This window comes from Comamonas trifloxystrobinivorans, assembly GCF_043359985.1.
Taxonomy (GTDB): Bacteria; Pseudomonadota; Gammaproteobacteria; order Burkholderiales; family Burkholderiaceae_C; genus Comamonas; species Comamonas trifloxystrobinivorans.
Genome location: NZ_JBHZGV010000002.1, coordinates 167,797 through 224,978, shown reverse-complemented (window position 1 = coordinate 224,978; position 57,182 = coordinate 167,797). Strand labels below are relative to the sequence as shown.

Sequence of the window (57,182 nt, the reverse complement as noted above, 5' to 3'; positions counted from 1 at the left end):
GCTGGCGTAGCGCTCACGCCTGGGAAAGGCTTGGGCGCGCCAATCGCGTAGCCCTGCGCATAGTCCACGCCCATTTGGCGCAGCATGTCCACAATCTCGGGCGTGGCGGCGAACTCGGCGATGGTCTTCATGCCCAGCGCGTGGCTGAGGTGGTTGATGGCTTCAACCATGGCGCGGTGGGCGGGCTCGCGCCGCATGTCGGCCACGATCGCGCCGTCGATCTTGAGGAAATCTACCGGCAGGTTTTTCAGCGAGCCAAAGGACGAGACGCCCGAGCCGAAATCGTCCATCGAGAACTTGCAGCCCAAAGCCTTGAGCGCTTTGACCAGGCGGATGGCGTTGGGCAAGTGTGTGATGGCCGCCGTCTCGGTGATTTCAAAGCACAGAATGCGTGGGTTGACGCCGTGCTGCTCGATCTGGTGGCGCAGAAAATCGAGCAGTTTCTCGTCGCCCAGCGTGGTGCCCGAGAGGTTGATGGCGCAGCACGAGATGGGCATGACCGGCCAGTCTTTTTGCATCTGGGCCAGGGTCGCCAGTGTTTTGCTCACCACCCAGCGGTCGACCAGTGGCATCAGGCCATAGCGCTCGGCTGCGGGGATGAAGTGCACCGGGCTGATCAGGCTGCCGTCGGGCATGCGCATGCGCATCTGAATCTCGATGTGCTGGCCGTGGCCGGCGGTCTGGTCGGCCGCGCTGTTGAGCGCCTGGATGGGCTGCGCATGCAAGATGAACAGATCGTTTTCCAGCGCCGCCTTGATGCGCTCGAGCCATTCCATCTCGCCCACATGGCGGGCTATTTCCTGGTCAACCAGCGGGTCGTAGGCATAGACGGTGTTGCGCCCGCGCTGCTTGGCGCCATAGCTGGCCATATCAGCCACGCGAAACACTTCTTCGACCGAATCGAGCGGCGCCACCAGCTTGACCAGGCCAATGCTGATGCTGGAGCTGAGGCTGCGCTCGCCCCATTGCAGGCGCACATGCTGGGCGGCATCGCGGATCTGTTCGGCCAACTCTACCGCTACCTCGAAAGGGCAGTGCTCCAGCAAGATCGCGAACTCGTCGCCGCCTACGCGGGCCAGCGTGTCTTCGGCGCGCAGGCCGTGCTGCAGCATGGTGCTGATGGCGCGCAGCATGGCATCGCCCGCTGAATGGCCGCTGGTGTCGTTGATCACCTTGAACTGGTCCAGATCCAGGTACATCATGGCGCCGCGGCAGTTGTCGGCTTGCGCAGGCTGCTGCAACAGCAGGCCGAGGCGGCGCTCGAACTCGTAGCGGTTCACCAGGCCGGTCAGCTGGTCGTGCGTGGCTTGCCAGGCCAGCTCGCGCATGAAGGTTTGCTCCTGGCTCACATCGTGGAACACAAACACGGCTTCTTGCGTGCCCGTGTGTGCGCCAATCGGCGTATAAGCGATTTTGATCTGGCGCGCGCGCTGGTGGCTGTCGTAAATGGTGAACAGCGTATCGCTGCTCAAGGCCTTGCCGCTGAGGGCATCGAGTATCGCGGCCTGCACCATGGGAGCGCCGGGCTCGGCAGGCGGTGCGCGCAGCTGGTCTGCCAGGTTGCGCATCAACAATTGCTCGGTGCTGGAGCCCAGCAACTGCTCGGCGGCCTTGTTCAAGTAGAGCACATCGCCAGCCTCGTTGGTGGTGATGACAGCATCGCCAATGGCGGCCAGCGTCGTCGTGGCTCGCTCGCTGACCACGCCCAGCTCGTCTTCCGCATCCTTGGTGTCGCGCTGCAGGCGGCTGGTGTGCCACATCAACAGCACCAACATGGCCAGTGCGCCGCCAATATTGATGGCCCAGAGCACCACCTTGAGCCCGCGCGAGGCATCGCCCAATTGCTGAGAGAAATTTTGCTCGGCTGAGGCCAGTTGCTTTTGCAGTGCATTGATCTGGGCCAGCCAGCTTTGCTGCTGCTCGTGGCTGGGCGCACCAAGCTGCACGCTGGAGTGGATGTTGCCGGCCAGGGTTTGCAGCTCCAGCAGGGCTTCGTCGCTGTTGCGCCAGCGCTCCATCAGCGTGCGCATCATATCGGTGTCGCGCAAGCGCTCGGACAGCCAGATCAGACCTTTGATTTCTTCGGGCTCATTGCCGCCTTGCAGCAAGAGCAGTGAGGCTTGCGGGTAGGCTTTGCGGCCTTCGGCCTCGATCAGCTTGCGGGCCTGCATGTCGCTCATGGGCACGCGCAGGCCCTGGTGAAACTGCTCGTAGGCCTCGACATTGCCGGTGGTGGCGTAATGGCTCAGCGCATACACCGCATCTTTTTGGCCCTTGCTCCACTGGTTCTCGGCACTGCTGAAGGCGCGCAGCGCGCCCAGCATCTGCAGGCTGCCAATGGCCAGCGCCGTCTGCACAATGGCCAGAGCAATGAAAGGCCAGACACTGCCCAGTGTGCGGAGCACACGGACAAAGGGCGAAGCAACGTCTTTGGCGGCCTGGCTGCTGAGCGGGCTGGGGCGCTGGGACGCGTAGTAATCCATGGTTTTATCTAAGCGCCAGGCCAGCCACCGCGGTGCAGCGGTAGCAAGGTGAACAAACTGAAAACACGAAGTGGCATGGCAACTCCACAAACAGACTAAGGGGCAGGCACTGGCACTGCAAATACTAGATAAATTTCATTGCATGAATTTTATGGATAGATCATAACTATTTTCTGTAGGCAAGGAGGACATTCAGATCAAGGTGTTTGTGCGCAATGACAAGGGATTGTCCCGATTGGCCTTGCGTTCGGCTGACGCCCCTACCGCCCGAAGGGCCCGCCAAGGGAGCGCACAGCGCCCATTGCAGCGGTTTGCCACGGCGCCATGTGCAGTGCAGCATTTGTGCCGCGGTCGCAGCGGAAGCTTGGCACAATGTCGGGGTTGGCGTGGCGTGCAGCCGCGCTCGTCACTTGCAAGCTATACAAGGAGAATCCATGTCTGCAGCACGCCCCTTCCGGGTTTTGGGAATCCAGCAAGTCGCCATTGGCGGCACCGACAAAGCGCGTATGAAAAAGCTTTGGGTCGATATGTTGGGCCTCACCCAGACCGGCACCTTCCAAAGCGAGCGTGAGAACGTGGACGAAGACATTCTGGCCATGGGCAAGGATGCATTCAAGGTGGAAGTGGACATCATGCAGCCCATGGACATCGAGAAAAAGCCCGCCGTGCACACCACGCCTCTCAACCACATCGGCCTGTGGATCGATGACCTGCCCAAAGCCGTGGAATGGCTCACAGCCAACGGCGTGCGCTTTGCGCCTGGTGGCATCCGCAAAGGCGCAGCCGGTTACGACATCACCTTTTTGCACCCCAAGAGTAACGACGAGTTTCCGATTGCCGGCGAAGGCGTGCTGATCGAGCTGGTGCAAGCGCCGCCCGAAGTCATCGCCGCACTCGGCTGATCCCTCAGCGATTCCTCAGCGGATAGCGTGAACCCTCGACCTGCGCGGAGCAGAGCATGCTGAACAATCCCGTCATCCCGGTGCTGCGCAGCTTTGACGCTGCCAAAGCCGCCGAGTTCTACCAAGGCTTTCTGGGCTTTGCCCAGGATTGGAAGCACCGCTTTGGCGAGGATTTTCCGCTCTACCAGCAAATCAGCCTGGCCGGGCTTGGTGGCCAGCGCTGCGTTTTGCACCTGAGCGAACACCACGGTGACGCCTGCCCGGGCGCCACCGTACGCATCGCCTGGGCCGGGCTGGCTGCTTTCCAGCAAAGCCTGCTGGCGCAAAACTACCGCAACGCCAAACCGGGACTGGAAACCATGCCTTGGGGCATGCAAGAGATGCGGCTGGCCGATCCGTTCGGCAACCATCTGGTGTTTTTTGAAGAGCTCCAGCCGCCTGAGCGCTGAAGCTGGGCGTTCAGCGCGGCGGCGCTAAGCCGCGCCGACACTTCTCTCGCGCTGCACACTCGCGGCAAAGCGCTTTCCTTCATTGGTTCAGCACCGCTTTTGCCTGCAAGCCTTCCGGCTTTGACTGCTGCAGGGCTCCTATTTTGCACTTGCAGCACAGCGACAACGCTGAACCAGCGCACCAACAGCAGCGGCCGTGCCAAGCCTCACCAATGCCCTGTATTCCAGTCGGGATTGTCATGGGCTCAGTCGGACGATTAGCTCTCTTTTTCTGCCACCGTCCATTGGCGTGAACGGTCAAAAACGCGTTCTCCAGCTCAGCCAGGCACCCGGAATGCAGCTGCGTGCGCTGAACGCTGGGCAACGTCGGTCAAACCCCACCAGTTTTGCGCGAGTGGGCAGCGGTAATGCCTGCAAATAGCTGCTGGTTGTTGCCATTTTTCGCCTTTGTCGCTCATTCTGTAGGCAAAGTACCAGTTATTGCGCTCAAAAATATGCTTGGCGGGAAAGCTGCCAAGAGCCTGGTTGTCAGGCATCGGAGAGCCTTGGAGCGCGCCACTTCTGCTTCAACAATGGCTGCTGTTTTCGACCACCAGGAGCAGAGATGCAGCCAATTACCCAGCCCCACGAACAGACCGTGCACTGGCAGCCCTCAGAAAAAAGCCGAACGCAGTCTGCACAACCAGCAGTGCGCTGGCCCGTCACTGCTGTTCAGCAGTTGCTGGATCTGCCATTTTTGGAGCTGATGCACCGCGCCCAAACCGTGCACCGCGAGCATTGGCCGCAAGGCGATATGGAGTTGGCGACGTTGCTCTCCGTCAAAACCGGTGGCTGCCCGGAAAACTGCGGCTACTGCCCGCAGGCCGCCGAGTTTGATACCGGCGTGAAAGCCGAAAAGCTGATGAGCGTGGCCGAGGTTCAGGCCGCCGCCCAGGCGGCCAAAGACGCTGGTGCCAGCCGTTTTTGCATGGGCGCGGCCTGGCGTGCGCCCAAGGACCGCGATATTGAGAAGATGGCCGAGCTGATTGGCGCCGTCAAAAGCCTGGGCCTGCAAAGCTGCGCCACCTTGGGCATGCTGCAAGCGCACCAGGCCGAGGCATTGCGTGCGGCCGGGCTGGATTACTACAACCACAACCTCGATACCGCGCCCGAGTACTACAGCGATGTGGTCAGCACGCGCCAATACGAGGACCGGCTGGACACGCTGGCCCATGTGCGCGCCGCAGGCATCAGTGTGTGCTGCGGCGGCATCATCGGCATGGGCGAGGCGCCGGTGCACCGCGCCGGCTTGTTGGCGCAACTCGCAAACATGGAGCCGTATCCCGAATCAGTACCAATCAACAGCCTGGTGCGCGTACCGGGCACGCCGCTGGCCGACAGCGAGCCGGTGGACCCGCTGGATTTTGTGCGCGTGATTGCCGTGGCCCGCATCCTGATGCCCAAGGCGCGCGTGCGCCTGTCCGCCGGCCGCCAACAATTGGGCGAAGCGGTGCAGACCTTGTGCTTTCTGGCGGGCGCCAACTCCATCTTCTATGGCGACAAGCTGCTAGTCACCGGCAACCCCGAGGCTGATGCAGATGCGCAGTTGCTGGCCAAGCTGGGTATGGCTACGAGCAAGCAAGCGGTGTCGGCGCCTTAACCGTAGTGCACTGACAGCGCTTTTACCGCAAGCGCTGTCGGTGCTGCATCAACGGCGAGCGCCGTGGGCCTTGAGTGCGCTGGCGATCTCGGGCACCAGAGCCGGGCCTTTGTAGATCAGGCCGGTGTAGATTTGCACCACATCGGCGCCGGCCTTGATTTTTTCGACCGCATCGGCACCGCTCAAAATGCCGCCCACGCCGATGATCGGGAACTGGCTGCCCAAGGCGCTGCGCAGTTGGCGGATGACGGCGTTGCTCGCCTCGAACACCGGGCGGCCCGAGAGGCCACCGGTTTCTTCGGCGTGTTGCAGGCCTTTGACTGCATCGCGGCTGATGGTGGTGTTGGTGGCGATGACACCATCCATGCCATGCGCCTTGAGGCTGTTGGCGATGACGGTGACTTGCTCTTCCGTCAAATCCGGCGCGATTTTGAGGAACACCGGCTTGTGCTTGCCGTGTTCGCGCGCCAGCTGCTCGCGGCGGGCCACCAGTGCGGAGAGCAGGGCGTCCAGCGCTTCGTCGCTTTGCAGGGCGCGCAGGTTCTTGGTGTTGGGCGAGCTGATGTTGACGGTGATGTAGTCAGCGTGCGGATACACCGCGTCCAGGCACTTGAGGTAATCGCTGGTGGCGTCCTCAATGGGGGTGAGTGCATTTTTGCCAATGTTCAGACCCAGGAGCAGCGGCTGGGCCTGCTTGCGGAACTGGGCGCGCTTGACGTTGGCGATAAAGGCTTCAAGCCCTTCGTTGTTAAAGCCCAGGCGGTTGATCAGCGCATCGCGCTCGGGAATGCGGAACATGCGCGGCTTGGGGTTTCCAGGCTGGGCCAGCGGCGTAACGGTGCCCACTTCCACAAAGCCAAAGCCCATGGCGCCCAGGCCGTCAATGACGCGGGCATTTTTGTCCAGCCCGGCGGCCATGCCCACGCGGTTGGGGAACTGCAGGCCGGCCAGCGTCACCGGGTCGGCAATGCGGCTTTGGCGCCAGGCGCAGGCCAGGGGCGAGTTCTGGCCCTTGGCCAGCATGTCCATGGTGAACTCGTGCGCAGCCTCGGGCTGCATGCCAAACAAAATAGCTCGGGACAGGGAATAGGGGATCAGAGACATGGGATGGGATAATTGCGCAATTGTTTGTATTTTCGCTGATCCGACAGCACCAACATGACTCAAGACGAATTAAAGGCCGAAGTGGGCCGCGCTGCGCTGCAATATGTGGTGGCCGGTGAGATTGTAGGCGTGGGCACCGGCTCCACGGTGAACAAGTTCATCGACGCACTGGCCAGCATCAAGGACCAGATTCCGGGCGCTGTCTCCAGCTCCGTGGCCAGCACCGAGCGCCTGCAGGCGTTGGGCATTAAGGTGTTCGACGCCAATGAAGTGAGCAATCTGGCCGTGTATATCGACGGCGCTGACGAGATCGATCACCAAGGCTATATGGTCAAAGGCGGCGGCGCGGCACTGACGCGAGAGAAGATCGTCGCCTCGCTGGCTGAGCGCTTTGTCTGCATTGCCGATGCCTCCAAGCGTGTGCAGACCCTGGGCCAGTTCCCGCTGCCGGTCGAGGTGATCCCGATGGCTGCCGCACAAATTGCCCGCCGCTTTGCCGCCAAGGGTGGTAAAGCCACGTTGCGCCTCAAAGACGGCCAGCCGCTGGTGACCGACAACGGCCAGCACATTCTGGATGTGACCGGCCTGGCTATCACCGACCCGCTGGCCTTTGAATCCGAAGTCAACCAATGGGCAGGCGTCATCACTGTCGGCGTGTTCGCGCACCAAAAAGCTGCCGTGTGCTTGCTGGGCACCGAGCAAGGCGTGCAGACGCTCGAATTCTGAGCATTCCCCATCCTGTGCCAAGAGGCGACTGCGGTCGCCTTTTTTGTTGCGCAAAAGTTGCAGGGCCGGGGTTTGGGCCTGCCTTCTCTTAAGATGGTTGCCAGCCTGCGGTGCTGCCGGAGGGTGGCATCTCAGCGCTCTTGCCGATAAGACATAACAGGAGAGAAGCATGAAGACGCACTACGCAAAATGGCTGGGGGTGCCAGCGCTGGTCTTGCTTTTGAGCGCTTGCAGTGGCGAGCCTTCCGAAGGCGATATGCGTGCCGCCGTGGAGAAAGAGGTGGTTGAGGCCAATAAGGCCACGGCCATGCTGGGCGCTGATATGAAGACCAAGCTGCACTCTTTCAAAAAGGTGGGATGCAAGGCCGATGGCGACAACGCTTACCGCTGCGATGTAGAGATGGATATGGAGGCGCCGCTGGTCGGGCGCAAGAAAGTGGTGGCACCGATGCGCTTTGTCAAAGGCTCGGATGGCTGGGTAGCGACCAACCGATAACATTCTTTGGGCCGGCAGATTGCCCGCCCTGAACGCAAAAAAGCCCGGTCGCAGTCTCTGCGCCGGGCGTTGTTTTTTGTGCAGGCAGTTTGCTGAGCTGGCGTTGGCCAGCAGGCGTGCTCAGAAGACGATGCCGGTCGGGTTGTCTGGTGTGACACGTTGCGGTGCCAGCGGTTCGCTGCTGGGTGCTTCGCTGGCGGCAGCCGGTTGTGCCTGGGCTGCAGCAGCCGGTTTGACGACCTTGGGGATCAGTGGCACGGCGGCCGCTTGGCGGTAGCTGGCAGGCAATTGCGACTTGGCCGGGTAGCCGGCGGCATCGAGGTACGAGCTCCAATCGTTTTCGCTGAAGCCGCTCAGGTGCTGGCCGCCGAGCGTGGCAAATGGGATGGTGCCGTCGGCATTGATCTTTTGCAGTGCCTTGATTTCGTCGTTGGATGTGACGGTTTTCTCGGCAAAGGGCACGCCCCGGCTTTGCAGGTAGTTGCGTGCGTTTTCGCAGGCGCTGCAGTTTTTGCCGGTGTAGAGCGTCACCGGGTATTTGCCGGCGGCTTGCTTGAGCTCCAGCGGCAAGCCTGCCAGATTGGGGCCGGCGGGCGCCGCAGCGCTGGCGGCGGAGACGGTTTGCGAAGGGGTATCTGCCGTGGGCGCACGGTCAGAGAAGGTGACTTTGCCATCCGGGCCGACGATGCGGTAGACCTGTTGCGCACCGGCCTGGCTGGCGGCGCAGGCCAGCAATGCAGATGCAAGCACGCTGGCGAAAGCTTTGATTGGCATGGATTTCCCTCGTTTTGCTTGGCTGTTTCCTTGCGCATTATGCCCAAAACAAAGGCCCCTGAGCTGCGCGCCCGGTGCGCAGCTCAGGGGCCGATTCAGTCTGGCTTGCGCCGTGTCAAGCGGCGACAGCTTCCGGTGCCATGCCTTGGTGGCGCAGCAAAGCGTCCAGTTGCGGCTCACGGCCGCGGAAGGCCTTGAACGACTCCATGGCCGGGCGGCTGCCACCGGCTTCCAAAATGGCTTGCAGGTAGCGCTGGCCTACCTCGGCATCCACCACATCGGTGCTGCCCTTGGCCTTGGCAGCTTCTTCAAAGCCGGCAAAGGCGTCGGCCGACAGCACTTCCGCCCACTTGTAGCTGTAGTAGCCAGCGGCGTAGCCACCGGCAAAGATGTGGGTGAAGGTGTTGGGCGTGCGGCTGAAGGCCGGTTGCGGCAGCACGGCCACTTGTTGGCGCACGTCGCGCAGCACGTCGTAAATGCTGGTGGCGCTGATGTTGTTGCCCGACAACTCGGTGTGGATGCGCATGTCGAACAGCGCAAACTCGATCTGGCGCAGCGTCTGCATGCCCGATTGGAAGTTCTTGGCGGCAATCATCTTGTCGTACAGCGCACGCGGCAGCGGCTCGCCGGTATCGACATGGGCGGTCATGTGGCTGAGCACTTCCCATTCCCAGCAGAAGTTTTCCATGAACTGGCTGGGCAGCTCCACCGCGTCCCATTCCACGCCGCTGATGCCGGAGACATCGCGCTCGTTCACCTGGGTGAGCATGTGGTGCAGGCCGTGGCCGGTTTCGTGGAAGAGGGTGATCACGTCGTCGTGCGTGAGCAGCGGCGGCTTGCCATCCACGCCGGCAGCAAAGTTGCACACCAGGTGGGCAATGGGGGTTTGCAGCTGGCCGTTGTCCGGGCGCAGCCAGCGCGTGCGCACATCGTCCATCCAGGCGCCGCCGCGCTTGCCGTTGCGGGCGGGCGGATCCAGGTAGAACTGGCCGACCAGCTCGCCTTTGCGCTCTATACGGTAGAACTCTACTGCCGGGTTCCAGACCGGTGCCTCGTCGCGCTTGATCTGCACGCCAAACAGGGTTTCAACAATGCGGAACAGGCCGGCCAGCACCTTGGGCGCAGGGAAATATTGCTTGAGCTCTTGCTCGCTGAAAGCGTAGCGCGCTTCCTTCAGGTGCTCGCCAATGTAGCCCCAATCCCAGGCCTGCGGATCGGCCAGGCCCAGCTCGGTCTTGGCGTAATCGCGCAGGTCTTGCACGTCTTTGGCGCCAAAGGGCTTGGCCTTGCCGGCCAGCTCTTGCAGAAAGTCGATCACTTGCTGCGAGGATTGCGCCATCTTGGGGGCTACCGACAGCTCGCCAAAATTGGCGTAACCGAGCAGCTGCGCTTCTTGCTCGCGCATTTTCAGGATGTCGACCATCAGCGGCGTGTTGTCGAGTTCGGCATTGCCAAATTCGCTGGCACGCGTGGTGTAAGCGCGGTAGAGCATTTCACGCAACGCGCTGCTCTTGGCAAACTGCATCACCGGCAGGTAGCAGGGGAACTTGAGCGTGAGCTTGTAGCCTTGCTTGCCATCGGCCTCAGCGCCGGCTTTGGCGGCAGCCACCACATCGGCGGGCACGCCGTCCAGCTCTTCGAGCGTGACGTAGTAGGCGAACTGGTCGGTGGCGTCCATCGCGTTTTCGCTGAACTTCTGGCAGGCGAGGGCGCTTTTCTCTTGCAGCTCGGCGTATTGCTCGCGGGCTGCGCCTTGCAGCTCAGCACCACCAAGCACAAAGTTGCGAATGGCGTTGTCCCAGGCCTGCTTTTGCTCGGCGTTGAGCGTGGCCGGGTCAATGGCTTTGTATTTGGCGTACAGCGCTTCGTCGGCGCCCAGCTGCGTCCAGAACGCGGTCACCTTGGGCATTTCGGCGTTGTAGGCGGCACGCAGCTCGGGCGTATCTGCCACCGAGTTGAGGTGGCCCACCATCCCCCAGGCACGGCCGAGCTTTTCGGTGGCCACATCCAGCACCTGGGCGATGGCCGTCCATTGCGCGGGAAACTCGGGTGCTGTGACGGTTTTCAGCGCGGCCTCGCTCTCGGCCAGCAACTGGTCGATGGCGGGCGCGATATGGTCGGGTTGAACCTGGTCAAAGCGGGGCAGGCCGCTGAAGTCGAGCAAAGGATTGGTCATGGTGCTGTTCATATGGGGCTGGGAGCCTCGCAATCAATACATTATTGGCACAAGGACTGAAAGCATGCTGACAGCCGGGCCATTCCCCAAATTGAAGCACAAAAAAAGCTGCTGGTGCTCGCCGAACAAGCACCAACAGCTATGGGTTTGATAGTTGTTGAAAATAGCGCCGGGCTGTAGCGCCCGGCAAGCTATAGCTATCAGACGCTATCAGGCGCGCTCGGCCGACTCCAGCGTGTTGACCATGAGCATGGTGATGGTCATCGGGCCCACGCCGCCGGGCACGGGGGTGATGTAGCCAGCCACCTCTTTGACGCCGTCAAAATCCACGTCGCCGCAGAGCTTGCCTTCGGCATTGCGGTTCATACCCACGTCAATTACCACGGCGCCGGGCTTGACCATGTCGGCCGTCAGCACATTGACCTTGCCCACGGCGGCCACCACGATGTCGGCTTGGCGCGTCATGGCACCCAGATCGGCCGTGCCGCTGTGGCAGACGGTGACGGTGGCGTTGGCGGCCAGCAGCATCATCGCCATGGGCTTGCCCACGATATTGGAGCGGCCGATGACCACGGCGTGCTTGCCACGCAGGTCTTTCATGCCGATGGATTCGAGCATCTTCATGCAGCCGTAGGGCGTGCAAGCCTTGAAGCCGACTTCGCCCACCATCAGCGCGCCGGCGCTGGCCACGTGGAAACCGTCCACGTCTTTCTTGGGCGAGATGGCTTCGATGACCTTGTGGTCGTCAATGTGCTTGGGCAGAGGCAGCTGCACCAGAATGCCGTGGATGCTGGGGTCGTTGTTGAGCGCTTCGACGCGGGCCAGCAGCTCGGCCTCGGTCATGCTGGCGTCGTACTTTTCCAGCACCGAATGGAAGCCGCATTCCTCGCAGCTCTTGACCTTGTTGCGCACATAGACCTGGCTGGCCTGGTTGTCGCCCACCAGGATCACGGCGAGGCCGGGGACGATGCCCTGGGCTTTGAGCTTGTCGGCGCGGGCCTTGACATCAGCGCGCAGTTGCTGGGAAAGGGCCTTGCCATCGATCAGTTGTGCAGTCATGTGGAAATCCAGATTTACCAAAAGAAAATGCGCCGTACCGCAGAGGTACAGCGCATTCAGCTATGAAAAGCGTAGTGTTTGTGCGGGCGGAAAGGCCGCTAATTTATCACGAGGCCTTGGCCGCAGCGTTGGAGCCGAGCGCAATCTTGAGCAGGTCGGCCACGGTATTAGCGCCCAGCTTTTCCATGATGTTGGCGCGGTGCGCCTCCACGGTCTTGATGCTGATGCCCAGATCGTCGGCGATCTGCTTGTTCAGGCGGCCAGCGACAATGCGCTCGAGCACCTGCGATTCGCGGCCGGTGAGCTTGGCCAGCAGGGCGTCGCGGCTGGCCGCTTGCTGGTGGCCGGCAAAAGCGTCGCGGGCCTTGTCGAGCATGCGCTCGACCAGGGTGTCCAGCTGGGCTTCGTCAAAAGGCTTCTGGATGAAATCCAGTGCGCCTTTTTTCATCGTGTCGACCGCCATCGGCACGTCGCCGTGGCCGGTGATGAAGACGATGGGCAGTGGTGATTTGTTTTCGATCAGGCGGTCTTGCAGCTCCAGGCCGCTCATGCCACCCATGCGGATGTCGACGATCAGGCAAGCAACTTCGCGGGCGTCGTAGCGAGCCAGAAACGACTCGGCCGAATCAAAGCAGCGTACGCGGTAATCCTTGCCCTCCAGCAGCCATTGCAGCGAATCTCGGACTGCTTCGTCGTCATCCACTACGTAGACCGTGCCCTTCTTCGGGATCAAGCTCATGCACAATTCCTTCTAATCAGTATTGTTTGCTATCGCGCTGGCGATTCAGCCGCAGCCGGGCGGCTTATGCCACCGGTAGCCAGAAGCTGAACTTACAACCCGTCACCTCGCTGCCATTGTAGAGGTTCTCTGCCTGCATGCGGCCGTGGTGAGACTCCACAATCGAGCGACACAGATTCAGGCCAATGCCCATGCCTTCGCTCTTGGTAGAGAAGAAAGCTTGAAACAATTTGTCCAGAACCTCGGGGGACAGACCGCGCCCTGTGTCTTGCACGGAAAACTCTATCACATCCGCGCCCTCGATCTTGCGTGGAACCACACGCAACTCCACCATACGCTGGTGCGGCGGTCTTTCTGCATTGGCAATAGACTCCGCACTGTTCTTCATCAAATTTATTAATACTTGCTCGATAAGAATGCTATCGACATGGATCTGCGGCAGTCGCGCGGCTACGTGGTGCGACAAGCGCACGTTGTGGCGTTTGAGCTCGATCGAGCCCAGCTCCACCGCTTCGCTGACGATGTCGCTCACATCGGCCAACGTGCGGTTGGGCTCGCTGCGTTTGACGAAGGAGCGGATGCGGTGAATCACCTGGCCGGCGCGCTGGGCCTGGTGGGCGGTTTTCTCCAGTGCGCCTAGCAATGCCTCTTCGCTGAGATTGCCGCTTTTTTGCCGCGAGATCATGCCGTTGCAGTAGTTGCTGATGGCTGACAGCGGCTGGTTGAGCTCGTGCGCCACGCTCGATGCCATTTCGCCCATGGTGACCAGGCGGCTCACGGTGGCGGCTTTCTCGGCCTGGCGGGCGGCTTGCTCTTCGGCCTGGCGGCGCTGCGTGATGTCGGTGGCAATCACCATTTGCGCCAGGCGCCCGTCCACCCAGTTGAGGTAGCGTGAGCGCACTTCCAGCCATTTGCCCAGCTCGGGGATGTAGATTTCGGCATTGCCGCTGACAGCGGTGGTGATCTCGTCGCTGGGCAGGCCCATCAGGCCGTCTTCGTCGTCCATGCTGGACGAGGCATTGCTGGTAGGCAGCACGCCCGCTTGCGCCACCAATTGCAGATGGCCGACAGTTTGCGAGCCGAACCATTGGCGGTAGAGCTTGTTGGCAAACAGCAGCTCGGCGCTGCCCAGCGGCGCGACCGATACCGATGCGTCCAGCGCTTCCAGCACGATGGTGAAGCGCTCGTAAGACAGCGACAACTGCTCGCGGATGCGGTTGGGCTCGGTGATGTCGGTCATCGAGGTCATCCAGCCGGTCTGGCGGCCGTGGCCGTCGATCAGCGGCGATACATACAGCCGCGCTTCAAACGTGGTGCCGTTCTTGCGCTTGACGCGCATCTGGAAACCGCCGGGGAAGACCTTGCCGCTCATCTCGTCGATCAGCATGTCGTGGTAGGTGCTCTGGTCGCCCTCGGGCCAATAAGGGTAGGGCGGCATCTTGCCGACCAGCTCGTCCTCGCTCCAGCCCGTCATCTGGCAGAAAGCGGCGTTCACGTAGGTGATGCGGCCTTGCAGATCGAGCGCACGCATGCCGGTGAGCACGCTGTTTTCCATGGCGCGGCGGAAGTTGGTTTCGCCCAGCAAAGCCTCTTGGGCGCGAATGCGCTTGCGCGTGTGGCGCCAGGTGGCCACCAGCAGCCAGGCGGTCATGAAGCTCAGCACACACACCAGCCAGAACAGGCCGTTGCTGACCAAGCCGAGCGAGGTGTGGTAAGCCTGCGCCTTGAGCTTGAGGCTGTTGCCCACAGGGGCTACTGGCATCTCATACTCATTGGGCACAGCGCGCCAAGGCAGCAGGCGCTCGGCGGCGGCGCGGCGTGGCAGCGGCGTGCCGGCAATGCTGGTGCCGTTGCCGTCTTCCAGCGTTACCGCGTAGCGCGCCAGAATCTCGGTAGGCGTGGCATAGCGCAAGAGGTTGTCAATGGAGAACTCGGCCAGCAGCACGCCACCGAAGCGGCCTTTCTGGCTGACCGGCACTTGCAGCAGCAGCATGGGCGCCGTCTCTTTGGTGGCCAGCGGCTGCGAGTAAACGGGTTGCTGCAGATCGCGCGCAGTATCGAACAGGTTGACCAGTTCTTTTTTCTGGATCACCTCGTCCACCGTGAGCAGGTCTTCCGAGGCCACGCTGGGCCCGAACTGCGTGGCCCGCACCTGGCGCTTGGCGTCAATCCAGGTCAGCGCCTGCAGCTCGGCGTACTGGCTGATCATGGTGTCGGCGCGGTCGTTGAAGCCGTTTTTGTCGATGTCCTGGTTGCTCACATCGCGGGCCAGGCGCATCAGCTGCTCTTGCCGCTCTGACAAGCGCAGGCGAATACGCTGTTGGGCGTACTCCACATCGCGGCGCATGGCTTCGCGCTCGCGCTCCAGCTCCTCGGTGCGCAAATACCAAAATGCTGCGACGATGGCGATGAAGAACATGACCACCGCCACCAGCGGTGCAATCGATGCATAACGATCCTGTCGCGCTGGCGACAAGCCGCGCCACCAGTTCTGCCACAACAACACCAGTTGCGGTTTGTCTTTGGGCGTTTTTGGAGGGGCGGCGTCGGTCGGATTCATGCCGGGCAGTTTAGTCGAGGAAGGCGGTTTTCCGACTGAAAAGGGCTCATTTTTGCTGCACCGCAAAACCGCAAACGCGCATGGATTGTGCGTTTGCAGCATTTTTTCATAATATAAAATTCAAAATCGCTATTTGAAATTAGCAAAAAATGTGCGAAACTCTGGCACAGTCATTCGTAGCAGTTCACATGAAGGAGACGCGCAATATGTCCGAGCCATCCGAACAAAAGCCCGCCAACGGCAACCCCCGAACCGACGACCAGGAAACCCGAGAGTGGATGGACGCGCTGTCCGCGGTGATTGACCGCGAAGGCGCCGACTATGCGCACTCGCTGATCGAGCAATTGCTTGAGCACGCCCGCCAGAACAGCGTGGACATGCCTTTCTCGGCCAACACCGGCTACGTCAACACCATCGAGCCCGATCAGGAAGCCCGCAGCCCCGGCAACCTGCATTTTGAAGGCCGTCTGCGCGCCTACATGCGCTGGAACGCCATGGCCATGGTCGTCAAGGCTAACCGCATTCATCCGCCAGAAGGTGGCGATCTGGGTGGCCACATCGGCTCCTTCGCCTCGCTGGCCAACATGTTTGGCGCCGGCTTCAACCACTTCTGGCACGCCGAGAGCGAGAACCACGGCGGCGACTGTCTCTACATCCAAGGCCACGTGTCGCCCGGCATTTACGCCCGCGCTTACCTCGAAGGCCGCATCACCGAAGAGCAGCTGCTGAACTTCCGCCAAGAGGTCGATGGCAAGGGTCTGTCCAGCTATCCGCACCCCAAGCTGATGCCCAATTTCTGGCAGTTCCCCACGGTGTCGATGGGTCTGGGCCCGATCATGGCGATCTACCAGGCACGCTTCTTGAAGTACCTGCACGCCCGCGGCATTGCCAACACCGAAAACCGCAAGGTCTGGGTGTTCTGCGGCGACGGTGAAATGGACGAAGTTGAGTCGCTGGGCGCCATCGGCCTGGCCGCGCGCGAAAACCTCGACAACCTGGTTTTCGTCATCAACTGCAACCTGCAGCGTCTGGACGGCCCGGTGCGCGGCAACGGCAAGATCATCCAAGAGCTGGAAGGTGAATTCCGCGGCTCGGGCTGGAACGTGATCAAGCTGATCTGGGGCAAGGGCTGGGACGCACTGCTGGCCAAGGACCACGACGGCGCGCTCAAGAAAATCATGATGGAGTGCAACGACGGCGACTACCAGGCCTTCAAGGCCAACGACGGTGCCTACGTGCGCAAGCATTTCTTCGGCCGCGATCCACGCACTTTGAAGATGGTCGAAAACATGACCGACGACGAGATCTGGGATCTGCGCCGCGGTGGCCACGACGCGCAAAAGGTCTACGCCGCTTTTGCCGCTGCCAACAGCCACAAGGGCCAACCCACGGTGCTGCTGGTCAAGACCGTCAAGGGCTTTGGCATGGGCAAGGTCGGCGAAGGCAAGAACAACGTCCACCAGACCAAAAAGCTGAGCGACGAAGACATCAAGTACATCCGCGACCGCTTCAACATCCCGATCCCGGACAGCCAGATCGCCGACATCCCGTTCTACAAGCCGGCTGACGACACGCCCGAGATGAAGTACCTGCACGAGCGCCGCAAGGCCTTGGGCGGTTACCTGCCGCACCGCCGCGAAAAGGCCGACGAGCAGTTCACCGTGCCGCCGCTCGACACCTTCAAGGCCGTGCTCGAAGCCACGCCCGAAGGCCGCGAAATCTCGACCACGCAAGCCTATGTGCGTTTCCTGACGCAGCTGCTGCGCGACAAAGAGATTGGCCCACGCGTGGTGCCCATCTTGGTGGACGAAGCCCGTACCTTTGGTATGGAAGGCCTGTTCCGCCAGATCGGTATCTACAACCCGCACGGCCAGCAGTACACGCCTGTCGACAAAGACCAGGTCATGTACTACAAGGAAGACACCAAGGGCCAGATCCTGCAAGAAGGCATCAACGAAGCGGGCGGCATGTCCAGCTGGATTGCTGCGGCTACCAGCTACAGCCACAGCAACCGCATCATGATCCCGTTCTACATCTACTACTCGATGTTCGGCTTCCAGCGCATTGGCGATCTGGCCTGGGCAGCGGGTGATTTGCAGGCACGCGGCTTCTTGCTCGGCGGCACCTCGGGCCGTACCACGCTGAACGGCGAAGGCCTGCAGCACGAAGATGGCCACAGCCACATCCTGGCTGGCACCATCCCCAACTGCATCAGCTACGACCCGACCTTTGCCCACGAAGTGGCGGTGATCATGCACGAAGGCCTGCGCCGCATGGTGCAGAACCAGGAAAACGTCTTCTACTACCTGACGCTGCTGAACGAAAACTACGCCATGCCTGGCCTGACGGCCGGTACCGAAGAGAAGATCTTGAAGGGCATGTACCTGTGCAAGGCAGGCGGCGCGGGCGAACAGCGCGTGCAACTGCTGGGCTCGGGCACCATCCTGCGCGAATCCTTCTTCGCCCAAGAGTTGCTGGCCCAAGACTGGGGCATTGCGGCCGACGTGTGGAGCTGCCCTTCGTTCAACGAACTCACCCGCGACGGCCAAGACGCCGAGCGCTGGAACATGCTGCACCCGACCGAAACAGCCAAGGTGCCGTTCGTGACCCAGTCGCTGGCCGAAAGCACCGGCCCGATCGTGGCCTCGACCGACTACATGAAGTCGTACGCCGAGCAGATCCGTCCGTTCATCCCCGCTGGCCGCACTTACAAGGTGCTGGGCACAGACGGTTTTGGCCGCTCGGACTTCCGCCGCAAGCTGCGCGAGCACTTCGAGATCGACCGCCACTACATCGTGGTGGCCACGCTCAAGGCGCTGGCCGACGAAGGCAAGCTGCCCGCACAAAAGGTGGCGGACGCCATCGCCAAGTACGGCATCCAGGCCGACAAGATCAACCCGCTGTACGCCTGATAGGACCGAGGAGACCAAACAATGGCATTGATTGACATTCAAGTCCCCGATATTGGCGACTTTGCAGAAGTGGGCGTGATCGAGTTGCTCGTCAAACCGGGCGACACCGTGGCCAAAGACCAATCGCTGATCACCGTCGAATCCGACAAGGCCTCGATGGAAATCCCCTCCAGCCACGCTGGCGTGGTCAAGGAAATCGTCGTCAAAATCGGTGACAAAGTGGCCGAAGGCAGCGTCATCGTCAAGCTCGAAGCCGCTGGCGATGCAGCCGCTCCCGCACCGGCCGCACAAGCTCCGGCTGCTGCGGCACCGGTGCCTGCACCTGCGCCAGCTGCTGCCGCTCCGGTGGCCGCCGCTGCGCCTGTGGCCATGGACATCAAGATCCCCGACATTGGCGATTTCAAGGACGTAGCCGTCATCGAAATCCTGGTGAAGGTGGGCGACAGCGTGAGCGCTGAGCAGTCGCTGTTTACCGTCGAATCCGACAAGGCCTCGATGGAAATCCCATCGCCTGCCGCTGGCACCATCAGCGCGCTGACGCTGAAGGTCGGCGACAAGGTGAACGTGGGCGACGTGGTCGGCCAGATGAGCGCACAAGGCGCTGCTGGTGCCGCGCCTGCGGCTTCTGCACCTGCGCCGGCAGCAGCCCCTGCGGTTGCCGATGCGCCAGCTCCTGTGTCCGCACCTGCTGCAGCTCCAGTGGCCGCGAGCGCTGCCGTACCCGCACACAACCCAACCGTTCCTCCATCGGGCAACCTGCCTTATGCATCGCCTTCGGTGCGCAAGTTCGCTCGCGAGCTGGGCGTGCCGCTGGAAGAAGTCAAGGGCACTGGCAACAAGGGCCGCATCACGGCAGACGACGTGCAAGCCTTTACCAAGCAGGTGATGGCGGGCGCGCTGCAAACCAAGGCCCAGGCCGCCGTGGCACCCAAGGGTGGTTCGGGCGCGGGTCTGGATCTGCTGCCGTGGCCGAAGGTCGACTTTGCCAAGTTCGGCCCGGTCGAGCGCAAGGATCTCTCGCGCATCAAGAAAATCTCGGGCGCCAATCTGCACCGCAACTGGGTCATGATCCCGCACGTCACCAACAACGACGAAGCGGACATCACCGATCTGGAAGCCTTCCGCGTCTCCACCAACAAGGAGAACGAGAAGAGCGGCATCAAGGTCACCATGCTGGCTTTCGTCATCAAGGCCCTGGTCGCTGCGCTCAAGAAGTTCCCCGAGTTCAACACCTCGCTGGACGGCGACACCCTGGTCTACAAGCAGTACTTCAACATCGGCTTTGCGGCAGACACGCCCAACGGCTTGGTGGTACCCGTGCTCAAGGATGCCGACAAAAAAGGCATCATGCAGATCAGCCAGGAAATGGGTGAGCTGGCCAAAAAGGCCCGCGACGGCAAGCTTGGCGCTGCCGACATGAGCGGTGGTTGCATCTCCATCTCGTCGCTCGGCGGCATTGGTGGCACGCACTTCACCCCGATTGTGAATGCGCCCGAAGTCGCGATTCTGGGCCTGTCCAAGGGCCAGATGAAGCCGGTGTGGGACGGCAAGCAATTCGTGCCACGCCTGATGCTGCCGCTGTCGCTGTCGTACGACCACCGCGTCATCGACGGTGCGGCTGCTGCACGCTTCAACGCCTTTGTTGGCCAGGTGCTGGCGGATTACCGCCGCATCATTCTGTGATCGAAGGGAGCTTTATCCATGGCAATCATTGATATCAAGGTTCCCGATATCGGCGACTTCAAGGACGTCGGCGTCATCGAACTGCTTGTCAAACCGGGCGACACGGTGGCGGTCGACCAGTCGCTGTTGACGGTCGAAAGCGACAAGGCCTCGATGGAAATCCCGTCGAGCCACGCTGGCGTCGTCAAAGAGATCAAGGTCAAAGTGGGTGACAAGGTCAACCAGGGCGACGTGATCATCTCGGTGGACAGTGCTGATGCTGCATCTGCTGCAGCCCCCGCAGCAGCGCCCGCCAACGCTCCGGCGCCGGCTGCTGCTCCTGTTGCGGCACCCGTTGCTGCAGCGCCTGCGCCTGTGGCCAGCAACTTCAGCAGCACGGTCGATATGGACTGCGACGTGGTCGTGCTCGGCGGTGGCCCTGGCGGCTACTCGGCAGCATTCCGCGCGGCCGATCTGGGCTTGAAGGTCGTCATCGTCGAGCGCTACAAAACGCTCGGCGGCGTGTGCCTGAACGTGGGTTGCATCCCCTCCAAGGCTCTGCTGCACGTGGCAGCGGTGATGGACGAGGTGGCTCACCTCGAAGTGGCCGGCGTCAAGTTTGGCGCGCCCGAGGTCAACATCGACCAACTGCGCGGCCACAAAGAGAAGGTCATCGGCAAGCTGACCACCGGCCTGGGCGGCATGGCCAAAATGCGCAAGGTCACCATCTTGCGCGGCTACGGCAACTTTGTCTCGGCCAACCATATCGAGGTGGAAGAAACCACCGGCGACGGCCAAGACAAAACCGGCAGCAAAAAGGTGGTGCAGTTCAAGAACGCCATCATCGCTGCGGGCTCGCAAGCCGTACACCTGCCATTCATGCCCAAGGATGAACGCGTGGTTGATTCGACCGGCGCGCTCGATCTGAAGGCCGTGCCCAAGCGCATGCTGATCTTGGGCGGCGGCATCATCGGCCTGGAAATGGGTACGGTGTATTCCACGCTTGGCGCTCGTCTGGACGTGGTCGAAATGATGGACGGCCTGATGCAGGGGGCGGACCGCGACCTCGTGAAGGTCTGGCAGAAGATGAACGCGCCGCGCTTCGACAACATCATGGTCAACACCAAGACCGTGGCGGCCGAAGCAACGCCCGAAGGCATAAAGGTCACCTTCGAGCCGGCGAAAGAGGGCGTCACCGTACCCGAGCCGCAGACCTACGATCTGGTCTTGCAAGCTGTGGGCCGCACGCCCAACGGCAAGAAGATTGGCGCTGAAAAGGCCGGCGTTTCGGTAACGGACCGCGGCTTCATCAACGTCGATATCCAGATGCGCACCAACGTGCCGCACATCTTCGCGATTGGCGACATCGTTGGCCAACCGATGCTGGCCCACAAGGCCGTGCACGAAGCGCATGTGGCTGCTGAAGTCATCGCCGGTGAACTGCAAGGCAACAAGGAACTGCAAGCCAGCGCCTTCAACGCCCGCGTGATCCCCAGCGTGGCCTATACCGATCCGGAAGTGGCTTGGGTGGGTCTCACCGAAGACCAGGCCAAGGCGCAAGGCATCAAGGTCAAGAAGGGCATGTTCCCTTGGGCAGCCTCCGGCCGCGCCATTGCCAACGGCCGCGACGAAGGCTTCACCAAGCTGCTGTTCGATGATTCGCCTGAGGCGCACGGCCACGGCCGCATCCTGGGCGGCGGCATTGTCGGCACGCATGCTGGCGACATGATCGGCGAAATCGCTCTGGCGATTGAGATGGGTGCAGACACGGTCGATATCGGCAAGACCATCCACCCACACCCCACGCTGGGCGAAAGCATCGGCATGGCGGCAGAAGTGGCGCACGGCTCTTGCACCGACGTGCCACCCGCGCGCAAGTAAGCATAGCCAGCAAGCGTCGCTGCTTGCTCCAACCAAAGGCAGCCTGCGGGCTGCCTTTTTCATGCTCTGGTGGCAAGATGAAATGGCGCAATTGGCGAAATGGCGCAATTATCTTTCAATGTGGCGCAATTATTTTAATTGCACCATAATTGCGCCACCATGTCCATTGAATCTGCCTCCTACACTGTCAATCTGTCCTCAGATGAGGCAGCGCTATTGCAAAAAATAAGCGCTGCAGGTGCTTTGGGCGCACCGGTGGCGCAATTGTTGGCGCAATTACCCCAGCTATCGCGCCGAACCGCGCAACGCTGGTTGGCGCAATTAGTGGCTGATGGGCACATCGTATCCATGGGCGAGGGGCGAGGGCGGCGCTACCGCGCCAAACCAGGCGTTGCACCGGCACAGGCGGCCCCCATGGCGGCAGAGCAGGAGCCCGGTGCAAAGGCTGTTACCGCTATAACACTGGCGCCAGATGCGCAGGAGGTGCGCGCCTATATCCAGCAACCTCTGGCGCAGCGCAAGCCCGTGGGCTACCAGCGAGATTTGCTGGAAAGCTACCAACCCAACCACAGCTTTTATCTGCCAGAAACCGTGCGCCGCCAGCTCCATGCGCAAGGGCGCACAGCTGACGCGGCCGCCCCTGCGGGCACCTACAGTCGCGCCGTGCTCAACCGCTTGCTCATCGACCTGTCCTGGGCCTCCAGCCATATGGAAGGCAACACCTATTCGCGCCTGGACACACGCCATTTGATCGAAGAAGGCACCGCCGCAAAAGGCAAGGCCCGGGTCGAAACGCAGATGATCTTGAACCACAAGGCCGCCATTGAGCTCTTGGTAGAGCAAAGCGGGCAGCTGCAGGCCGGCGACCCGCTGTGGAGCCACTACCTGCTGATGAACCTGCACGCCGCATTGGCAGAAAACCTGTTGCCCAACCCGGCCGACGAAGGCCGCGTGCGCCAACATGCGGTGGATATTGCACAAAGCGTTTATCGCCCCATCAGCACGCCGCAAGTCATCGAAGAGCTGCTGCAAGAGGTTCTGCACAAGGTCAACCAGATCCAAGATCCGTTTGAGCAGGCGTTTTTCATGATGGTGCATGTGCCTTACCTGCAGCCGTTTGCAGACATCAACAAGCGCGTCTCTCGCCTCGCGGCCAACGCGCCGCTGTTCCGCGCCAACCTCAGTCCGCTGACCTTTGTCGACGTGCCTGCAGACACCTACGCCCAGGCCATGCTCGGCATCTACGAAATGGGCCGTGTCGACATGCTGCGCGACTTGTTTATCTGGGCCTATGAGCGCAGCACGCAGGAATACACCGCCATTCGCCAAACCTTGGCAGAGCCGGATCCATTGCGACTGACCTGGCGAAGCTTGATCAAAGAAACCGTCCGCCAGGTAGTGCAGCAACCTGCGGCCGACGCCATTGCACTGGTGGAGCAATCTGTACAAGCCATCACGCCTGCAGAGCAACGCGCAGAAGTAAAGGCGCTGATTCTGGACGAGCTGCGCCGCTTGCACGAAGGCGTATTGGCCCGTTATGGCTTACGCCCTAGCGAATGGCAGGCTTGGCACAGGTCGCAACAGCGTTGATGGGGTAAATTTCCCGATCGGGAAATTTATTCCGCTCTGTCGCCTTTTTGCCGAAATATTTCCCGATCGGGAAATATTTCTGTGATTCCGGCATCAGATAGCCCATAATTTCCCGATCGGGAATTTTCCGCTGCGAATCACCATGTTCAACATCCAATCCGCCGAACAGCTTGGCCCCAAGGTGCGCCAAGCGCGCAAACAGCTCGGGCTGACGCAGCCGCAATTGGCCTTGGCGGCGGGAGTGGGCACGCGGTTTTTGGTGGATCTGGAGGCGGGCAAAGCCACCGTGCGGCTGGAACAGGTGTTGCGAGTCATCAACGCGCTGGGCGGGGAGCTGCAACTGCTAGGCTTGCCTGGCAGCGAAGCAGCAGCAGAGCCAGCCCAGTCGCTACCAGCCGCAAAGGATGAGCATGGCGCATGAACTGGACGTCTGGCTGTTTGCCCAGCGGGTAGGGCAACTGTCTTTGCTCAACGGCCGGCTCAGCTTTGCCTACGCCAGCAGCTGGTTGACGCATCCGCAGGCAGTGCCCTTGTCGCAATCGCTACCCTTGCAGACGGCAGCCTTTGACGAACACCAGACACGGCCTTTTTTTGCCGGCTTGCTGCCCGAAGGGCAAATGCGCCGGCTGATTGCGCAGCAGTTTCAAATATCGCGGCAAAACGACTTTGCGCTGCTCGAACACATTGGCGGCGAATGCGCGGGCGCCGTCACCTTTACCGAGCCTGGCCAAGGCTTGCCAGCCAGCACTGCAGTGGACGATGTGGATTGGCTCAGCACCGAGCAATTGGTTCAGGTGTTGGACCAGTTGCCGCAGCGCCCCATGCTGGCGGGCGAAGACGGCTTGCGCCTCTCCTTGGCAGGCGCGCAAGACAAACTGCCCGTGGTGTTTGATGGCCAGCGCATAGGCTTGCCGCGCCATGGCGCAGCCAGCTCGCACATCTTGAAGCCGGCCATTCATGGTGTGGAGGACAGCGTAGCCAACGAAGGTTTTTGCATGCTGCTGGCAGAAAAGTTCGGCTTGCGTCCCGCGAAAACCCAGATGCAAGCAGTAGAGGGCAGGCCGTTTTTGCTGGTAGAGCGCTATGACCGCGTGCAAAGTGCCAGCGGCCAACGCCAGCGCCTGCACCAGGAAGACTTTTGCCAGGCCATGACCATCGTGCCAGAGCTGAAGTACCAGAACGAAGGCGGCCCCAGCCTGGCGCAGTGCTTTGCCTTGCTGCGCAGCCAAACTCGGCCCAACGCCCCGCAGGTGCTGCGCATGCTGGACGGCGTCATCTTCAATGCGCTGGTTGGTAATAACGACGCGCACGGCAAAAACTTCTCGCTGCTATACGGCAACCGCACCGCCGTGCTGGCACCGTTTTATGACTTGCTCTGCACCGCGGTCTATACCCAGCTCTCGCCGAAAATGGCCATGAAAATTGGCAGCAAATACCGCTTCAGCGAACTGCAAGCGCGGCACTGGGAGCAGTTTGCCGAAGAAGCCGGTCTGGCCAAAGCTGCCAGCCAAAAGCGGGTTTGGGCCTTGGCTCAGAGCCTGCCACTTGCAGCGCGCCAATTGCAGGCGTCGCCCCTATATGGCTTTGCAAACATTGCCGTGGTAGAGCAGATATGCGCGCTGATAGAGCAGCGCTGCCGCCTGACAGAAGAGCGGCTGGCTGCCGCATAAGCCACGCTGTCTATTGACGGGCGCGCTGGTTAGCCAGGCAGGCCAGGGCGCTAAACCAACTGATGGCATGCCGCCGCAGCGGCCAACGCACCACCAGCACCTTCACTCGTAATCAAACTCTGCCTGGTAATCCGCCGGGTCAATGCCTTCGGCGCGCAGCGGCTCCACCAGGCGGAAGCGCGTTACCTTGGCCGAAGAGGTGATATAGCCCTTGATCACCAGCTCGCGCGTCACCGGGCTTTTGGCTTCGGCGGCCATTTGCTCAATCACCCGCGTTGTCTTGCGGCGCACCAGCATGCGGAACAGCGCCGGCACATGGCTGAGCAGGCGCTTGAGCAAATCTTCCGCCTCGGCCGACCACTCGCCTTGCTGCTTGGGCAACTCGGGCACAAACCCCCATTCGTCCTCAGTCAGCGGGCGCCACAGCACGATCGAATGGCCATCTGCATCGCTCACACAAGCCATCGCCTCCAACTCAGGCGTCTGCATGGGCGCATAGCGCGAAGCAGCGCCTGCAGCCAGCAGCGTTTGGTACGCCTTCTCCACATCACCCACCTGCAAGCGCAGCGACAGCTTGCTCTCCACCGCTGGCACCTGCAGCAAGCGCAGCACCGCGCTGCCCGTATCTACATCCACATAGCCATCACCCCGGCGCACCTCAGCAAAACCCATGGCTTGGCACCACAGCTGGGTGGCAGCTTCGAGCTGGGTGGTGGGGACGATAAGGTGGCTGATTCCGAAAAACATGAGGGCTTAATAACTGGAGAGACAAAGGAAGATCATAACAAGTATTTATTCACAAAATAACAATGATACATATCAATATTTACTCTTTAAATATGCAGCCTGATTGATGTACATCATGAAGATGGGGCTGCGATATTGATCGTTTCTTGTTCTGATCTTGCTTGTCAGCTGTTGATGAATTTGATAATTAGTATTTTATCAACAGATGACAACCAAGGATCCCTGACCATGAAATTCAATAAATTTATTGTTGCTGCGTTGGCGTTGTTGCTTGTGTTTTTGATATTGCTGACGCTGAATTTTTGATCTCGCTACGCCCATGCCAAAAGGTGATGAATTAATATTTACTTCAAACGATATCATTCAGATGCATAAAAAAATAAATCATCTCTGAATCCGGTCTGCCGGACTGCGCGCAAGATCCGCTGCTTTGCCCATACTATTGCAATGCTAATGACGTGGCGTCGCCCGGATTCCATTTGATCTGCCCCAAGTGCTTGTGCATCGGGCGAACTGGTGGGTGGAGCTTGGTGTCAGTTAAATTTGGGCTGCAGAAGCGATGTGTTTTGAGCTATGGATTGATATGCATTTTCAGGGGTGAACTAAAAGAGAGTATGTCTATCTCTTGCCAATAAAAGATGCAACGGATTTTATTGATTTTATAAAATTCAAGGCTAATCTGTGCAACAGGTACTGAGTTTTACATTATATGGTTACCAATTATTTACTAGAATGGCTCAGCGATATGCTAGATTTTTAGAAAAAATATCCTATATATTTTCGAGTCTTTGTCTCTGCTTGTGCCCGCTGGAGTGGCAAGAGATTCATGCTGATTCCAAATACCAGTTAACTTGGGGACAGCCTTGTTACTCTTTCGCGCCGTAAATAGACGAAGATAGCCAGTTTGGCGTGCATCCCATCCGAGTTGGGTGCCGCCACTTGACTGGAGATTCGTCGCCCTATGAAAAAGATTACGCACGCTATCGCCGCTGCAGCCTTGCTGGCTGCTGGCATTGCCCCCGCTTTTGCGGCTTACCCGGACAAGCCGATCAAACTGATCGTGCCTTTCCCGCCCGGCCAGGCGACCGACATATTTGCCCGCGCCTTGGCAGAGAAGCTCAGCGCCAAACTGGGCCAGCCCTTGGTGGTGGAAAACAAAGCGGGGGCGGGTAGCAACATTGGCACCGAGCAAGTGGTGCGCAGCGCGCCGGATGGCTATACCTTGCTGGTAGCAGGCAGTGCCATGGCGGTGAACCAGACGCTGTACAAAAAGGTGAACTTTGACCCAAAGGTCGATCTGGTAGGCATCACCTTGATCGCCAAGGTGCCGCTGGTGTTTTTGGCCAACCCGGCCACCGGCATCAAAAGCATGAACGATCTGGTAACGCAGGCCCGCGCCGAACCCGGCAAGCTGAGCTACGCCAGCGCCGGCATTGGTGGCACGCAGCATTTGAGCGCAGAAATGGTCAAAGCCCGCGCCAAGCTGCAGTTGGAACACATTCCCTACAAAGGCAGCGGCCCCGCGCAGGCAGACTTTCTGGGTAACCAGGTGCCGCTGATGGTGGATTCCGTTACCGCCGCGCTTGCCAACATCCAGGCCGGCAAAGCCGTGCCGCTGGGTGTGACTTCAGTTACCCGTTCCAGCCAACTACCCAATGTGCCGACGATTGCCGAATCCGGCCTGCCCGAATTCAAAGGCTTTGAAGCCGTAGGCTGGCTCGGCCTGATGGCCCCCAAGGGCACGCCGCAAGCCATTGTCGATAAGCTGAACCAAGAGACTACCGCCATCTTGAACAGCGCCGAAATGCAAAAGTTCATCCGCGACCGCGGCTCGGAGCCCGCGCCCACCACGCCGCAAGAGATGGACCGCTTTGTGGCCAGCGAAATTGTGGAATGGGGCAAGGCGGTGAAGCAGTCGGGGGCTACGGCAGAATAAGAGGCTGAAGCTGAAAAGCTCAACGGCTAACGCGCTTGGGTTGCGCGTTAGCCGTTTTTTATTTTGAAAACACAGTTTATGAAAAATTAACTGAAAATTAAAGAATAATCTATAGTGCTGCCATTTGATTGATAAAAAACTCTTGTTTGATAGTGTTTCAACATTCTCTCTTTAAAATTTTGTTTTGCTGTATTTATATTTGATGGACTGTGACTGTATACAATAACTGCTGTTTTTCTATTGCAGCTATTCTTAAAGCCCTCACGATCTAGAGTGTTCTCAATCTGAGTCATTGCATGTCTAATATCTGATCCTTTTAATTCGACTGCAGACATATTATTGGTTTTGCTGCAAATTAAAATTCTATCGCAGGCAGTAGTGTTTTTTATGTGACATCCGTCGTAAAATATCTCTGCAATTACGATTTGATTCGGATTGTTAATTATAAATGATGAGCTGTGTTGATCAACTATCTTTATCTTAGATTGCTGCCTGTTGGTAACGCAATGAGGCGTCCTGAGAAGATTGGATTTTATGGGTGATGACATTTTAGCTATATTGTATGTTTAGTAGTTCATCAAACTCCCCGCCTATTTTATTTGAAATTTCGTCCAAATACTCTGCATTTATCAGTGAAGTGTCGTCATCAATAATGCTTGAAATTCTTCCATTTTCTATGCAGTATGCTTGTATTTCATTTGGGTAGATTCTTTTATGTTTTGTGACCAAAGAATCCAATAAGGAGATTTTTTTAACATCACGGGTTGTTTTTTCAATAACTCCAGCTTTTAGGAGGTTGTTTATTTTTGAGAGCACATACGGGCTATGCGTTGTGATAAATAGCTTTCTTCCTTTGTCTTCATTCAGATACGAAGCAAAGCCTTCAATGATTTTACTTTGAGCATTCGGGAAAAGATGGGCCTCAGGCTCCTCAATAAACAATAGTGAAGATGAGTTTTTATATCGATTTAAAAGACCAAATGTCAGCATCAATGGAAGTAGCTCTTGTTGACCTGAGGAAAGAGATGAGAATGGTACCTTTCTTCTATCGTCTGTGCTGATGTAGTAATCATTTTTTTCCCTCAGAATATCACCGCCAATGATTTCGGAAATGAATTTTGATGAATTGTTTTCTCGTTTGAGTGATCTAAAAAGAGACGAGTTTCCTTGTATAAATCCACTATATATTCTTCCGAATTCAATCGTTACGGGGTCCAACATATTCCCGCGCTCGAACGCCATTAGTGCTCTGCCAAGATTTGTAAAAAAAGAACGTCCCGCCGGAATATATGTTACTCTATCTATGTATTCCACTCCAAAAATATCAATATATTTTCTTTGAATTTCGCTGGAGAACTTTCTCTGAATTTGGATTTGCGCATAAATCTCATCATTCATTTCTATTTCTTGATTGATTATTTTTGCTGAACCAACCAATTCACTGTGAATTGTTTTTATATTATCGGATAAATTGATTCTTAAGTTTTCCCCAAGATCTCCTTTGTAGATTACCCTGGAGATGGTTATTTTGAATTTGCCTGATAAAAACGTGATTTTAAATTTATCATCCCCCCAGGCAGCTATTGGAAACCATTCGACAAATTTTTCTTTGATTGATAGCGAAAAGTCCTCTAGATTTTTTTCTTGACTAATTTGATCGGAGTGCAAATCCTTTAGGGAATAGAAGAAATATATTAGCTTCGAAATTACACTCTTCCCGCTTGCCTGTGGTCCTATTAATATGTTTATTTTTGATATTTTTAGTTCGGCAAACTTTATACAGGAGAAATTTTCTACTACGATATTCATGTGATTTGCCTATTGGGCTTTAATGATGCAAGCACCAATTGTAACGTCTCAGATTTAAAATTGCAACTAGAACTTGGTAGAGTAATCCCTAGGTTGAAATGGGAAGGTGTACCAATTTTTTTGGAGAGGATGGGGTAATTCCCGAATAATTCGTTTTTCTGTATTTTTTAAATCATTCGAGGGATATGTATATACGTTTACTCCAGGTAAACGTATGCGAGACCGCTAGGGAAACTCTGCAAAACTCCTCCGCCCTCACAGTTCATGCGATGATCCGCTCATTAAGTAAATGAGCCTGAGGACTGGTTGCGAGAAGCCATCCAAACGAACGCGCAAGCGTCAGTTCTTGGATGAGATGGAGTTGGAAGTGCCTTGGCGTGAGCTGGTGGCGCTTATTGAGCCGCATAGCCCAGTCAAGGCCGCTGGCCGCCCGGCCTTTACCATTGAGACCATGCTCCGCATTCACCTGCTGTAGCAGTGGTTCAACCTCTCGGACGCTGCGATGGAGCAGGCTCTGTACGACACCCCTGTGTTTGCCAGTTTCGCCAGGCAGTATCGGGGCATTACCACCATGCCTGATGAAAGTACGATCTTGCGCTTCCGGCACCTACTTGAAACACATCAGTTGGGGCTGCAAATTCTGGCCCTAGTCAATGCAATTCTCACTGACAAGAATCTGCTGCTGCGGCTGGGAACGGTGGTCGACGCCAAGCAGAGCCAAGCTCCGCCAAGAATGCCAGCGGCGAGCGCGACCCGTAAATGCACTAGGGCAAGAAAGGCGACCAGTACAGCCCCACCCTGATCGCAATCAATGTGCCAAAGTGGATGCGTTGATCAATCATTTGAAACCGAAGTGGCATCCACAATGAAGGTTACTACCGCTGGTATCGACTTGGTCAAGAACGTGTTCCACATCCACGGTGTTGATGAACACGGAAAGACCGTGCTGAGAAAGCAGCTGAAGCGAGAGCTGGTTGCACATTTTTTTGCCAACTTGCCTGCATGCTAGATCAGCATGGAGGTGTGCGGAGGAGTAGGTCACTGGGTAACTGCCGCATCTGGATTCATGGGTTCGCAGAGCTTCCTTAACCGTTTTCTACTGAAACCACTGCTTGGTGGCGATTGGAGGAGCTTTATTGAAAGATGCTCAAGACTTCGAAGCATGCGGAGCAGCCACTGCCTTAACCGATCCAGTAGCGGCTGCAGCCGCCTCATTGCGCTTCTTCATATAAGTACCCACGGCCAGCACCAGAGCCGCGCCAATAGCACCGGCAATGTATTTGAGGGCAGGGAACTGGGCGACAACATGTTCCAGCGATCCGTCGCCGGCGATGGTTTCGCCGGCTACCCAACCGATGAGGGCGGCGCCAGCGGGCACGATCCAGGGGAAGCGGGTCATGAGCTTGATCATGATCGTGGAGCCGAAGATCATCAACGGGATGCTGACGGCCAGGCCAAACATCAGCAACACAAAGTCGCCGCCAGCCGTGGCGGCCACGGCGATGACGTTGTCCAGGCTCATCACCAGGTCGGCCAGCACGATGGTGCGGACGGCGGCGGCCATGCTGCCCGAGCCTTTTTTGTCCGCATCGGCAGCATCGTCGGCTGATTCACCTTTGAGCAGGCCCACGCCGATCCACAGCAGCAGTATGCCGCCAGCCAGCTCCAGAAAGGGCAATTGCATCAGCTTGGCGGCTACAAAGGTGAGCACTACGCGCAGCACGATGGCAAAGCCCGCGCCCATCAGGATGGCCTTGCGTTGCTGCTCAGGCGGCAGGCTGCGCGCTGCCAGCGCGATGACGACAGCGTTGTCGCCCGAGAGCAGCATGTCGATCCAGACGATTTTGATGATGCCAACCCAAAAGGCGGCCGTGAGGGCGGAGGTGAGCAGGTCTTGCATGGATGGGCAGTGTAGGCAGCGCCTGCACAAGGCGCGGGCAACGGCGGCAATGCATATGCCCACGGCGCATGTATAGCTAGGGCTGCTTGCAACTGTGGTGGCTTTGTGCATGGCAGCAAATCCGAGCGCGGCGCCAAATAGTGTCAGTTTGGGCCTACAAGCTGCCAACTGGCCTGCGCTAAGCAACTGAAAACACTGGCCAATTCCCGCACGCAGCGCCGGCATTGTCGCCTTGGTGTCCGATGTTTGCTTGCGCAACCAGAGACACTTTGTCGCTGTTTATTTGGGAGGACGACAATATGCAAAACATCTCACGCAGAAACATTTTGCAAGCCGGAGCGTTGGCCGCTGCCGGTGCTTGCCTGGGCACGGTGACCGGAGTGGCCCATGCGCAAAAGCCTTTTCCCTCGCGGCCTATCAAGCTGATGGTGGCTTTCCCTGCGGGTGGCCCGACTGATTTGACCATGCGCCAACTGGCCGAGAACGCCGCCAAAATTCTTGGCCAGCCGATTGTGGTGGAGAACAAACCAGGTGCAGCGGGTTCGCTGCCCGCATCCCAGTTGCAGAACACTGCGGCCGACGGCTACACCATTGCCCAGTTGCCTATGAGCGTGATGCGCCTGCCATTTACCACGGGCCTCAAGTGGAACCCGGTGGAAGAGCTGAGCTACATCATCAACGTGACGGGCTACGCTTTTTGCATGGTGGCCAGCACGCAATCGGGGCTGAAGAGCTGGCAAGACGTGGTGGCCTGGGCCAAGGCCAACCCTGGCAAGCTGACCATTGGCAACACCGGCACCTATACCTCGCCGCACGTTACATCGGCCATCATTGCGCAGCAATTGGGGCTGAACGTGGTACACGTTCCGTACAAGGGCTCGGCGGAGCTGATGCGCGCCACCATGGCGGGCGAGGTGATGGTGGCTGCCGATACCAGCGCGGTGATTCCGTACGTGAACGAAGGCCGCATGGTGGCCTTGAATGTGTGGACGGAAAAGCGCCTGCCCACCTTGCCCAATACGCCAACGCTGATTGAGCTGGGCTTGCCCACCACGCAGTATTCGCCGTTTGGCCTGGTGGCGCCCAAGAACCTGCCTGCCGATGTGCAAAAGCGCCTGCACGACGCCTTCAAGCAAGCCATGGAGATGGACAGCTACCAAGCCATGCTGCAGCGCTTTGAGATGCTGCCTATTTATATGAACAGCGCCGATTACAAGAAGTTTGCAGCCGATTCCACCGTCAAGGAAAAGGCCGCCCTGGCCAAGCTGGGGCCGCAGGCGCAGTAAGCCGGGGCATCGCCGGTAGCGTGCAGTATTTACCGCTGCACGCTTAGCAAAAAGTGCAACCAGCCAGGCGTTGGGCGCGGCGGGCTACGCATACACTGTTTTACCTATGACGCTGCCCCGCCGTAATCTCCAACCGCACTCAATGATGAACCGCCGCACGGCGTTGCGTTGGGGCACAGCCTTGGCCAGCAGCGCTTTGGCAGGGTGCGAGCGTTACAGCGAAACCCAAAGCACGACCCGCGCCAGTTGGCCGCAAATCGATACTGCCAGCGCATTTGCGCTACCGCGCTGGGCAGAAGACCGCAACGCATTGGAGCCGCCGCTTTGCTTGGGTCTTCCGGTGGTGTTGGCCTTGACGGCGCAACCGAGCTTGGCAATCCAGCCAGGCTGGGGTTTGGACATGCAGACGAGCAAGCTGCGCGCGGCTTTGTGGCACGCGGCTTTTAAAGCTTTGAAGGTGGACGATCCGCAAGGCCCATCGCTGATGGCGTGGCTGGCAAACTGGGGCGGCGATTCTCAGCCCCAACCCGATTGGGAGCGGGCAATAGCGCTGGTGTTGGACGGATACTGGCCCGCTGGCAGTGCGGCCACGGAAGACAACGCAAAAGCGCTGGCGGATGCAGCGGTATCGCACTACGCCAATGTGTTGGGCGTGCCGTACCAGCGGCTCAATATCGTTACCGAGCAAATGCCTGCGGGCTTGCAGCGGCCGCTTCGGCCTGAAGAGGCACCTTTGTACAGCCGATCTGTGTTGAGCGATCAGGCCCAGATGGTGGTTGAAGCGGTGACGGTGGAGTTTGTGGACGAGCCAATGCCTCCACTATTGGCTGAACTGGCAAGCCGCTTTGGTGTGCCGGCCTGGCAGGAAGAGCCGGCCAGCGCTGCGCAGCCGGCATTGCCCAACGTGGTGTGGGTGCGGGGTGAAGAGGCCTTGGTCTTTTTGCCACGCACCGAGACAGCGGCCAATCTGTATTTGCTCTATACCGATGCGCTGGACGATAAGCAGTGGTTCGACCGCCGCTTTTCCAGCAAGGGTGACGGCGCCAAGCGGCTGGCCCGCATACGCGAGCTGGCCGTTTGAGGTTTTAGATGCGCCGGTTGAGGGCGCTAGGCCATCTAGTGCAGCGATACGTCGTCGCGCTTGACGTGGTCGTTGGCCGTGCCGGTAGGGCGGCTGGACCAGTAGCTGGCCAGCAGCGAGCCCGAGATGTTGTGCCACACCGAGAAGATGGCGCCGGGCAGCGCCGCCATGGGACTGAAGAACTTGGCGCCCAGGCTGGCAGCGAGGCCGGAGTTTTGCATGCCCACTTCAATCGCCAAGGTGCGACAAATGGATTTGTCAAAACCCAGCAAGCGGCCGCCCCAGTAACCACCCAGGTAGCCGATAAGGTTGTGCGCAATCACGCCGACGATCACCACACCGCCCACGCTGGCGATGCTGTTGCGGCTGATGGCCACCACGGTAGAGAGCACCAGCAAAATCGCAACCATCGACACCAGCGGCAGCAGGCGTTCCACACGCTTGATCTGTGCGTGCCAGAAGTGGTTGAGCAGCAAGCCCAGGCCAATGGGCAAAAGCACGATTTGGGCGATTTCCGTCAAGAGCGCGCTCACCGGCACATCGATGGAAGCCGAGATATACAGCCGCGCCAGCAGCGGCGTAGCCACAATGCCGACCAAGGTGGAGAGGGCGCTGATGGTGACTGACAGCGCTACATCGCCCTTGGCCAAAAAGATCATCACGTTCGACGAAGTGCCGCTGGCCACGCTGCCCACCAGCACCATGCCGGCCGTCAACTCGGGCGGCATGTTCAGCGCCTTGGCAATGAGCCAGGCGGCCAGCGGCATGATGAGGTAGTGCAAAAACAAACCCGCCGCAATGGGCGCCGGGCGCTGCAGCACGCGGCTGAAATCGCTGACGCGCAGCGTCACGCCCATCGAGAACATGATCAGCATCAGCAGCTGCGCGATATGGGGCTTGAAGCCCAGAAAGGCGGAAGGGGCGCTGTAGGCAATAACAGCGAGCAAGGCCGCCCACAGAGGGAAGAGCCGGGTAACAAAGGCAAGCACGGGGTAATCCAGACCAAAAGCAAAGCAAATGCCGCAGCGCAGGCAAGGCAGCTGCCGCGCAACTGCCGCCAGGAGCGGCGCAATATTTGTGCAGCGATGCGAAAGTGCGGGCAATTGCCGCCCAACCGGGCCGGGGGTGAGGGCCGATGGCTGGGTGGCAGAGCTGCTTCTGGCAGCAGGCGGGCGCTTTCGTGCTTTTGGCCAACCACATCAGTGCAGCGGCCATCATAAAGTTGCGCAAGAAACCGGTTTCAGTGTGGACGGGAAGCAATGTTTTTTGCTTGGGTATTTGCGGGCGCAACGGTTTGTGCAAGCCCAGCTGCGCGCTCACCGCTCCAGGCGCGCACAGTGCCAGTGGCCTAGTGGTCTGCCAGCGCTTGGCGAATGGTTTGGCTAATGGCCTCGGCGTCGCTGCTTGATGCGCTGCGCCCCATCAGCGAAATGCCGGCCAAGTTCGCTGCAGCGCTTTACCCGCATGTAGTAGCGAACGAGCGGCGGCTTGCCGGCACCACCCATTCACTGGCAAATTGATAGCAATAAAACCTTTGTCAGATTGGCTTTTCACTCTTTGGCAGCAAGCCAGCGGGCGGCTCAAGTTCAGGGTTTGTTGTTGTAGGACAAGGCGCTGTCTCTATGCCTTGTCAATTGACGCGAGCGGTCGGCTTCGTATGATAAAAGTACCTTTTCCTGCTGCTTTTTGCTTTCATTCGTAGCTTGCCGGCCTGGCTCCGGCAGCTGTCTCGCAGGTGTTGCTCAGCCCTGGTGCTGAGGCCATCGCGCTTTGCAACGCTGCCTGCCCCAACGCCTTGCCGCCGCCTTGCGGGGGCAACTACCGGCATTGATACAGGAGGGCGCCCGTGCCAACCCCATCCCTTTCCAGCGGTCAGTTGCCGTCTTTGAACAGCTGGCTCGACCAGGCGTTCGACCCGCTCATGGGCTGGTGCCTGCTGGTGGCCGCTGCCGCCATTGCCGGGCACCTGGTGTTTCGCTGGAGCGGTTTCCCGCGCATGTTGGGCTATACGGCCGTGGGCTTGCTGGCCGGCTGGCTGGGTCTGGGCGATTGGCCTTGGCCGTTGATGGGCAACACGCAATTGCTGTTGCAAACCGCTGTGGGTACCAGTTTGTTGATCGCGGCCACCCAGGTGTCGCTGCGCTGGCTGCTGCGCCAGCCCATGTTGCTGCTGCAAAGTCTGGCTGAATCTGTGGCTGCGCTGGTGTTGGTGGCAGGCGGCTTGCAACTGCTGGGCATGGGCTGGGCGGTTTCGCTGGGCGTAGGTGTGGTGGCCATGGCTGCATCACCAGCCGTTTTGCTGCGGGTGGTGGCGGATCTGCGCGCTACCGGTGCGGTGACGGATCGCAGTGTGCTCTTGGCCACGCTCAGCGCTGCCTACGCTTTGGTGTTGTGCCTAGTGTTGACTGTGGCTTGGCAACCCGGGGAGGGCGCTGCCGAGCAAGCCGGTCTGAGTCTCAGTGCCGTGGGCATGGGCCATTTGCTTGGGAGCTTGGGCCTGTCTGCCTTGTGGGCGGTGTTGACGGCCGCAGCTTTCTGGCCGGTGCTGCGCTGGCAATCGTCGCGCAGCGATGCCACCGCGCTTTACATGCTGGCGGTGTTGGTGGCGGTAAGCCTGTTGGCCACGCGCTGCGGCGGCTCGGCGGTGCTCGGCTTTGTGGTGGCTGGTTTGTTATTGCGCAACCTCAGCCCCAAGCCCCTGGTGTGGCCGCCGGCGTTTACGGCCGCCAACAGCATGTTGAATTTGCTGATGTTTGTGCTGGTGGCCAGCATGGCCGGGCAGGTGGCGCCGGGTTGGGGTCTGGTGGCCGCAGTGGGTGTGGCGACAGTGGCACGCCTGGTGGGTAAGCTCGGCGGCGTTTTGTTGCTGGGCGCTGGTACCGGCATTGGTTGGCGGCGCCAATGGGCGATTGCTTGCGCGCAATCTCCCAGCTCTGGTTTGGCGCTGGCTTTGGCTTCGGGCCTGGTGTTGCAGTGGGGCAGCTCCAATGCAGGCGTGGCTGGTACGGTGTCGGCGATTGTGTTGCCGATGGTGGTGTTGAGCGAGGTGGTCGGCGTGCTGCTGGCATCGCTGGCTTTGTGGCGCAGCGGCGAGGCGCACCGAGGCATTGGCCCGGCGGCTTTGGCCGGAAAGGAGAAACGCCATGACGCTTGAAGCTTTCCAACAATCTGCAGCGCTGAGCCTGGGTGTAGAGCTGGAGCTGCAGCTGGTCAACACCAACCATTACGACATGACGCCGTACGCGCCCGATATGCTGGCCTTGTTGAAAAACGCGCAGGTGCCGGGCAGCATCGTGCCCGAGGTGACGGCCAGCATGATCGAGATATCGACCGGCATTTGCCAGCATGCCCAAGATGCATATGAGCAGCTTGCCGTGACACGCGATGCGCTGGTACAAGCCGCAGACCGCCTGAACATTGCCTTGGCCGGCGGCGGAACGCACCCTTTCCAGCAGTGGCACCAGCAGCGCATTTATGACCGGCCACGCTTCAAGGAGCTGACGGCGCTGTACGGCTACCTCACCAAACAGTTCACCATTTTTGGCCAGCACGTGCATGTGGGTTGCCCTAGCGCGGACGATGCCTTGCTGATGCTGCACCGGCTTTCGCGCTACATCCCGCACTTTATTGCGCTGTCGGCGTCGAGCCCTTTCGTGCAAGGGCAGGACACGGCATTTGATTCAGCGCGGCTGAACTCGGTGTTTGCCTTTCCGCTCTCGGGCCGGGCGCCGTTTGCCCTGCACTGGGAAGATTTTGAGCGCTACTTCGACAAGATGACCGCCACCGGCGTGATCCACAGCATGAAGGATTTTTACTGGGACATCCGGCCCAAGCCGGAGTTTGGCACGGTCGAAGTGCGGGTGTTCGACACGCCGCTATCCATAGAGCGCGCTGCCGCCCTGGCAGCTTTTGTGCAGGCGCTCGGGGCCTGGTTTTTGAGCGAATCGCCTTTCGAGCCGACCGAGGACGACTATCTGGTCTACACCTACAACCGTTTCCAGGCTTGCCGCTTTGGCCTGGAAGGCAGCTACGTAGACCCGGCCAGCCATGAGCAGTTCGGTCTGCGCGAGCATATTTTGCTGACCTTGCAGCGCATTCAAAGCCATGTGCCTGAAGGCAGCAGGGCGGCTTTGCAAAGCCTGCGCCAATCGGTGAACGAGGGCGTCAACGACGCCAGCCGTCTGCGCCAAGCTTATGAGCAAGCCCAGCAACTGCCCGAGGTGGTACGCCAATCGACCCTGCGCTTTCGCGGCCAGGCTTAGCGCACCCGGGCCAGGTCTGGCTTGGCGGCTTGGGGGCTAGGCAGCAAGCCAGCTTTTGCCAGCCGTGGCGGCTTTTTATTATTTCTTATTTTCAGTAATTACTGAAAATTAAATACCAAGCAATGTCGAATGACTGCATATGCATTGGTACTACCAATGACGCAACGCATGCTGCTGCGTTCAACCCCCATTAGGCTACCAAGGTTATTAAGGGAAAACCCGTAAACGCAACTTTACCGAGGCGTAAAATTTGTTGCGTGTACAACTCTCTGGGTGAGGGTTGCGCAAAACAAGCCTCGTGCGTCTGTTGCAGGCCAAGGCAGCCAGATATTTATTTGGCAGCCCAAAACTGGCTATGGAAATACGAGGCTTTATTAATCATTGGATATAAAAATGACTGATGGTGAGCGACTTCACAAAGGAAGTCTTTCAATCGGAAGCGCGGTTCGGGGCATTTTTGCCCTGGTGGTATTGATCGTGGCGCTGGGCTTGATCTACGGTGGTATCAAGCTGACAGCGCTGGGCGGATCCGCTTATTATTTGATTGCCGGTATTGCCTATTTGGTATTGGCGGTATTGTTTGCATTGCGAAAGCGCTTTGCAGTGGCATTATCGATAGTCATTTTTGTGGCTACCTTGATTTGGGCATTGTTTGATATTGTCCATTTCACGTACTGGGAACTGTTGCCACGATTGGTCATACCAGCTCTGATCTTGATGGTCAGCCTGTGGGTGGGCGCAGCCTTCCCCGGCACGGCCGCAGGCCAGCGCCGTGTGGCCAACGTAGCGGGCGGCGGCATTTTTGCGGCGCTGCTGGCTACCTTGGTGGCGGCATTCTTCCCCCACGGCACCATCTCTAACCCAGTGGCAGCTTCGGACGCCAAGGACGCAGTTGCAACGCCTACCGACGAGCAAGCGCCTGAAAACTGGGAGTTCTATGGCCGCAGTGCTTCGGGTACGCGCTTTGCGCCGTATACCGACATCACGCCTGAGAACGTGAAGAACCTGGAAGTGGCGTGGACCTACCACACCGGCCGCCGCACCACCGGCGCTGCCTTTGGTGTGGACGAGAACACGCCTTTGCAAATTGGCAATGTGCTCTACACCTGCACGCCTGAAAACGTGGTTGCCGCTGTTGATGGCGACACCGGCAAAGAGATCTGGAAATTCGATCCCCATGCCAAGAGCGAAGAACACGTCACCTGCCGTGGCGTGGGCTACCACGACATGGACAAGGACAATAGCCTCAGCGCCGAGATCAAGGCCAAATACGCCAGCGTGCAAGCCTGCCGCCAGCGTATTCTGGTCTCGACCATCGACGCCCGCATGTTTGCCCTGGACGCACAAACCGGCAAGCCCTGCGAAGACTTTGGCGAGCACGGCTTTATCGACCTGAAGAAGGGCATGGGCCCCACCGAAGTCAGCAAGCGTTACCACCCCACGGCCGTGCCTGTGGTGATGGGCCACCTGGCGGTGGTGGGCGGCTGGGTGCGTGACATTGTGGCCGGCGAGCCTTCGGGCGCCGTGCGTGCATTCGACGTGCTGAGCGGCAAGATCGCCTGGGCCTGGGATGTGGGCGCACCGGAAGATGCCGATGTGACCGCGCCTGACCACCAGTTCACGCTGGAAACGCCTAACGTCTGGACGGTTCCTACCTTCGACAAGGAACTGAACCTGGTCTACCTGCCTACCGGCAATGGCCCTCCCGACTACTGGGGTGGCGACCGCAATGCGGTCAAAGAAAAGTTTGGCTCGGCTGTGGTGGCTGTAGATGCCTCTACGGGTAAATCCAAGTGGGTCTACCAGTTCATCCACCACGACGTGTGGGACTTCGACATGCCTTCGCAGCCTGTGCTGTACAACATGAAGGATGAGAAGGGCGTAAAGACCCCCGTGCTGATCCAGACCAGCAAGACCGGCCACATCTTTGTGATCAACCGTCTCACCGGCCAGCCTTTCACCAAGGTGGAAGAGCGCCCCGTGCCTACCGAAAACGCCGCTGTGGGCGAAAAACTTTCGCCAACCCAGCCTTTCTCTTCGGGCATGCCACAAATTGGTGTGGAACCTCTGACCGAAAGCGCCATGTGGGGTGTGTCGACCTTCGACCAGCTGTACTGCCGCATCATGTTCAAGGACTCGGTCTACGTCGGCCCCTTCACGCCTCCTGGTGAGAAGCCTTATATTGAATGGCCCAGCCTGCTGGGCGGCATGAACTGGGGCGGTATCTCGGTGGACGAAAACACCGGCATGATGTTCGTCAACGATATGCGCATGCCTTTGCGCATGTCCCTGGTGACGCAAGAAGACGCCAAGAAGTACAAGGTCACGACCGACGAAGTGCCTGGCTTCATGGGCACCATCCGTCCGCAAATCGCCGGCATTTATGGCGGTGTGAAGATCGACATCATGCAATCGCCCCTGGGTGTGCCTTGCAACACGCCACCTTTCGGCAGCATGAGCGGTATTGACCTGAACACGCAAAAGCTGGTGTGGCAAGTGCCTCTGGGTACCGTGCAAGATACCGGCCCGATGAATATCAAGACCGGCATGCAAATCCCTCTGGGCATGCCTACGCTGGGCGGCCCCACCTCGACCGCTTCGGGCCTGGTGTTCTTCGCCGGCACGCAAGACTACTACCTGCGCGCCATGGATTCGAAGACCGGCAAGGAAGTGTGGAAAGCCCGCATGCCTGTGGGCGCCGTGGCTGCTCCGCTGGTCTACAAATCGCCTAAGACGGGCAAGCAATACGTGGTGATCTCGGCCGGCGGCGCCAGCCACTCGCCAGACCTGGGCGACTACGTGATCGCCTACGCTTTGCCTGACGCCAGCGACAAGAAGTAAGCAGCGTTACTGCTTCTTCAGCCAACAAGAATCCCCGTTTCGACGGGGATTCTTTTTGCCCATTAGAAAAGCGCAAGCCTGAACAGGGCGCCATAAAAAACGGCAGATGCGATAAAGCATCTGCCGTTTTTTGTTGCGGACTTTTATGCAGCTGCCGATTTAAGCGGCCACCACCTTCACTTCGTAGCCCTTGCCGGTGGCAATCACTTCCAGCAGGCGGTCGATGTTAGGGTGCGCACCGGGGCGGGCTTTGGCGTCTTCGGTGTGCTCGGCAAAAATCTGCAAGCCTTCTTGCGCGGCGGCCACATTGATGCTGCCGTGCTTGGCCGCCAGCGCGTTGTACACGGTGACCGAGCCAGCCTTGCCGGGCGCGTTGGGAATGGTGGCTGCCACTTGGCCGGCGGCATCGATCAGTTGCAGCTCGGCGATATGGGCGATGGAGGGCAGGGCTTTCAGGTTGTCAGCAAAGGCCATGGTGGTTTTCCTTGGAGTCGGTCGAGTATCAATTTCATAGCTGCCAGCGCTTGCGGGCAAGGCGCTGCGGCGCGGCTGAATTATGCAATAAGCGCTACCAGCCAGGCGGCCAGCGCAGTAAGCAGTACCACCAGCACGGGCGGAGTGCGCCGCCATTGCAGCATGGCAAATGCAGCCAAGGCAATCAGTAAATCGCTGGCTCGGTGGATGGCGCTGGTCCAGACCGGGTTGACAAAGGCAGCCAGCAAAACACCGACGACGGCTGCGTTCACGCCGGCTAAAGCGCGCTGGGCCGCAGCGTTCTGTCGCAACTGTTGCCACCAGGGCAGAGCGCCGGCCAGCAGTAAAAACGCGGGCAGAAAAATCACCACCAGCATCAGCAAACCACCTGGCCAGCCCGCCCAAGGAGCAGGCAGCGGCAACAGAGCGCCTAAATAAGCAGCCAAGGTAAACAGCGGGCCAGGCACGGCTTGCGCGGCGGCGTAACCGGTCAAAAACTGCGCATCGCTTATCCAACCCGGCGGCACCACGCTGGCTTGCAACAAGGGCAAGACCACATGGCCGCCACCAAACACCAGCGCACCGGCCTCGTAAAAAGCAGCGATGGCTTGGGTGGCAACACTTGGCCACCACCATGCCAAATTCGGCAAGACCAGCACCAGCAGCGCAGCAAATAAAACGATCAGCGCCCAACCGGTTTTGCGGCTGAGCGGCAGTTTTTGCTCGGCAACGACCGCATCGCCGACAGGTGCTACTTGAAGAAAGCGCCATCCGATCATGGCACCGGCCAGCATGAGCAGCGATTGCAGGGTAGCACCCGGCCAAGCCAGTAATACGGCCGCGCTGGCAACCGCCAGCAGCTTGCGCAACCAGCCTTTGCACAACTGGCGCCACATGCCCAACACCGCATGGGCCACCACGGCGACAGCCACCAGCTTGAGCCCATGCACCCAGGCGGCATCGGCCAAATGCGGCCAGTGCTGCAAACCCAAAGCCAGCGCAATCAAGGCCAAAGCGCTGGGCAGCGTAAAGCCCAGCCAGGCGGCCAGGCAACCCAGCCAGCCGGCGCGCATCAAACCCAAGGCCATGCCCACCTGGCTGCTGGCGGGCCCAGGCAGAAACTGACACAGCGCCACCAGGTCGGCGTACTGCGCATCGCTCAGCCAGCGCCGCCGCTCCACCAGCGCGGTCCGAAAATAACCGAGGTGCGCCACCGGCCCGCCGAATGAAGTCAGTCCCAATTGCAAAAACACCCAGAAAACCTGGCAGGCGCTGTGCGCTTGTGCGGGCGGTTGTGGCGTGGCTGGTGGCGGCGCATTGTCGTGCATGGCGGCAAGCATAGCGGCTCTGGGAGGTGGCGATGTGTATGCGCCTGTCATAAAGCAGTCGCCCAGACTGCGCAGCGGCAAGAGCCGGGCCTGCGCCGCATGGTATGGTCAGCCCGCAAACCAATACGGAAAACAGATGAACAGCATGGCGCGGCCGGGGCTCAGCCCGGCATGGATAGTGGTGGCAGCAGGCGTGAGTGCCTCTTTGCACGTGGGCAAGCTGCCGCCAGCAGTGAGCATGCTGCAACAACAATTGGGCGTATCGCTGGTGGAAGCGGGCTTTTTGCTCTCGACCGTGCAAGTGGCAGGCATGGTTTTGGGCCTGGCCGTGGGCCTGATGGCCGACCGCTGGGGCTTGCGCCGCACCATGCTGATCGGCTTGCTGCTGATGGCGGCCGCCAGCGCTGCAGGCGCCGCAGCGACGGGCTTTGTCTGGCTGCTGGCGACGCGGGTGCTCGAAGGCCTGGGCTTTTTGCTGGTGGTCATGCCGGGGCCGGGGCTGATCCGGCGCAGCGTGCCGGCTTCCGAGCTGAGCGGGCGCATGGGCTGGTGGGGCAGTTACATGCCATTGGGCAGTGCTACTGCCTTGATGCTGGGCCCTTGGGTTTTGCGCGCTGTGGGCTGGCAGTTCTGGTGGTTGCTGTTGGGTGCTTCGTCTTTGCTGGCGGCGCTGGCAGTGTGGCGTTGGGTGCCGGCAGATGCGGCACATGCGCCCGGAGCTGCGGCTGGCAGCCAAGCCAATGCGGCTTACCAACATGCCTGGCACGCCCGCTTGCTGCAAACCGTGCGCAGTCTCGGCCCTTGGCTGGTAGCGGTGAGCTTTGCCGTCTACAGCTGCCAGTGGATTGGCCTGGTCGGCTTTTTGCCAACCATTTATGCGCAAGCCGGCCTGAGCTCGCAAATGGCAGGTTTGCTGACGGCATTGATGGCCGCAGCCAATGTACTGGGCAACGTGGCCTCGGGCCGATTGCTGCAAAGCGGCTGGCCACCCAAGCGCAGTTTACAGACGGGTTTTGTCATCATGGCTCTGTGCGGCGTGCTGGCCTTTGTGCAATGGAATGGCGAGAGCCTGCTGCCGCTGACGGGCCGCTTTCTGGCCATGGTCTGTTTTTCTGCGGTGGGCGGGCTGATACCGGGCACCTTGTTCACGGCGGCGGTGCATTTGGCGCCCAACACCAACACGGTCTCTACCACCGTCGGCTTTATGCAGCAGCTGTCTTGCGTAGGCCAGTTTGCCGGGCCGCCCATGCTGGCCGCCTTGGCATCGTGGGCCGGTGGCTGGCAATGGAGCTGGGTGATGCTGGTGGCGCTGTGCGGTGTGGGCTGGTCGTTGGCAATCGTGGTGGGCCAGCGCTGGCAGGCCAGCCAGCGTTGAGGGCTCAGGCTTTGGCGCCTGCCAGTGCCAAAATGAAATGCCAGTGCGCCGCATCCACGGGCGTGATCGACAAGCGGTTGCCCTTTTGCAGCACGCGCATTTCGGCCAGCTCCGGGTATTGGCGCAGGGTGGCCACGCCAATCGGGGCGATCTTGCGCAGCGCTTGCACATCGAGCAACAACCAGCGCGGTTTGTCGCGGCTGGACTTTGGGTCGTAGTACTTGGAAGCTGGGTCGAACTGGCTCTCATCGGTGCGCAGATTTCCGGCAATACGCGCAATGCCATAAATGCCAGGCTCGGCGCAGCTGGAATGCCAATACAGCACACCATCGCCCACTTGCATGTCATCGCGCATGAAATTGCGCGCCTGGTAATTGCGCACGCCGTCCCAAGGTACGGTCTGCTGCGGCGCGGCCAAGGCGTGGTCTATGGAGCACTCTTCGGGCTCGTTCTTCATCAGCCAGAAGCGGGGCGACGGGGTGGTGCTGGAAGTCATGGTTTTGCAGGGCAGCAGAGTTTAGCGGGGCATGCCGGTTGGCAGATCGGCTGCCGCTGACTCTATCTCAGAAAGGCCGGTATCTGATGCAACCGCAGCGCTGGCAGAATGCGCGCTGGCAGTGGCGCCCGCACTCAAAGCCATGCCGCCGCCCATGCCCATGCCGCCACCTGCACCGCCACCACCCTTGCCAGCGCCGCCTGCATTACCGCCTGCGTTGTTGGTGCGCTTGCTGCCACCGCCGCCGCTCCCAGCCACACGTTGCGGCCCTTGGTCGGGGATGGTGACGCTGGCGGGAATGGCCTGCAGATCGAGTGCCTCGCGGATAAAACTGCGCAGCGACACCACCAGCGCGCCCGTGTGCACCGGGCGGCCGGCCACCATGTCTTGCGCAGCCTGGGCGGCGAGCGCCACTTGCTCTTCGGTGCCCAGCAAAATCACATCGGACAAAGCCGCTTCCACCGCATCGCGTATGCGGCGGCGGCGCTCGGTCTGGGTTTTCAGCGCTTCCCAGTCTTGTGGCTCGCCAACAGCCTGCTCGCGCATCTGCTTGAGGTGGCTGGGATCTACTGCCAGCTCGCCGGTGAATGAGCTGCCCAAGGTTTTATAAGCTGCAATCAGGGTTTTGAGGCGCTCATTGATCTGCCGGTTTTCTCGCTCGCGCTTGCGCTGCAGGGTCTGCATGAACACCAGGCGGATGCCCAGCATCAGCAAGGTGGCCAGCAGCAGGCCGAGCAGGGTGGAAAGCAGCGATTGCCAGGAGCTGAAATCTAGTGCATTGCGCATGGGTGCTTGCCCGGCAAAAGCAGGGCTGAAGAAAAACATTTGCGCGAGCCAGCAGCTTCGCGCTACAGCAAAAAAATTCTCTGCATAGTACAATAGAGAGCTTTGTAAACCATCGCATTTAGGACTACGGCAGCAGAAGGCGTGCAAACAGCTCCCTCTGACTGCTTTTTTTGGGGGCGCTTTTCCTGTGCCAGCGTGCGCGGGCCGCTCCCAAAACAGGCCGTAATCCCTTCCACAGTGTTGCACTGCGGCCTGCATGGAAGCAACAACGCAGCGAAGACAGGCGCTGCACTGCACAACCCGGACAAGGATTTACCGACTTTTATGGCTAAAGAAGAACTGATCGAGATGCAAGGATCTGTGACCGAAGTGTTGCCCGACTCGCGCTTTCGCGTGACGCTGGACAACGGCCACGAACTGATTGCATACACCGGCGGCAAAATGCGCAAGCACCACATCCGCATTCTGGCCGGTGACAAGGTATCGCTGGAAATGTCGCCCTACGACCTGAGCAAGGGCCGCATCACTTTCCGTCATCTGCCCGGCCGCGGCCCGGCGCCTTCGAGCCACTAAATAGCGCGCGTGCGACGGACCAGGCAGTGGTCCGAAGTGCGCAGGTGGCAAACCAGGGCTGCAAAGCTTGCTGCAAAAATTATGGCAAGTTTGCCAAAAGCAGCAAAAACTCTGGTTACAATAACACCCATGTCGGAGCGTAGCGCAGTCTGGTAGCGCATCTGCTTTGGGAGCAGAGGGTCGCGAGTTCGAATCCCGCCGCTCCGACCACTATTGATGAACCCGCTGCAAGCAATTGCAGCGGGTTTTTTCAAGTCCGAAATTATTTAATCCGGGTATAAATAAAATTCTGATCTTGCTGTTTTTCAGAGGATTACAATAACGGCTTGTCGGAGCGTGGCGCAGCCTGGTAGCGCATCTGCTTCGGGTGCAGAGGGTCGCGAGTTCGAATCCCGCCGCTCCGACCATTATTATCAAGGCCTTAGCTGTTTTGCAGCTAAGGCCTTTTGCTTTTGGAGAATGCGGCGGTGTGGGCGAAAAACGCAAAAACCCCGAAGCAATCAAGCATTCGGGGTTTCGGCGGGCCTTCCAGGAGGGAGTGGTACCGAACTCCACCTCTCGTACTTAGCAGCTTTTGCAAGCCGCCATTGACGCTGCACAACCTGGCCAGCACTGCCTGTCTGGGACACGGTACGCAAATTGTACTTGCAGGTGTCGCTGGCGGCCATTGCCTCTGCTTGCGTAAACCCGCCGAGTCTAGAGTCGCCAAGCTTGGTTAGACTTGCGGCATGCAACTTTACGATTTGATGATTACCGCGCTGCGCGATCACTGGAAAGCCCACGATAACGTCCAACCGCAGCATTTTCAGCTGACGCAGATGGCGCTCGATGAGTTCAACGCCACGCGCAAGTTGGTCACCGACACCATGAACTTCCGCCTGCCTGCGGGCTGGGAAGCGGAGTTCATGGGTGTTCGGCTTTTGGTGGGTGATAACAATGCCTTGGTTGCCCAGGATGGCACGATAGTGGCCTTGGGTTGAGCCGTCGTTTCAGCCTTGAGTAGCAAAAAGGAGAGCGCGTACCGTGTTTGCCTGGGTACTGTGGTTTGCGCTCGATAGCGCGTTCACCTATTGGGTGGTATGCCGAGGTGGTGCCGACTGGCTGGAGGGCTGGCGTTCGGTAGCCTTGGTGAGCTGGTTTGCCGCCAACTGGGACGCCGAGCAGATTCGGCTGTACATGTTGCTGCTGTGGATCTGCCACGCCGTCTGGTTTGTGTTGGGCTTGTTCGTGCCCAGTTTGCGGGCCTGAGCGGGCCACTTTTGCAGTTTCTTTTGCCAAATTGCGCGCTTTGCCAAAGCGCCTCTAAATTCTGGTTATAATTTCAGCTTGTCGGAGCGTAGCGCAGTCTGGTAGCGCATCTGCTTTGGGAGCAGAGGGTCGCGAGTTCGAATCCCGCCGCTCCGACCATTATTGAAACCCGTTGCAAGCAATTGCAGCGGGTTTTTCTATTTGCGGCGTGCCGGTCAGCGCGCAGCCAGCCGCCCGCTATAGTGCTGTGTGTTGCCTGGTGCAGGCGCTTTTCTGAAACACACAGTGCGCAAACCATCTCCCGCCACCACTCACCAGCCTTTCAACGGACGCCTGGATCGCCTGGATGCTTTGCGCGGCCTGGCCATGGTGTGGATGACGGTCTTTCACTTTTGTTTTGACCTGAGCTATCTGCGGCTGTGGCAGCAGGATTTTTACCGCGATCCCTTTTGGCTGTGGCAGCGCACCGCCATCGTCAGCCTGTTTTTGCTGTGTGCCGGCATGGGGCAGGCGGCGGCTTTGGCTCAAGCTGTGCCATGGCGGCGCTTTTTACGGCGCTGGTCTCTGGTGGCGGGTTGCGCCTTGCTTGTCAGTGTTGGTTCGTACTTTGTTTTTCCGCAAAGCTACATCTACTTTGGTGTGTTGCACGGCATGGCATTGATGCTGCTTTTGCTGCGCGGTTTGCGGCGGGCGCCCACCTGGTTGCTGCTGGTGTTGGCTGCGGCTTGCCTGGCTTTGCCGCACGCTTACCGCTTGCTGGTCGGTGATGGCGGCGGTGCGCTGGCTGCCGCCCTCAATAGCCGCGCAGGATCGGTGCTGGGCTTGGTAACCCAGAAGCCGCGCACCGAAGACTATGTGCCGTTGCTGCCGTGGTTGGGTGTGATGCTGATCGGGCTGGTGGCTGGACGTTATTGGCTAAGCTCACAAAGCAATGGTGGCAGCTGGTGGCAGCGGTCAGTGCAGTCTCGCGCCGGCCGCCTTTTGGCCTGGCTGGGGCGCCACAGCTTGCCGTACTACATGTTGCACCAGCTGGTGTTGCTGGGTGCCTTGATGCTGATGTTGCAAGTGCTGCGCGCTTAGGCTTTCTTCGTTTCTTCTTCATCGTCCAGCAAGCGCGCTGCCTTGTTGGCCAGCGGCGCTTCGGCTCTGAAGTAGCCCAGTACCGTGGCAGCGCTTTGGTGGCCGGTCATTGCCATGGTGTCGGCCAAGGCCATGTTTTGTCGACCAGCCTCGGTCACAAAGCCTGAGCGCAGCGAGTGCGCTGAAAAATTGCCGTCGATGCCGGCCAGAGCGCAACGCTCTTTGACGATGTTGTTTACCGACAGGGCGGTCAGCGCCGCATCACCAACCCGGCCATTTTTGTAGATGCGCCGAAATATCGGGCCTTGCGTAATACCTGCGGCTTGCAACCACTGCGCCAACGCTGCACCAGCAACGCCGACCACTGGCTTCAAATTTTCTGGACGATCGAGCCCCGATTGGTTGGTTTTGGACAGGCGCAAGTCGTACAAAAACTGTTCTTCGCCCAACTCCTGCAGCCATTCTATGCGCGCCTCCGCCACTTCGGAGCGCCGCCTGCCGCCGCTGGACCAGGCAAACAGCAGCAAGGCGCGGTCGCGCAGACCTTTCAGGCTGCCATCGCAGGTGGCCAGCAATTGCTCCAGCGGAGCACGTGTCAGCGCGGCTTTTTTCTGCACCAATTGGCCGCGCTTGGCATAGGCCTTGCGCAGATGCGAGAGTGCCTCGCGCACTTCAGGGCTTTGGCAGGGGTTGGGCAGGGCATTGCGGCTGTGTGCTTTGGAGAGCACGGCAATGCGGTGAACCAAGGTGGAGTGCGCGAGCGCGCCAGGTTTGCCCTTGAAGCCCAGCTGCACCAACTGCGCATCAATCTCCGCAGGCAGTTCGTGCACCAGGCCAGCTTCGCCTTTTCGTGCGCCATGGTCGGCCACGAACTGCAGCGCAGCGCTGGCGGAGACGGGCAGGGCGATTGCTTGGCCAAAGCGCAACCAATACCAGGCCGCCCAATAACGCAGCGCGCCTTGGTAGCTGGCGGTGGTGTTGGGCGATTCGGCCTCCAGCCGCAAGGCATTCAGCGCTGCCTGCGCGCCCTCAGACAACAGATCGGGCTGCAGCGCTGGCGTTGGCAAGCTGCTGAGAGCAGGAAGCATTGGCTGCAGGCCGCTGTCAGGTGGATTGTGTGATTTCATATTGATTGAATATTACATCTAATGTATGATGTATTACACGATTAAAAATATAACTTTCGATAAGAACCTCTTATCGATAGTAATCTAGATAGTGAGTCTAAAAATGGAAAATTTGCGTAGCAACCGCGCCGTACAGCGCGAGGATGTCTGGGCTGCCGCCGATGCGCTGCTGCTGGAGGGCAAACGCCCCACCATCGAGCGTGTGCGCCAGACCATTGGCCGCGGCTCGCCCAATACCGTCAGCCCCATGCTCGAAGAGTGGTTTGCCACCTTGGGGCCGCGTATGGCTCAGCTCAAAGCCAGTGGCGGCGTGGTGATTGCAGCCAGCGATGACAGCAGCCAGCAAGCAGGGCAGGGCGCTGCCGCCATTCCGCCAGCGCTGGCCAAAGCCATGCAAGCGGTGTGGCAGGGCGCTTTGGAGCAAGCCCAGCAAGCTGCACAAGCGCAATTGGCCAGCGAGCGCGAACAGCTGGCGGCTGAGCAAGCCCAACAGGCAGAAGCTCAGCAAGCTTTAGAACAAGCCGAGGCGCTGATGGAGCAACAACGCGCATCGCTGGAGCAAGCCTTGGCCGTAGCACACGCGCAGATCAAGATGCAAAGCGCGCGTTTGGCCGACCTGGAGCAGGCGGGCCGGCAAAAAGACCAGTTTTCCGCCCAGCAGCAACAGCGCCTGCAAGCTTTGGAACAAGAGCTTTTTGCCACGCGCAAAGCCCGTGATGAAGCAGACAAGCAGCACGCAGAGCAAATGCGTGAGCAGCAAATGGCCGCTCAGGCGCAACAGCACCGCGCTCTGCAAGAAGTAGACCGGGCGCGCCAAGAGGTCAAGCAGTGGATGGCCGCCCAGCGCACTGAACAGGAAAAGCTCGCCAAGCTGGAAGGCGAATGGCAGGCAGAGCGCCGAAGCATGCAAGTGCAGCTGGAAGAGGGCACGCAGCAATTGAACCAGGTGCAAACGGATGCGGCCCAGCTGCGCCAAAGCATGCTGATGGCCGCTGAACAACATGCACAAAGACTGGCGCTGAATGAGCAGCAGCACAGCGCACAAATGGCGCAGTTGCAATGGCAAATAGACCAGTTGCAAGAGCGTCTGCATGCGGCTGCGACGCCATCGCAGGCAGTGGGCGAGCAGAACGCCCAGCGCCTTGCGCCGCCCGCGCGTGCCCAGACTCCAGCCCGGGCGGGCCGCAGCCCCGCCCAAATGGCCAGGGCGGCGCTTCAACGCGGAGCCGCTCTATCGCGAGCCAAACGTTAGACGGCTTACTGGGTGGTTTGGGCAGGCCGCTAGCAGTTGGCAGCCGGCGGCTGCGGACGCTTTTAAAACAACAGTAGTTCGTAGGAGGCCGCCTCAATATGGCGTGTTCAAGGCCGAATCCGCTTTGTAGGACACGCGCCGCCTGTTTCAGCACTCATTAAAAATAGCTGGATTCTATTGATGAAAATATATCGAAAGATAAAGGACTTAATGCACTGACTTGAACTGATGCGGTGCCCAAAAAATAAGATTTATAAATTTATAGATATTGCGGTGAGGGCGGCTGTGAGCCCAGCACCTTGGTGGCGGGGTGTATGTATATCGATGCCACATCGCTACTATTTGCATAGTGGTAACCAACCGGATTCAGGCCTTGCTCGCAGCTCCCGCCTGAGAAGGTTAGCCCCGTTGGGTGAGGCGGTGTCGAAGTCATTCATTCACCCAAAAACAGAGCAAGGCTGCAGGGCCTGTATTTAAAAACTTCAACGCCATCTCACCACCATGCACCTCAAATCCCTATTCGGAGCGGCTCGCCAAGTTTCATTGGCGCTTGCTACATTCGCAGCCAGTTGTAGCACTTTTGCTGCGCCAGTTTGCAACGGCGATATCTACCTGTCCCAAAGCGGAACGCAGGAAAACACCTTTTTGTTGCGCAACTCGGGCACGCCGGTCAATTTTGTGACGCAAGGGCAGGCAAGCCACGTCTACAACGCCTTGGCTTTTCACCCCACCAACGGGCTGTACGGCATTGTGACTTTCAGCACGGAATTGCTGAAGATCGACGAGACGACGGGCGCATCCACCTCTTTGGGCCCGGTCTCCGGCTTGCCAACCACGATTGTCGGCGGCACCGCGACAGCCAACTACAACGCTGCTACTTTTGGCACTGACGGCGTGTACTACGTGAAGGAGTCCAACAACAACACCGCCTTATACGCCATTGACACCAGCGTCAGCCCCGCTGTCGCCACGCCCATAACACTCTCGCAGGCTATTAATATTTCGGATATGGGCTGGGTAGGTGACCGCCTGTATTCCTATGGCGACAATGGTCAGCTTTACTCCATCGAAGTGCCCAGCGGCACGGTGACCCTCATCGGTTCGCCCCCTGCGGGCACTATTCCACGGTTTGGCTCGCAGTTCTCCGGCACGAACGGGCTGTTCGGTATCGACAACAATGGCACTGGTTTTTACAAGATCGATCTGACTACCGGCGCCCTGACGCTGATCTCGTCTGCCCCTGGCTCTTCCAATAACGACGGCGCCAGCTGCCCCACGGCAGAAGTGCTCAGCATCGCGCCGCCCAAGGCCGATCTGAGCATCAGCAAGGACGACAACCAGAGTACCTTCACGCCGGGCACCGATGTGGTCTACACCATCATTGCCAGCAATGCCGGGCCCAATGACGCCACTGGTGCCAAGGTCAGCGATGCTTTGCCCGCTGGCATCACCGTGGCAAGCTGGACATGCGCCGCAGATACCGGTTCGGCTTGCACGGCCAGCGGCACCGGCGCCATCAATGACGCGGCAGTGAACTTGCCCGCAGTAACCGGCCGCGTTACCTATACGCTGACTTTGACGGTGCCGAGCGATTTCACCGGTAATTTGGTCAACACCGCCAAGATTGCACCGCCCAACGGCATTGTGGACCCCGATACCACCAACAACTCGGCAACCGATACCGATACCGCCGCACCCATTGCCGACATGCAAGCCACCAGCACTACCTTGCCCACCACGGTGGAAGCCGGGCAGACGGTGACAGGCACCATCACCTGTACCAATGCCGGCCCCAGCGTAGCAGCGGCTGCCACTTGCGCCATCCCTGGTTTGCCTGCTGGTGCAACCACGGTCTGCGTGCCCACATCGCCCACGAGCACACCGCTGGCGGTGGGGGCAAAAATGGAATGCACCGTGAGCTATGTGGCACCTGGCAGCGGCCCGGTCAAGGCCACCATCACGGCAGGCAGCAGCACGCCTGATTCGAACCCCAACAACAATACCTTGCCGTATGAAGCGGTGGTAACGCCCGTGGCCGACATGCAAGCCACCGGCACCACGTTGCCAAGCACGGTAACGGCTGGCCAAACGGTAACCGGCACCATCACCTGCACCAATGCTGGCCCCAGCGCGGCCGCCGATGCGACCTGCGCAATCCCAGGTTTGCCCGCAGGCGCCACCACGGTTTGCAACCCAGCCTCGCCAACCGCAACGCCGCTTGGCGCTAATACCAGCATGACTTGCAACGTCAGCTATACGGCACCCAGCAGCGGCACGGTCACGGGCACCATCACCGCTGGCTCCAGCACCAAAGATGCCGTGCCAACCAACAACACCAAGCCCTACAGTGCAACGATGACTGAGTCTGCCGACATGCAAGCCACCGGCACCACTTTGCCAAGCACGGTAACGGCTGGCCAAACGGTAACGGGCACCATCACCTGCACCAATGCCGGCCCGAGCGCAGCCGCTAACGCCACCTGCGCTATCCCAGGCTTGCCCGCAGGCGCTACTACGGTTTGCACGCCAACTTCGCCCACCAGCACACCGCTGGCCCAAGGCGGCAAGCTGGTGTGCGAGGTGAGCTACGTGGCACCAGCCAGCGGCACGGTCACTGCCACCATCACCGCAGGCAGCACTACGGCCGATTCCAACCCCAACAACAACACCTTGCCCTATACCGCCAGCCAGGCTGTGGCCCCCGTGCCAGCGCCCGTACCGACGCTGGGCCAATGGGCGCTAGCCTTGATGGCCTTGCTGATGGCTGGTTTTGCCGCGCTGCGTATGCGCAAGCAGTAAATGCTGAGCTGGCCGCCCGAACGGTGGCCAAAGCTGAACCGATAAAAGCGCTGTACACAAGCTGTACAGCGCTTTTTTATGGGCCGTTAGCGGATCGGAGCATTGCCCGGCTCAGCCGCCCGAGCTGGCATCCACCCGGGCCAAGGCATCAGCCACGGTGTTTTTATGGCGCGGAATCCATTGCACGCGCACCGCGTCAAAACCGGCGAGCAATTGCCGAGCGCTGTCATACAGCTGGCATAAACGCTCGATACGCTTGGGCGCAGGCTGGCTCAGTTGCTCGGCAAGGATGCTGTTGTCGGTGTGCAGCAGCACTTGGCGAGCGCCCAGTTGTTGCAGCCACTGCAAAGCGTAGATGGCAGCGCGGGCTTCGGCTTCGTTGTTGCAGCCGGTGCCGGGCAGCGCTTGCTGAAAAGTGTGGTGACCGCCATCGGGCGCGTGCGCAATGCCACCTATGGACATGCGGCCGGGGTTGGGCAGGGCGCTGCCGTCTATATGGACAGTCCACCATTCGCTGCTGTTATGCATGGAGCCCAGCATAACGCGACTTTGCGCCAACGCGCAGCGAGGTGTTTGCGCGCTGTTTGGCCCGCAGGGCAAAGCGGCTTGCATGGCGGTGTCGTGACAATGTCACCGAATCGTCATCGCTGCGCCATGAACGCGTCACACAACATTCAGATACTTCGTCCCGTTCTCTCCAACACTCAACGGACAAGGTAAAGAATGCAAAACTGGATGAAGCTCGTCGCTGCCGCAGCAGCCATGGTGGCCGCAGGCGCGGCCTTTGCGCAGAAGACCGAACTGACGGTCTACACCGCGCTGGAGATCGACCAGCTCAAGGCTTACGAAGCCGCTTTCAACAAGGCCAACCCGGACGTGGCGATCAAGTGGGTGCGCGATTCCACCGGCGTCATCACCGCCAAGCTGCTGGCTGAAAAATCCAATCCCAAGGCCGATGTGGTGATGGGCGTGGCCGCCTCCAGCCTGGCCATTTTCGACAAGAACGACATGCTGCAAGGCTACCCACCCAAGGGCCTGGAAGCAGTGACCGCCAAGTACCGCGACAGCAAGAACCCGCCGCACTGGGTGGGCATGGACGTGTTTGGCGCCACCATCTGCTTCAACACGGTGGAGGCCAAAAAGCGCAACATCCCCACGCCCACCAGCTGGCAAGACCTGACCAAGCCCGAGTTCAAGGGCCAGGTCGTCATGCCCAACCCGGCCTCCAGCGGCACCGGCTATTTTGATGTGGCCGCCTGGCTGCAGCTGTTTGGCGACGACAACGGCCAAGGCGGCGGTTGGAAGTACATGGACGCGCTGCACGAGAACATTGCGCAATACACGCACTCGGGCTCCAAGCCTTGCAATATGGCAGCGCAGGGCGAATACGTGGCCGGCATCTCTTTCGAGTACCGCGGCCACGTGAACAAGGCCAAGGGCGCGCCGATTGATCTGGTCTTCCCCAAAGAAGGCCTGGGCTGGGATCTCGAAGGTGTTGCCATCTACAAAGGCAGCAAGAACCTGGATGCCGCCAAAAAGCTGGTGGACTGGGCGGTAAGCAAAGACGCCATGCAGCTGTACGGCAAGAACTTTGCCGTGACGGCGGTGCCTGGCATGGCGCAAAAGCTGGAAAACATTCCGGCCGATTACGAATCGAGCTTGATCCCGCTGGATTTCAACAAGATGGCCGATGCCCGTGAGCGCGTGCTGGGCGAGTGGACCAAGCGCTACGACGCCAAGAGCGAAGCCAAGAAGTAAGCCAGCCGAGACCGATGCAGATGACCGTGAACCCCACCGTACAAGAGGGCGCAGTGACCGCGCCCATGCCCGTGCGCGATACCTCGTACGCCTTTGAACCGCTGGCTGGCAAGAAAGCCGAGGAGGGCGCGCCTTACCTCGACATTCGCCACCTGCACAAGCGCTACGGCGGCTTCACGGCGCTGCAATCGGTCAATCTGCAGATCCGGCGCGGCGAGCTGGTGTGTTTTCTGGGCCCTTCGGGCTGCGGCAAAACCACCTTGCTGAGAGCCATTGCCGGCCTGGAAGCGCAGACCAGCGGCGAGATCTGGCAAGACGGCAAAAACGTCTCCGAACTGCCTGCCGCGCAGCGCGACTACGGCATTGTTTTCCAGTCGTACGCGCTGTTTCCCAACCTGACGGTGGCCGACAACGTGGGCTACGGCCTGGTCAGCCAAAAGCAGCCCAAACACCTGGTTTCGCAAAAAGTGCACAGCCTGCTGGAGACCGTGGGTCTGAGCGGCTCGGGCACCAAGTACCCGGCTCAGCTCTCGGGCGGCCAACAACAGCGCGTGGCATTGGCACGCGCGCTGGCCATGTCGCCGGGCTTGCTGCTGCTGGACGAGCCGCTCTCCGCATTGGATGCCACGGTGCGCGTGCACCTGCGCAACGAGATCCGCGCTTTGCAGCAGCGCCTGTATGTGACGACCATCATGGTCACGCACGACCAGGAAGAAGCCATGGCCATTGCCGACCGTGTGGTGGTCATGAACCACGGCGTGGTTGAGCAAGTGGGCACGCCCATGGAGATTTACCAGGCGCCCTCCACACCGTTTGTGGCCGAATTTATCGGCAAAGCCAACAAGTTGCAGGCCATTGCGGCCGGCGACAGCGGCATCACACTCGGCGGCCACCGCCTGTTCTGCCCTCAAGCGCCGCACCTGAGCAAAGGCCAGGCGCTCGATGTTTACCTGCGCCCCGAAGACTGCGTGGTGCACAGCTGCACCGCCATGCCGCCCGCCAACCCGGCGCCCAGCACGACGGGCGCGCCGGTGTGGACGGCCACGGTAGAGCATGTGGAATTTCTGGGCTCTCTCTGCATCGCGCATGTCGATGTGCAGCGCCTGCCGGAGAAGCGCTTGCAGCTGCAGCTCTCGCCCGCGCAGTGGGCGCAGCTCGACATGCAACCGGGCCGCTGGCTGCAGTTCTCGGCCAACGCTGCGCAGCTGAAGATTTTCCCGCAGAAATATTGACTGCCAAGGCGCCACACAGTGCGCCAACCAAACGGGCCGCAGAGCCCGTTTTTACCAAATACCTGCCTTTTCTCGCGCAGCCCGCTGCGCCTCTGATATGACGTCACCTTCCATCACGGCTCCTGCCGGCAATGCTTCGCGCAGCGCCCGCATTCGCACCGCGCCGGCAGACCGCATAGCCCACATCGCTTTGCTGGGCATGACTCTGCTGCTGATTGTTGGCCTGCTCGGCCCCTTGGCTGCCTTGCTGAGCCATGCTTTTGCGCCAGGCCAGAATGGCGAAGCCGGTTTTGCGCGTTTTATCGCCTATTTCCGCTCACCCGCCTTGCTCGGCAGTTTGTGGAACAGCGTCTGGGTGTCGCTGCTGGTCACAACCATCGTCATTCCGCTCGCCTTCGGTTTTGCCTACGCCATCACGCGCTCGGGCATTCGTGCCAAAGGCGTGCTGCGCAGCATCAGCTTGTTGCCGCTGCTGGCACCTTCGCTGCTCTCGGCCATCTCGCTGATCTATTGGTTTGGCAACCAGGGCTTGCTCAAAGGCGTGGTGCAGGCCCTGGGTTTTGACAGTATTTATGGCGCGCCCGGCATTGTGCTGGCCCAGTGCTTTGCCACTTTTCCGCACGCACTGATGATCCTGATCACCGCCTTGGCCATTGGCGACCAGCGCTTGTATGAGGCCGCAACAGCCTTGGGTGCGAGCCGCACGCGCCAGTTCTTCACGGTCACTTTGCCTTCGGCACGCTACGGCGTGGTGTCTGCCGCGCTGGTGGTTTTCACGCTGGTGATCACCGATTTCGGCATCCCTAAAGTGATTGGCGGCAACTTCAACATGCTGGCCACCGATGTGTTCAAACTGGTGATCGGCCAGCAAGATTTTCAGCGCGGCGCCGTAGTGGCCTTGTTGCTGCTCTTGCCCGCTGTGCTGACGTATCTGATTGACCGCCAGGTGCAGAAAAAGCAGACCTCGGTA

At 59.6% G+C, this 57,182-nt stretch carries 46 protein-coding genes, 3 tRNA genes and 2 pseudogenes (2 of these 51 only partly in view); 32 read left to right on the top strand and 19 right to left on the bottom strand.

Annotation, left to right across the window (positions count from 1 at the left end):
- On the bottom strand, window positions 1-2,483 hold the 5' portion of the coding sequence (locus ACFIQF_RS02705) for a putative bifunctional diguanylate cyclase/phosphodiesterase (RefSeq protein WP_393939812.1). The gene continues 79 nt to the left of window position 1, outside the view; the window shows 2,483 of its 2,562 coding nt (coding positions 1-2,483); the start codon lies at window positions 2,481-2,483; its stop codon lies off the left edge, out of view.
- Window positions 2,484-2,917: 434 nt separating this feature from the next.
- Here ACFIQF_RS02705 and ACFIQF_RS02700 point away from each other — a divergent pair, with 434 nt between their 5' ends.
- Complete coding sequence (locus ACFIQF_RS02700) at window positions 2,918-3,385, top strand: VOC family protein (RefSeq protein WP_393939810.1); 468 nt, start codon at window positions 2,918-2,920, stop codon at window positions 3,383-3,385.
- Between the two features lie 56 nt (window positions 3,386-3,441).
- Window positions 3,442-3,834, top strand: a complete 393-nt coding sequence (locus ACFIQF_RS02695) for a glyoxalase superfamily protein (RefSeq protein WP_393939809.1) — start codon at window positions 3,442-3,444, stop codon at window positions 3,832-3,834.
- Window positions 3,835-4,151: 317 nt separating this feature from the next.
- Here the strand turns inward: ACFIQF_RS02695 and ACFIQF_RS02690 are convergent, their stop codons facing one another.
- Window positions 4,152-4,370: a hypothetical protein gene (locus ACFIQF_RS02690; RefSeq protein ID WP_393939807.1), complete on the bottom strand. Its 219-nt coding sequence runs from the start codon at window positions 4,368-4,370 to the stop codon at window positions 4,152-4,154.
- A 68-nt stretch (window positions 4,371-4,438) separates the two neighbouring features.
- Between ACFIQF_RS02690 and bioB the strand changes: the two genes are divergently transcribed.
- Window positions 4,439-5,473 carry a biotin synthase BioB gene (gene bioB / locus ACFIQF_RS02685; protein WP_393939805.1) on the top strand — a complete coding sequence of 345 codons (1,035 nt, stop codon included), beginning with the start codon at window positions 4,439-4,441 and terminating at the stop codon, window positions 5,471-5,473.
- Window positions 5,474-5,521: 48 nt separating this feature from the next.
- Here bioB and ACFIQF_RS02680 read toward each other — a convergent pair whose 3' ends face one another.
- Window positions 5,522-6,577 carry a quinone-dependent dihydroorotate dehydrogenase gene (locus ACFIQF_RS02680; RefSeq protein WP_393939804.1) on the bottom strand — a complete coding sequence of 352 codons (1,056 nt, stop codon included), beginning with the start codon at window positions 6,575-6,577 and terminating at the stop codon, window positions 5,522-5,524.
- Between the two features lie 54 nt (window positions 6,578-6,631).
- On the opposite strand from ACFIQF_RS02680, the gene rpiA reads away from it, so the two are divergent.
- Window positions 6,632-7,303 (top strand): ribose-5-phosphate isomerase RpiA, encoded by a 672-nt coding sequence (gene rpiA / locus ACFIQF_RS02675; protein WP_393939802.1) that lies wholly within the window; start codon window positions 6,632-6,634, stop codon window positions 7,301-7,303.
- Between the two features lie 169 nt (window positions 7,304-7,472).
- Entirely contained in the window at window positions 7,473-7,799 is a 327-nt protein-coding gene (locus tag ACFIQF_RS02670) for a hypothetical protein (protein ID WP_393939800.1), read from the top strand.
- Between the two features lie 120 nt (window positions 7,800-7,919).
- Here ACFIQF_RS02670 and ACFIQF_RS02665 read toward each other — a convergent pair whose 3' ends face one another.
- The 5 genes from ACFIQF_RS02665 to ACFIQF_RS02645 all read right to left on the bottom strand — a co-directional run bounded on the left by ACFIQF_RS02665 (window position 7,920) and on the right by ACFIQF_RS02645 (window position 15,107).
- The gene (locus ACFIQF_RS02665; protein WP_393939798.1) at window positions 7,920-8,573 is read right to left on the bottom strand and encodes a glutaredoxin family protein; all 654 of its coding nucleotides are present in this window, start codon (window positions 8,571-8,573) and stop codon (window positions 7,920-7,922) included.
- A gap of 115 nt (window positions 8,574-8,688) precedes the next feature.
- Window positions 8,689-10,749 carry a M3 family metallopeptidase gene (locus tag ACFIQF_RS02660; RefSeq protein ID WP_393939797.1) on the bottom strand — a complete coding sequence of 687 codons (2,061 nt, stop codon included), beginning with the start codon at window positions 10,747-10,749 and terminating at the stop codon, window positions 8,689-8,691.
- Between the two features lie 210 nt (window positions 10,750-10,959).
- On the bottom strand, window positions 10,960-11,808 hold the full coding sequence (gene folD / locus ACFIQF_RS02655) for a bifunctional methylenetetrahydrofolate dehydrogenase/methenyltetrahydrofolate cyclohydrolase FolD (protein WP_393939795.1): 849 nt from the start codon (window positions 11,806-11,808) through the stop codon (window positions 10,960-10,962).
- Between the two features lie 106 nt (window positions 11,809-11,914).
- Window positions 11,915-12,547 carry a response regulator transcription factor gene (locus ACFIQF_RS02650; protein WP_393939793.1) on the bottom strand — a complete coding sequence of 211 codons (633 nt, stop codon included), beginning with the start codon at window positions 12,545-12,547 and terminating at the stop codon, window positions 11,915-11,917.
- Window positions 12,548-12,611: 64 nt separating this feature from the next.
- Window positions 12,612-15,107, bottom strand: coding sequence for a PAS domain S-box protein (locus tag ACFIQF_RS02645; protein ID WP_393939791.1), 2,496 nt, complete (start codon window positions 15,105-15,107; stop codon window positions 12,612-12,614).
- A 206-nt stretch (window positions 15,108-15,313) separates the two neighbouring features.
- Between ACFIQF_RS02645 and aceE the strand changes: the two genes are divergently transcribed.
- The 6 genes from aceE to ACFIQF_RS02615 all read left to right on the top strand — a co-directional run bounded on the left by aceE (window position 15,314) and on the right by ACFIQF_RS02615 (window position 24,822).
- Window positions 15,314-18,019: a pyruvate dehydrogenase (acetyl-transferring), homodimeric type gene (gene aceE / locus ACFIQF_RS02640; protein WP_393939790.1), complete on the top strand. Its 2,706-nt coding sequence runs from the start codon at window positions 15,314-15,316 to the stop codon at window positions 18,017-18,019.
- 21 nt (window positions 18,020-18,040) lie between these two features.
- Window positions 18,041-19,702, top strand: coding sequence for a dihydrolipoyllysine-residue acetyltransferase (gene aceF / locus ACFIQF_RS02635; protein ID WP_393939788.1), 1,662 nt, complete (start codon window positions 18,041-18,043; stop codon window positions 19,700-19,702).
- An 18-nt stretch (window positions 19,703-19,720) separates the two neighbouring features.
- Window positions 19,721-21,562, top strand: coding sequence for a dihydrolipoyl dehydrogenase (gene lpdA / locus ACFIQF_RS02630; RefSeq protein ID WP_393939786.1), 1,842 nt, complete (start codon window positions 19,721-19,723; stop codon window positions 21,560-21,562).
- Window positions 21,563-21,721: 159 nt separating this feature from the next.
- Window positions 21,722-23,152, top strand: a complete 1,431-nt coding sequence (locus ACFIQF_RS02625) for a Fic family protein (RefSeq protein WP_393939785.1) — start codon at window positions 21,722-21,724, stop codon at window positions 23,150-23,152.
- A 142-nt stretch (window positions 23,153-23,294) separates the two neighbouring features.
- Window positions 23,295-23,573: a type II toxin-antitoxin system Y4mF family antitoxin gene (locus ACFIQF_RS02620; protein ID WP_393939783.1), complete on the top strand. Its 279-nt coding sequence runs from the start codon at window positions 23,295-23,297 to the stop codon at window positions 23,571-23,573.
- Complete coding sequence (locus ACFIQF_RS02615; protein ID WP_393939781.1) at window positions 23,563-24,822, top strand: type II toxin-antitoxin system HipA family toxin; 1,260 nt, start codon at window positions 23,563-23,565, stop codon at window positions 24,820-24,822. Before ACFIQF_RS02620 ends, ACFIQF_RS02615 begins: the two co-directional genes overlap by 11 nt.
- Before the next feature lie 102 nt (window positions 24,823-24,924).
- On the opposite strand, the gene ACFIQF_RS02610 is transcribed toward ACFIQF_RS02615, so the two are convergent.
- Entirely contained in the window at window positions 24,925-25,569 is a 645-nt protein-coding gene (locus ACFIQF_RS02610) for a VOC family protein (RefSeq protein WP_393939779.1), read from the bottom strand.
- A 961-nt stretch (window positions 25,570-26,530) separates the two neighbouring features.
- On the opposite strand from ACFIQF_RS02610, the gene ACFIQF_RS02605 reads away from it, so the two are divergent.
- Window positions 26,531-27,505, top strand: a complete 975-nt coding sequence (locus ACFIQF_RS02605) for a tripartite tricarboxylate transporter substrate binding protein (RefSeq protein WP_393939777.1) — start codon at window positions 26,531-26,533, stop codon at window positions 27,503-27,505.
- A gap of 86 nt (window positions 27,506-27,591) precedes the next feature.
- Here ACFIQF_RS02605 and ACFIQF_RS02600 read toward each other — a convergent pair whose 3' ends face one another.
- Window positions 27,592-27,840, bottom strand: coding sequence for a hypothetical protein (locus tag ACFIQF_RS02600; protein WP_393939776.1), 249 nt, complete (start codon window positions 27,838-27,840; stop codon window positions 27,592-27,594).
- A 214-nt stretch (window positions 27,841-28,054) separates the two neighbouring features.
- Window positions 28,055-29,314: an AAA family ATPase gene (locus ACFIQF_RS02595; RefSeq protein WP_393939775.1), complete on the bottom strand. Its 1,260-nt coding sequence runs from the start codon at window positions 29,312-29,314 to the stop codon at window positions 28,055-28,057.
- 289 nt (window positions 29,315-29,603) lie between these two features.
- Here ACFIQF_RS02595 and ACFIQF_RS02590 point away from each other — a divergent pair.
- Both ACFIQF_RS02590 and ACFIQF_RS02585 read left to right on the top strand, forming a co-directional pair.
- A pseudogene (locus ACFIQF_RS02590) lies at window positions 29,604-30,070 on the top strand (transposase); the annotation flags it as partial.
- Window positions 30,071-30,179: 109 nt separating this feature from the next.
- A pseudogene (locus ACFIQF_RS02585) lies at window positions 30,180-30,320 on the top strand (IS110 family transposase); the annotation flags it as partial.
- A gap of 141 nt (window positions 30,321-30,461) precedes the next feature.
- Here the strand turns inward: ACFIQF_RS02585 and ACFIQF_RS02580 are convergent.
- Window positions 30,462-31,214 (bottom strand): TerC family protein, encoded by a 753-nt coding sequence (locus tag ACFIQF_RS02580; protein ID WP_393939774.1) that lies wholly within the window; start codon window positions 31,212-31,214, stop codon window positions 30,462-30,464.
- A 308-nt stretch (window positions 31,215-31,522) separates the two neighbouring features.
- On the opposite strand from ACFIQF_RS02580, the gene ACFIQF_RS02575 reads away from it, so the two are divergent.
- Together ACFIQF_RS02575 and ACFIQF_RS02570 are read left to right on the top strand one after the other, a co-directional pair.
- Window positions 31,523-32,500 carry a tripartite tricarboxylate transporter substrate binding protein gene (locus ACFIQF_RS02575; protein ID WP_393940018.1) on the top strand — a complete coding sequence of 326 codons (978 nt, stop codon included), beginning with the start codon at window positions 31,523-31,525 and terminating at the stop codon, window positions 32,498-32,500.
- Between the two features lie 400 nt (window positions 32,501-32,900).
- Complete coding sequence (locus tag ACFIQF_RS02570; RefSeq protein ID WP_393939772.1) at window positions 32,901-33,581, top strand: hypothetical protein; 681 nt, start codon at window positions 32,901-32,903, stop codon at window positions 33,579-33,581.
- 35 nt (window positions 33,582-33,616) lie between these two features.
- On the opposite strand, the gene panS is transcribed toward ACFIQF_RS02570, so the two are convergent.
- Window positions 33,617-34,570 carry a ketopantoate/pantoate/pantothenate transporter PanS gene (panS, locus tag ACFIQF_RS02565; RefSeq protein ID WP_393939770.1) on the bottom strand — a complete coding sequence of 318 codons (954 nt, stop codon included), beginning with the start codon at window positions 34,568-34,570 and terminating at the stop codon, window positions 33,617-33,619.
- An 857-nt stretch (window positions 34,571-35,427) separates the two neighbouring features.
- Between panS and ACFIQF_RS02560 the strand changes: the two genes are divergently transcribed.
- The 3 genes from ACFIQF_RS02560 (at window position 35,428) to ACFIQF_RS02550 (ending at window position 40,684) form a co-directional block, all read left to right on the top strand.
- On the top strand, window positions 35,428-36,735 hold the full coding sequence (locus ACFIQF_RS02560) for a cation:proton antiporter domain-containing protein (protein ID WP_393939769.1): 1,308 nt from the start codon (window positions 35,428-35,430) through the stop codon (window positions 36,733-36,735).
- Window positions 36,725-37,843 (top strand): YbdK family carboxylate-amine ligase, encoded by a 1,119-nt coding sequence (locus ACFIQF_RS02555; protein ID WP_393939767.1) that lies wholly within the window; start codon window positions 36,725-36,727, stop codon window positions 37,841-37,843. The genes ACFIQF_RS02560 and ACFIQF_RS02555 overlap by 11 nt, the downstream gene beginning before the upstream one ends.
- Before the next feature lie 393 nt (window positions 37,844-38,236).
- Window positions 38,237-40,684 carry a membrane-bound PQQ-dependent dehydrogenase, glucose/quinate/shikimate family gene (locus tag ACFIQF_RS02550; RefSeq protein WP_393939765.1) on the top strand — a complete coding sequence of 816 codons (2,448 nt, stop codon included), beginning with the start codon at window positions 38,237-38,239 and terminating at the stop codon, window positions 40,682-40,684.
- 159 nt (window positions 40,685-40,843) lie between these two features.
- Here ACFIQF_RS02550 and ACFIQF_RS02545 read toward each other — a convergent pair whose 3' ends face one another.
- Together ACFIQF_RS02545 and chrA are read right to left on the bottom strand one after the other, a co-directional pair.
- Window positions 40,844-41,158: a DUF2322 family protein gene (locus ACFIQF_RS02545; RefSeq protein ID WP_393939764.1), complete on the bottom strand. Its 315-nt coding sequence runs from the start codon at window positions 41,156-41,158 to the stop codon at window positions 40,844-40,846.
- Window positions 41,159-41,238: 80 nt separating this feature from the next.
- Entirely contained in the window at window positions 41,239-42,486 is a 1,248-nt protein-coding gene (chrA, locus tag ACFIQF_RS02540) for a chromate efflux transporter (protein ID WP_393940016.1), read from the bottom strand.
- A gap of 145 nt (window positions 42,487-42,631) precedes the next feature.
- Here chrA and ACFIQF_RS02535 point away from each other — a divergent pair, with 145 nt between their 5' ends.
- Window positions 42,632-43,861 (top strand): MFS transporter, encoded by a 1,230-nt coding sequence (locus ACFIQF_RS02535; RefSeq protein ID WP_393940014.1) that lies wholly within the window; start codon window positions 42,632-42,634, stop codon window positions 43,859-43,861.
- 4 nt (window positions 43,862-43,865) lie between these two features.
- Here ACFIQF_RS02535 and ACFIQF_RS02530 read toward each other — a convergent pair whose 3' ends face one another.
- Window positions 43,866-44,357, bottom strand: coding sequence for an EVE domain-containing protein (locus ACFIQF_RS02530; RefSeq protein WP_393939763.1), 492 nt, complete (start codon window positions 44,355-44,357; stop codon window positions 43,866-43,868).
- Window positions 44,358-44,378: 21 nt separating this feature from the next.
- On the bottom strand, window positions 44,379-45,143 hold the full coding sequence (locus ACFIQF_RS02525) for a hypothetical protein (protein ID WP_393939761.1): 765 nt from the start codon (window positions 45,141-45,143) through the stop codon (window positions 44,379-44,381).
- Between the two features lie 324 nt (window positions 45,144-45,467).
- On the opposite strand from ACFIQF_RS02525, the gene infA reads away from it, so the two are divergent.
- The 7 genes from infA (at window position 45,468) to ACFIQF_RS02490 (ending at window position 48,044) form a co-directional block, all read left to right on the top strand.
- On the top strand, window positions 45,468-45,716 hold the full coding sequence (infA, locus tag ACFIQF_RS02520; protein ID WP_393939760.1) for a translation initiation factor IF-1: 249 nt from the start codon (window positions 45,468-45,470) through the stop codon (window positions 45,714-45,716).
- A 133-nt stretch (window positions 45,717-45,849) separates the two neighbouring features.
- Window positions 45,850-45,926 (top strand) — tRNA-Pro (locus tag ACFIQF_RS02515).
- 120 nt (window positions 45,927-46,046) lie between these two features.
- Window positions 46,047-46,123, top strand: a tRNA-Pro gene (locus ACFIQF_RS02510).
- Between the two features lie 321 nt (window positions 46,124-46,444).
- The gene (locus tag ACFIQF_RS02505) at window positions 46,445-46,696 is read left to right on the top strand and encodes a hypothetical protein (protein ID WP_393939758.1); all 252 of its coding nucleotides are present in this window, start codon (window positions 46,445-46,447) and stop codon (window positions 46,694-46,696) included.
- 43 nt (window positions 46,697-46,739) lie between these two features.
- On the top strand, window positions 46,740-46,964 hold the full coding sequence (locus ACFIQF_RS02500) for a hypothetical protein (RefSeq protein WP_393939757.1): 225 nt from the start codon (window positions 46,740-46,742) through the stop codon (window positions 46,962-46,964).
- Window positions 46,965-47,046: 82 nt separating this feature from the next.
- Window positions 47,047-47,123, top strand: a tRNA-Pro gene (locus ACFIQF_RS02495).
- Window positions 47,124-47,249: 126 nt separating this feature from the next.
- A complete protein-coding gene (locus ACFIQF_RS02490; protein ID WP_393939755.1) occupies window positions 47,250-48,044 on the top strand; it encodes an acetyltransferase domain-containing protein in 795 nt (264 codons plus the stop codon).
- Here the strand turns inward: ACFIQF_RS02490 and ACFIQF_RS02485 are convergent.
- Window positions 48,041-49,132 (bottom strand): site-specific integrase, encoded by a 1,092-nt coding sequence (locus ACFIQF_RS02485; protein WP_393939754.1) that lies wholly within the window; start codon window positions 49,130-49,132, stop codon window positions 48,041-48,043. The two genes, ACFIQF_RS02490 and ACFIQF_RS02485, sit on opposite strands and share 4 nt — an antisense overlap.
- A 142-nt stretch (window positions 49,133-49,274) precedes the next feature.
- On the opposite strand from ACFIQF_RS02485, the gene ACFIQF_RS02480 reads away from it, so the two are divergent.
- Window positions 49,275-50,423: a DNA-binding protein gene (locus tag ACFIQF_RS02480; protein ID WP_393939753.1), complete on the top strand. Its 1,149-nt coding sequence runs from the start codon at window positions 49,275-49,277 to the stop codon at window positions 50,421-50,423.
- Window positions 50,424-50,924: 501 nt separating this feature from the next.
- The gene (locus ACFIQF_RS02475; protein ID WP_393939752.1) at window positions 50,925-53,222 is read left to right on the top strand and encodes an IPTL-CTERM sorting domain-containing protein; all 2,298 of its coding nucleotides are present in this window, start codon (window positions 50,925-50,927) and stop codon (window positions 53,220-53,222) included.
- Window positions 53,223-53,333: 111 nt separating this feature from the next.
- On the opposite strand, the gene ACFIQF_RS02470 is transcribed toward ACFIQF_RS02475, so the two are convergent.
- Window positions 53,334-53,750: a ribonuclease HI family protein gene (locus tag ACFIQF_RS02470; protein ID WP_393939750.1), complete on the bottom strand. Its 417-nt coding sequence runs from the start codon at window positions 53,748-53,750 to the stop codon at window positions 53,334-53,336.
- 207 nt (window positions 53,751-53,957) lie between these two features.
- Here ACFIQF_RS02470 and ACFIQF_RS02465 point away from each other — a divergent pair, with 207 nt between their 5' ends.
- From ACFIQF_RS02465 to ACFIQF_RS02455, 3 genes are all read left to right on the top strand, one after another.
- Window positions 53,958-54,980, top strand: coding sequence for a putative 2-aminoethylphosphonate ABC transporter substrate-binding protein (locus ACFIQF_RS02465; protein ID WP_393939749.1), 1,023 nt, complete (start codon window positions 53,958-53,960; stop codon window positions 54,978-54,980).
- 65 nt (window positions 54,981-55,045) lie between these two features.
- A complete protein-coding gene (locus ACFIQF_RS02460) occupies window positions 55,046-56,212 on the top strand; it encodes a putative 2-aminoethylphosphonate ABC transporter ATP-binding protein (RefSeq protein ID WP_431193939.1) in 1,167 nt (388 codons plus the stop codon).
- A 97-nt stretch (window positions 56,213-56,309) separates the two neighbouring features.
- Window positions 56,310-57,182, top strand: partial view of a putative 2-aminoethylphosphonate ABC transporter permease subunit gene (locus tag ACFIQF_RS02455; protein WP_393939746.1) — the 5' portion only. Its footprint extends 852 nt past the window's final position; the window shows 873 of its 1,725 coding nt (coding positions 1-873); its start codon is at window positions 56,310-56,312; the stop codon falls past the right edge of the window.

Bases quoted from the DNA above. Each gene is read 5' to 3' on its own strand.
- lpdA (WP_393939786.1), top strand. From the start codon at position 19,721: ATGGCAATCATTGATATCAAGGTTCCCGATATCGGCGACTTCAAGGAC.
- ACFIQF_RS02680 (WP_393939804.1), bottom strand. From the start codon at position 6,577: ATGTCTCTGATCCCCTATTCCCTGTCCCGAGCTATTTTGTTTGGCATG.
- aceF (WP_393939788.1), top strand. From the start codon at position 18,041: ATGGCATTGATTGACATTCAAGTCCCCGATATTGGCGACTTTGCAGAA.
- ACFIQF_RS02550 (WP_393939765.1), top strand. From the start codon at position 38,237: ATGACTGATGGTGAGCGACTTCACAAAGGAAGTCTTTCAATCGGAAGC.
- ACFIQF_RS02595 (WP_393939775.1), bottom strand. From the start codon at position 29,314: ATGAATATCGTAGTAGAAAATTTCTCCTGTATAAAGTTTGCCGAACTA.
- ACFIQF_RS02620 (WP_393939783.1), top strand. From the start codon at position 23,295: ATGTTCAACATCCAATCCGCCGAACAGCTTGGCCCCAAGGTGCGCCAA.
- ACFIQF_RS02600 (WP_393939776.1), bottom strand. From the start codon at position 27,840: ATGTCTGCAGTCGAATTAAAAGGATCAGATATTAGACATGCAATGACT.
- ACFIQF_RS02610 (WP_393939779.1), bottom strand. From the start codon at position 25,569: ATGTTTTTCGGAATCAGCCACCTTATCGTCCCCACCACCCAGCTCGAA.
- rpiA (WP_393939802.1), top strand. From the start codon at position 6,632: ATGACTCAAGACGAATTAAAGGCCGAAGTGGGCCGCGCTGCGCTGCAA.
- ACFIQF_RS02535 (WP_393940014.1), top strand. From the start codon at position 42,632: ATGGCGCGGCCGGGGCTCAGCCCGGCATGGATAGTGGTGGCAGCAGGC.
- ACFIQF_RS02530 (WP_393939763.1), bottom strand. From the start codon at position 44,357: ATGACTTCCAGCACCACCCCGTCGCCCCGCTTCTGGCTGATGAAGAAC.
- ACFIQF_RS02570 (WP_393939772.1), top strand. From the start codon at position 32,901: ATGCAGACGAGCAAGCTGCGCGCGGCTTTGTGGCACGCGGCTTTTAAA.
- ACFIQF_RS02670 (WP_393939800.1), top strand. From the start codon at position 7,473: ATGAAGACGCACTACGCAAAATGGCTGGGGGTGCCAGCGCTGGTCTTG.
- folD (WP_393939795.1), bottom strand. From the start codon at position 11,808: ATGACTGCACAACTGATCGATGGCAAGGCCCTTTCCCAGCAACTGCGC.
- ACFIQF_RS02580 (WP_393939774.1), bottom strand. From the start codon at position 31,214: ATGCAAGACCTGCTCACCTCCGCCCTCACGGCCGCCTTTTGGGTTGGC.
- ACFIQF_RS02615 (WP_393939781.1), top strand. From the start codon at position 23,563: ATGGCGCATGAACTGGACGTCTGGCTGTTTGCCCAGCGGGTAGGGCAA.
- ACFIQF_RS02555 (WP_393939767.1), top strand. From the start codon at position 36,725: ATGACGCTTGAAGCTTTCCAACAATCTGCAGCGCTGAGCCTGGGTGTA.
- ACFIQF_RS02505 (WP_393939758.1), top strand. From the start codon at position 46,445: ATGCAACTTTACGATTTGATGATTACCGCGCTGCGCGATCACTGGAAA.
- ACFIQF_RS02650 (WP_393939793.1), bottom strand. From the start codon at position 12,547: ATGAGCTTGATCCCGAAGAAGGGCACGGTCTACGTAGTGGATGACGAC.
- chrA (WP_393940016.1), bottom strand. From the start codon at position 42,486: ATGCACGACAATGCGCCGCCACCAGCCACGCCACAACCGCCCGCACAA.
- ACFIQF_RS02700 (WP_393939810.1), top strand. From the start codon at position 2,918: ATGTCTGCAGCACGCCCCTTCCGGGTTTTGGGAATCCAGCAAGTCGCC.
- ACFIQF_RS02475 (WP_393939752.1), top strand. From the start codon at position 50,925: ATGCACCTCAAATCCCTATTCGGAGCGGCTCGCCAAGTTTCATTGGCG.
- ACFIQF_RS02665 (WP_393939798.1), bottom strand. From the start codon at position 8,573: ATGCCAATCAAAGCTTTCGCCAGCGTGCTTGCATCTGCATTGCTGGCC.
- ACFIQF_RS02645 (WP_393939791.1), bottom strand. From the start codon at position 15,107: ATGAATCCGACCGACGCCGCCCCTCCAAAAACGCCCAAAGACAAACCG.
- ACFIQF_RS02485 (WP_393939754.1), bottom strand. From the start codon at position 49,132: ATGCTTCCTGCTCTCAGCAGCTTGCCAACGCCAGCGCTGCAGCCCGAT.
- ACFIQF_RS02690 (WP_393939807.1), bottom strand. From the start codon at position 4,370: ATGCCTGACAACCAGGCTCTTGGCAGCTTTCCCGCCAAGCATATTTTT.
- ACFIQF_RS02625 (WP_393939785.1), top strand. From the start codon at position 21,722: ATGTCCATTGAATCTGCCTCCTACACTGTCAATCTGTCCTCAGATGAG.
- ACFIQF_RS02460 (WP_431193939.1), top strand. From the start codon at position 55,046: ATGCCCGTGCGCGATACCTCGTACGCCTTTGAACCGCTGGCTGGCAAG.
- bioB (WP_393939805.1), top strand. From the start codon at position 4,439: ATGCAGCCAATTACCCAGCCCCACGAACAGACCGTGCACTGGCAGCCC.
- ACFIQF_RS02525 (WP_393939761.1), bottom strand. From the start codon at position 45,143: ATGCGCAATGCACTAGATTTCAGCTCCTGGCAATCGCTGCTTTCCACC.
- ACFIQF_RS02465 (WP_393939749.1), top strand. From the start codon at position 53,958: ATGAAGCTCGTCGCTGCCGCAGCAGCCATGGTGGCCGCAGGCGCGGCC.
- infA (WP_393939760.1), top strand. From the start codon at position 45,468: ATGGCTAAAGAAGAACTGATCGAGATGCAAGGATCTGTGACCGAAGTG.
- ACFIQF_RS02695 (WP_393939809.1), top strand. From the start codon at position 3,442: ATGCTGAACAATCCCGTCATCCCGGTGCTGCGCAGCTTTGACGCTGCC.
- ACFIQF_RS02660 (WP_393939797.1), bottom strand. From the start codon at position 10,749: ATGACCAATCCTTTGCTCGACTTCAGCGGCCTGCCCCGCTTTGACCAG.
- aceE (WP_393939790.1), top strand. From the start codon at position 15,314: ATGTCCGAGCCATCCGAACAAAAGCCCGCCAACGGCAACCCCCGAACC.
- ACFIQF_RS02480 (WP_393939753.1), top strand. From the start codon at position 49,275: ATGGAAAATTTGCGTAGCAACCGCGCCGTACAGCGCGAGGATGTCTGG.
- ACFIQF_RS02545 (WP_393939764.1), bottom strand. From the start codon at position 41,158: ATGGCCTTTGCTGACAACCTGAAAGCCCTGCCCTCCATCGCCCATATC.
- ACFIQF_RS02470 (WP_393939750.1), bottom strand. From the start codon at position 53,750: ATGCATAACAGCAGCGAATGGTGGACTGTCCATATAGACGGCAGCGCC.
- ACFIQF_RS02605 (WP_393939777.1), top strand. From the start codon at position 26,531: ATGAAAAAGATTACGCACGCTATCGCCGCTGCAGCCTTGCTGGCTGCT.